Here is a 57671-nt window from a genome sequence, read left to right as displayed (position 1 = left end):
TACCAGCCGGCTCCGGGACCGGCTCGTGGATGCGGTCATCCGATCGGGCAGGGCCGTATCGGAAACGGCTGCCGGCTTCGCGGTGTCCTGGTGGAAGGTGCGGGCGGCGCTGAATGAAGCGTGCCTGCTGCGGCTGCCCGACGTGGACAAGCTCAGTCCCAGGATGCTGGGCATCGACGAGCACCGTTTCCGCTCGATGCGCTATTTTCAGAACCCGGAATCAAAGACCTGGACACGGTTCGAGCCCTGGATGACGACGATCGTGGATCTGGACATCGGCCAAGTTCTGGGCATGGTCGACGGCCATGACCACCCGGGTGTCGGGGACTGGCTGTTCGCCCGGCCTTTTCACTGGCGAATGGCAGTGCAGGTCGTCGCGATCGACCCGTCCGCGGCGTTCCGCAAGGCGTTGCGGATGTGGCTTCCCCGCACCGCTGTCGCGGTGGATCATTTCCACCTGACCTCGCTGGCGAACCAGGCCGTGACCGAGAACCGGCAGAACCTGTCCCAGCAGGTCAAGGGCCGCCGCGGACGAGCCGTTGACAAGGCCTGGGCCCACCGGATGCTCCTCCTGCGCGGCGGGGACGCACTCAATGGAAGGGCAGCACGCAGGCTCGAAGAAGTGTTCGCCACCGACAATCCGACCGGAACCCTCCGGGCCGTCTGGAAGGTCAAGGAACAGCTCAGGGCACTGCTGCGCATGGGCTCCCTGGAGGACCCCGCGGCAGCGAAATCCGAACTCGAGAGACTGGTCAAGGCTGCCGCCCGGCCGGAGTCGAACAGGCTCTACCGCACCGTCTGCCGGTGATGGAAAGAGATTGAGGCGCTGATCATTACCGGCGCTACTACAGGCAAGGTCGAGGCCGACAACACCGCTATCAAAAACATAAAACGCACCGCGCGGGTACGGCAACCCAAACAACTACAAGTCGGTTATTCTCTTGAGAAGTGCCGTCCGGACGGCGGCATGACGCTCATTCCAAGGATTCACTTCCCCACGAATCACGAAGAGCCGGGTTGTCCAGCAACTCGCGGGCGCACTCCAGCAGCATGCCGATCTCAGCCTCCGTATGCGCCGACCCGACGTACTCCAGGATCCGCTGACGACCGCGCAAATACTCGGCGATCTGAACTGCCGTCGCTCCCGAGGCCGTCCACACCCTCCTGATAAACGCCACACCGGTGACACTAGAACAAAACCCATTAGTGCGTGAAAAAGCACCATTTCGATTACATCGCCGCAAATCAGAGCGCTGGTCCACCATGAAGCCACGACCGGTGAGCCAAGTCAGGAGGTTGAATGCTTAGACACACTCATCCCGGCAGGGCCACGGGCCTTTGTCTTCAATGACACGAACTCAATTCCCCACCGACTACGAAGAGCCCTCAAAACTCACGCACTAAGTAACTGAGCCGAGTCAGGAGTATCAGCTATAGACGTTGTTATCACCTGGCCGGAATCAACTGCTACCGCTCAATGCGTAAAGTTTCTAGTACTCATTCCCCTGCTCCAAATCCGCTTTGAATCTTCCATGGTTGGGACTACTTCAGAAGGGTTTGCTCTCGAAGACGACGGGTTACTGCGCATTATGACAAGCAAACCGAACATAAACACTGTAAACAAGGGACTTATCGGCGATAGGAGCCAACCTTCAAGGAAACTATGTACAATAGCAGCGATGCAGAATAAGCCAGCGGCCGTGTTCTCACGAAGGGAAAGTCGTAGCAGGCCAATGTAGATGAATAGGATCGAAAGACCGCCCCAGATCCCCGCGTACGCCAGAGCGCGTAACGGACTGCTAGCGATGATAAGGGTGTCATCCATTCCTACTCCCGTATACGGGTTGGCAGCGAACAGAGAAAGAGCATTAGCTAAAGAAGTATCTCTAGAGTTGTTGTCTCGAAAAAGCGCTACATCCATAAGGGCAATCTCACGGGACCATATTCCCATAACGGGCGCACTGAGGACAATGCATGCAATAGCGATCTTACGTGAAATACCAGCAGATAGAAGTGCGCTCATACCGAATACCAATGCGACACCTAGCATGCTTCCACGACTGGCCGCCGCAAAGATTGCAGCTATGGATGCCGCCAGCAAAACAAGAGATCGGACTCCTCGGCGCCGGTCAAGCAACACCATGGCGGCCAGGGCAAAGCAGTAGAAACCTAGGAGGTTAGCGTTGTTAGCAAGCCCTCGAAGGCGTTCTCCTTCGACGGCAATGGATGGAAATGTAATTCCTGAAATCAGCGACCCCACAACCATGATAGCCAATCCGCGCTCTAATCCGTATCTAATCTGATCTACGTCTATGTAGGTAGAGGCCCACAGTGCAACCCACATCAAGACTAGGCCTAGGACATACCCGGCAAATTGGAAGAACTGGCCATGAGGAATTGTAGAGAAAATCAAAAATAACAGCAGTGGCAGCAACACACTTCCGAACCGCCCAGCGCTGAGTCGCTTTTGCCCTAAATCTTTTTGCGCCTTTGCAATCAGACCACCAACAACGATAGCTCCAAGCCCTGAAATGCGCGCAAGAACAGAAATGATCCCGTTCTCGCCTAAAGAAGAGGACGAGGCAAATATGGCCAGAACGCCCAACAAAATCCAGTACTTCGGCGGCATGCGTACCATCCAAAGTGCCCCTAGACAGAGTGCCGCTATCATTACCAGGGCGAGGTATGGAAACAGAGCTGATAACCCGCCTAGGCAGAGAGCTAGAACCACCGCGACCAGAATCCCCATCAGCCTTCCAGGAGCGCCAAAGCAGCTAGGTAGTGGGATCATCCGGTGCCATCCATGGCGCACGAATAAGGCCTCCGCTGGATTGAGAATCTGACAATATTTGTTCCAAATAGCGGGCACCGGCCGTAGGTGAAATCGAATGGTCTGCCCATGCAACCAATTGACTCCGTTCTGATGCGGCTTGAGTCCCCGAGTTTATAACCTCATCCAGAATTTTTGCGAGACCAACAACATCGCCGGCTTGGAACTTCCATCCTTGCATTCTCGAACTCACCATTTGGCTCGCACCGGCGGCGCTCGAAATAACAACTCTAGTCCCAGCCTGCAGTGCCTCGTTCGCAACCGCTCCCCAGCCATCATACCGGCTAGGGAGAACCAGGGCATCGCTATCCCGCATCATGGTCCTCACAATGTCGTTGGACTGGTAGGGAAGAAACGTCACACGGTCGGCCAGCGCTGCAGACGCCGCCGACCGCTGCAGGCTGGACAAGAGCTCACCTTCTCCAACAATTTTGAGTCGCCAGTTGCCAGCTGTAACGCGTTCTAGAGCACCTAGGAGAATTGCCGGATCCTTCCATGGCGCCAACTGCCCAACGTATAAAAGCTCCACGCCTTGGGTGCGTCTGGGCTCGTAGGTTTGACTTTCCACGCCGTCAACGAAGTAGGCAAAAGGGTATATCTTATGTTCTGGCACTCCAAGCTGGGAAAACTGGCGGGCGGCGTGGGCACCAATGCACAGAAAAAAGTCTGTGTTCTTAGAGAAGCGAATCGCAGAAGTCCGATACCGTAGCGCTCTAGCCTTTCCTCGGAAACCGCCAGCTTCCCACGATTCGCTGACCACTGCAATCCGTCCATGATCGCCACTCATGAGCCTGTTCATTGTCCGGGTAGTCGCCTTGTAAACACCAAACCCTGAAAATACATGGAAGGCACTCGTCCTGTATTGCTCTAGAAGTTCGAAGCGCTCAGTATCACTTGGCCCAAGAACGACTTCCGCATTCCCATAGTCACCGACACCCCACCCCATGTTGGACCGTCGGCTACTTACGTCCGTCTCAGTAACAACAACTATGTTGTTTCTTTCGTCCCCTGCTAATGCGCGGATAAGGGGTGCCTGATGTATGGAAAACGAGTTTTGCCAAAATACAATGTTCATTAAATGGAACCCAACGATATTAGTGCGTACTGGATATTCAGCATCCCTGGCCGCTCAGGACAGCAACCGAATACTTCTCATTACCCTTATGCATAGCCCAATCGCCCCCAGTAACACAAGGCTCATAACAGTAACCTGAACTAAAGCAGAAACCAGGTCAGAAACAATAACGGACAAGATGAAAAATAAGAGCATGACCAGGACAGATAAATCAAGGCCCGCAGAGCGAAGCATCAACATTCCGTACAGAGTAAAGCTGAAAAGCGTCCCAACCGCGGCGCCGCTCATCCCGAACAGGTGAGCAAGCAGTAGAGTAACTAAGCATCCGAAGAGCGTTGCCAACACCGCGGAATTACGTATTAAGTGCGACTGCACCATCAAAGTATGTACCCAAGACACAAACAGGCCTAGCTGACTGGCGACTGTGCCCGCAACGAGGATCAGAAGAACTGGCAGAACAACGTAGTCATCCCCCAACAAGAAGTTCAGGGGTTCACTTCCAACCAGTCTGATCAGTATGAGGCCGACTAGACCCAAGGCGATTGCGAATATACAAAGGAGACCGACCAGCCGCTTGGTCAGCTCCTCACGGCCAGAGTTCCACAATTTCTGTAGACGGGGGTAGAGGATAGTGCTCCCCAATCCCAACAGCGCCCCGACTGTCAAAGTCACTAGTTGAGCCATCGCCGCATACTGACCCACTTGACGCTGATCTACGAGAACGGGAAGAACCAACAAACCGAAATTCGACATCATTGTGAACGCTATCGATCCGAGGGCCAACGAAACACCCATTTTGAAGGCCCAGGGCTTACCAATTTTAGCGACGCCAAACCGCACGCGGGGCGCGATGAGAAGGGCACCAACAGCAGAGGCTAGCCCAGCCGCACCGACAGCAAAGACACCATCCACCCCCGCGACTACAAGTGCTGTAACTGCAATAGTCCGAAGTCCGGTTCCTAAGACGAGGCTTCCCGCGTACGACCAAGGAGACTCCCACATCAGCCATACGGTGGCAATGAACCGATTAGCAGCAAGGCCTAGCCCCCATCCGGCTATGCCAAACGCGAGGCCGAAAGCGCCCAAAGGAATACCAGCGATGGACACCAAAGCAGCGAGCAGAACTAACACCACCACAAGCCATCGGAAAGCAAACTCATAGTTCGCTTTGTCCCGACGCGATCCTGGATACCTTTGAAACGGCAGAATAGTTGATTCAGCACCTACGAGACTGAAGTATGTGCCTAACACCATCGCAATTGCCACTGTCGCATATTCAGATGGTGCAAGAAACCGCGTGAGAATCGGAAGCTGTATCGCGGCGGCGACCAACGAGAAAATGCGAGCGAGCAATACCGAGCCAGCAGCCGAAAACCAACCATTAGAAACTTTGCGGTGTCTAGCCATCGGCTGGGCTGGTTGTTTCTACCAGCTCTAGTTCCCGCACAATTCTCGCTGGCACGCCCGCCAAGAGAACGTTATCAGGGAAAAGCTCCCGCACAACGCTCCCGGCGGCAACTATACAACCTGCACCTACACCGCTTCCAGCCAGAAAAGTCGCCCTGGCTCCAACCCAGCAACCGTCACCGACAGATATAGGCCGGCTCACCCCGGGTCCAGCTCTTCGCTCGGAACCATCGATCTCATGACTGCCGGTTATGAACAGCACATCTTGGGATATATCGCAATTGGCACCGATAACAACTGCGGCCGCTCTCGTCGCAACAAACTCTGTACGTCGGCCCACCCAGGTTCCAGCACCAATGCTGACATTGGAATGTTGTATTACAACACCGCCGTTGATCCGCACATGTGTAGCTATATCGACACCGCATAAGCAGTATAGGAACGCCCTAGCGCGGTAGGCATGCGTCTGCGGAAGCAAACCAGAGACTATGTTGACAACATGCAACATGGCTCGGCGAAAGGTTGCGCTCACCTCAAACCTGCCCTCGCTTGATGGCTATGAACAGTGGAACGAATGAAATTAACGGTTCGCCATGAAGTATTTCGTACGAGATAGTCATCCGGCACAAGGTGCATCTCGTCCATGGATTCAGCCATTATCATTTCAACCGCATCCAGGATGGCTTGAGCCTCAACACCCGTAGTAATAATCAGGCCGGTGTCCAGAGACTCCGGTCGCTCGATAGAATCACGCAAGGTTACCGCGGGGAAACCTAGAATCGCCGATTCCTCGCTGATCGTGCCGCTGTCCGAGAGTACGAGCTTTGCCGATTTCTGAAGTGCTATGTAGTCGTTGAAGCCAAAAGGATGATGGAACAGAAGGCCCTTCTTGACGTCTTCGGGCTGACTTTCAAGACGTATACGCGTGCGGGGGTGAGTAGATACCAAAACGGGCAACACATACTTTTCCGCCAAAGCAGTGAGTGCGCGAAGCACGCTTTCAAGGCGCGCGGGATTGTCGACATTTTCTTCTCGATGAAGACTAACCAGGAAGTATTCCCCACGCTTCAATTCCTGCCGAACTAGGATGTCGCTGGCTTCAATAGCGCCGGCATTGGCTTCCAGCACCTCGCGCATCGGGGATCCTGTCAAGAGAATTCGCGAGGGATGAATCCCCTCCCTCAGCAAGTTACGCCTGGCGTGCTCAGTGTAAACGAGATTGTAGTCGGCCACATGGTCTACCAGCCGTCTGTTTACTTCCTCAGGAACATTTTCGTCGAAACAACGATTACCAGCCTCCATGTGGTAGACGGGGACTTTCATACGCCGCGCCATGACAGCCGAGATGCAACTGTTGGTGTCCCCCAAAACAACCATCGCGTCTGGTTGTTCTTTGCGCAGGACTTCCTCCATTGAAATGAGGATTGAGCCCAGAACCGACCCCAGAGACGCCGTATCTGCATTTAAGAAATAGTCAGGTCGCCGAAGCCCCAGATCCTCAAAAAAGACTTCGTTGAGCTCATAGTCATAATTTTGTCCGGTATGAACCACAATATGGTCGGTATGCCGATCTAAACGCCTCATGGTGGCCGCAAGACGGATAATTTCTGGGCGGGTCCCGACAACAGTCAGAACCTTTAGCCTATTTGAATCTTTCATACGTTCTCCGGGAAAGTGTCAGGGGCTGCTGGATCAAAGATCTCATTGGTCCAAAATGACGTGTACAACAAGTCCGAGCCGACGTTTTCGATATTGTGTGCCCAGAGAGTTGGCATGTCTATTGCGACGGGGTTAGATCCGTCAACGTCGAATGAAAGAACCTCATCGTTAAATAGCCTCCTCATCGATATTCTCGCCTTCCCCGCCAACACAGTAAAACGTTCCACTTTGCGCGTGTGAAAATGTTGCCCGCGAATAACGCCTGGCACTGTGGTTGAAAACGAGGTTTGGCTGCCCGAGCCTTCCGATTTTACGACTTCAAAGAAGGCACCACGAGCATCTGCATGCTTACTGAGCTGCATGCGCCTTTCGGAAGGGGGGAGAAAAGAACGATAAGTGTTGAACAAATCTCGATCGAAAGCAGAAGCTAGAGGTGGAATGTAGCTACTTCGGTAAGTCTGCGAGATGTCAGTGAGTTGCCTTAGTAGATCGGAGACAGAAAGTACAGAGACACATTCTTCCATCTGAACAATCGGCTTGACTCCAATCATGAATTCCGCTGCATCCTGCGCATGTAGCAATGTCAGCCTGCTATCCTGCCGAATCTGAGGACTTTCGCCTCTTGCCAGTAAATGGCAGAAAGTTGCCGTCACAGAATTGTAAAATGGCCTTCCATGCTCACCGAAAAGGTTGGGGAGCAGAACGTCTAAGAACTCGACTCCTGCATCAAGGGCTGCCCTTTCAAGCGCATCGGCCGCTGCTTGTTTTGCTTGCCCATATACAGACCCATTGCCAGCCTGTATCGAATTAGCATATACGATCAGGGGAGGCGGGTTCTTGCAGGCAGCAAGAACCCGGGACAGTTGCTTAGCAAAGCGCAGATTTCCTTCGGCAATATCCACATCTTCACCGCGGTTGACACCTGCAAGGTGGATTAACCTATCTGCACCATCTATTGCTCGCAAGGCTGCAGCCTCATCGAAAGCCGTTCCCACAGGAACGATGTCGGCTGAGTAGCCTCTCCGTTGGAGGGCTGCCCGAGTGTGAAATCCTAGAAAGCCATGGGCGCCACTCAAGGCAACACGTTGTGCTGAAAGCGTCATACCGCGTGCTCGAATCTGGCGGAGAGGCCGGACGCAGACATTTCCTGGCGAACTTCCGGCAACGTGAGCAGTAAGCTTTCTATCTCGGAGACCGTCAGCTGGGCTGTTGTATGCGAATCATAATCTACGTAGGACGACTGTTCACGAATTCCTTCCGTGAAATACAGCTTATAGTTCAGATCCCTGTTGTCAGCCTTGATCCTAAAGTAATCATTCATGTCCTCGGCACGCGTGAGCTCCTCACGGCTTGCAAGGGCTTCCGATGCCTTTTCTGCATGCCGTGTGCCTATTATGTCGATGTCTGGCGAGACTTCGAATAAATTGCACACTGCTTCAGCCAAGTCACCAATCGTAGACGCTGGAGCCTTTCGAACGAATAGGTCGCCTTGCGTTGCATTATGGAAGGCGAAGTCGACAAGATCTACCGAATCTTCAAGAGACATAAGGAATCGTGACATAGCCGGGTCAGTGACGGTTATGCGCTTACCACGCTTAATCTGCTGGATAAACAGTGGGATCACTGAGCCACGTGAGTACATTACGTTTCCGTAGCGAACACATGACACAACCGTCCGAGTCTCTGGGTTGTTGAGGCCATGCGACTGCGCTACTTTTTCCATCAGCGCCTTGCTCATACCCATCGCATTCACCGGATACACTGCCTTGTCCGTACTGAGACAGACCACTGATTTGACGCCGTTTGCATCCGCCGCACGAACCACGTTTTCACTACCCACGACGTTAGTTCGTACAGCCTCCATGGGAAAGAACTCGCACGAAGGTACCTGCTTCAGAGCCGCGGCGTGGAACACGAAGTCGACGTCTCGACTCGCCTTGGCCACGCTGTCGTAATCACGGACATCGCCGACGTAGAACTTGAGTCGAGAGTCTCCCATTTCGTGACGCATTGCATCCTGTTTAGCTTCATCGCGGCTGAAGATTCTGATCTGCTCAACATCACTATCCAAGAGCTTAGCTGCCACTGTATGCCCGAAGGATCCGGTTCCACCCGTAATGAGCAGCTTCTTGCCCGCATATTCATTCTTCTTAATTGACATGTTCTACTCCGCTTTCGCTGCTTGAAACAGAATCGCCTTAATCGCAGAAAGGGTCTTGTCTGCAGACAGCGCTTCTTTATAATAACTTCTTGCCTTGTTTGCCATGTTTTCCCTTCCAGCACGACCCAGGCTCGCAGCCTGCCTAAATGCATCCGCCAATGAATCCGGATCCTCAGGGTCAGCCACTAAGCCCACATCCTTATCGGAGCAAAGTTTAGCCAAATCACCGGGAACCGTTGTTATGACCGGCACTCCATTGGCCATTGAGGCTTGAAACTTTGAGGGAATAGTCATGCCGAACACACGGCGGTCCTTCAGGGTGACTAACTGATAGTCGGAGCGTCTGTAAACGGATTTCATCTCGTCGAGAGATACTCGCCCCATGAAATGAACATTTCGTGCATCAAGTTCGTCAGCCAGTGCCCGTGCCTCTGCTTCCGCCACGCCGGAACCATAAATGGAGACGTCAAGATCCAGCTCATGCTGCACCTCTGCAGCGGCGCGGATTATAGTGTTGACATCCTGCATCTGTCCGATGTTCCCGGCATAGACACAATGAATACCTGGTCCCGCCTTATCAGAGACTGGGTCTTGTGGTTCCGAGTCGAGTTCGCTGGCATCCCAATTCAGGAGAACAGTGATCTTATCTGCGTCCACGCCGCGTTGAATAAGGGTGGATTTCATCCCAGGGGAGATAACCACGATGTGCTCTGCGGCACGATACAGGGGCAGTAGAGAGGCCGTGATTGCAAATTGCAAAATACACCTCAACGAACGCGATCGGATCATGCCGGAGTCAACTACCGACTCAGGCCAGAGGTCTTGAAGATGAATCACGTATGGGACTTTGTTTCCAACCCGAAGAATAAAGGCAGCTGCCGCCGCTGTCATCGGTGTGCCATACACGTACAACACATCGCAGTCCCTAAGAAAGCGCCTGTGACGTACGGAATTCCGAGCGAAACTTAGGAATGACCTGATCCGTCTGGGTGCACGCTGGTCGTGACTCATAAAACTTGGGATCCGCAATACACGGGCACCGTCTATGTCGGTGGCTTCTGCTGCGCTGGCACTGTAGTCGGCGTAGAGCTCTCCTCCCGGATAATTGGGGTAGCCGGTTAGTACTCTGACCGCATAACCATCGGCCACCAATGAATCGGAGACAGACTTAGGAATTAAGACTGGCTCGGGAGCGTACCACTGGGACAAGATCCCTACTTGCCCACGGCTTAGCTGCGGCGAATTCATGGTGTGTCCTCCGCATCCATAGCACATTCGCCCCGGAACTCGGGCATTGTCGCGCTACCGGCTGCAGTAATACCCCTGCGGAAAAGCACTGACACTGCCGTCTCGAGAATGATTTGTATATCTAAAGCCAAACTTCGCCGCTGCACGTATTCAATATCCAGTGCAAACTTCTCATCCCAAGTGAGCGCATTTCGACCCCGCACTTGCGCAAGACCTGTGATACCAGGACGCACCGCGTGACGCATTTTCTGTTCTGGACTGTACCTATCAAGGTATTCCACCAACAATGGCCTAGGTCCGACAATGCTCATGTCGCCACGAAGTACATTCACGAGAGTCGGCAATTCGTCTAGGCTGGTCGACCTCAATGTTTTTCCAAAACGAGTCAGTCGCTCGGCATCGGCATCCAAACCCTGATTTTCGCTAACAGGCAGCATTGATCGGAATTTAATCAACTCGAAAACTTCTCCGTCACGTCCAGGCCGTGGCTGACGGAAAAAAACGGGCCGGCCGAGTTTTTTCCAGACCATCAATCCGACGACCAACTGCAGCGGGGCAGTGAGCATCAAGCCCAAGCCCGCTACCGTCGCGTCAATCACTCTCTTTAAAGCAAGTCCGCGCTGTGCTGGTACGATGCGATTCACTACTGGCCCCCAAGAAACTTCTGTATCGCACTGCCCACTACATGGATCTGTTCAGCAGACAGAGCCGATCCGCTTGGTAGTGTGAGTCCAGTTTCAAAAAGTCTTTGTGACGCCCCATTCACTAGCGAGCGGGAGGACATGAAAACCGGCTGCAGGTGCATTGGCTTCCATAAAGGACGGCTCTCGATGTCAGCCATCGCCAGCGCCGCACTCAGCGTCATTGAATCAAAGCCGGCGACTGCAGGATCCACCAAGACCGAAGTAAGCCAGTAGTTGTCGAATTCCTGATCAAGCCCGCCGAAGATCGTGACCCCCTCCACGTCGGAAAACAATTCGGCGTAATATTCCCGATGCTCCGCCCGTCGGGCGATCATACCATCCAACCTGGTTAGCTGAGCTCGACCTAGCGCCGCCAATAGATTGCTCAACCGGTAATTGAACCCGATATCAGTGTGCTCATAATGAACGACAGGTTGTCTCGCTTGCGTCGCCAAGTAACGAACCTGGGCGGCGGTATTGCTGCAGTCGGTTAGGAGCATTCCGCCCCCCGAGGTGGTCATAATCTTGTTTCCATTGAAAGAAAAAACAGCGGACTCCCCCCAAGCGCCCGCCGCCCGGCCAGCGTGTGAAGCACCCAACGATTCTGCGGCGTCAGCCACAATCGGAACGCCAAACTCCTCGGCCAAGTTCTCTATGGTGCTGTAGTCCACACATTTGCCCAGCAGGTCGACGGGAACGATAGCCCCTACTCTCTCCCCCGACGAACGCAGTGCGTTCAGAGCTTCGTTCAGCAGAGCTGGATCCATGTTGCCGGTTTCCGGAAGGCAGTCGACGAAATAAGGTTCAGCGCCTGTGTATTTGATTGCGTTGGCAGTTGCAGCAAATGTCATGGTCGAAGTGAGCACGACATCACCAGGCCCGACACCTAGGGCCAAAAGAGCTAGATGGAGCGCCGCGGTTCCGGAGCTCAGTGCCACTGCATGTTGACGCCCGATTCGCTCTGCCATTTCATTTTCGAACTGATCAACATCGGGTCCAAGTGGAGCGATCCAGCCCGATCTCAGGGCGCGGAGAACGTATTCTTCCTCGACCTCTGAAACGTCGGGGGAAGACATATGGATGCGATTAGTCATTTTGGGTTCCTAGAGACGAGGCAAGATAAGGCTGTGGAGCGTCGATTACACGGACAATGCCTTCCTGCCATCGTTTGTGATCGAGGTCTGAAGCATTTAGCGGGGGCACGGACGTATGAGTAACCTGCGCATGAAACGGGCGCTCATCGGTCTCCGAGACGCCCAACAGCTCTTCGTGCAGCTTTTCCCCTTCACGTAGTCCTGTAAACACGATTTCCACATCGCGACCGGACATGGCGATCATTCGTTTCGCGACATCGAGTATTTTGACTGGATGCCCCATGTCTAAAATCAGCGCTTCCCCCGGCCGCCCAATCGCTCCCGCCTGTATGACCAACTGGCAAGCTTCGGGAATGGTCATGAAGAACCTGGTCACGTCCGGATCAGTAACGGTGACAGGACCCCCGCCTTCGATTTGGGCTATGAACGTCGGAAGCATTGATCCTCGGCTTCCGATCACGTTTCCGAAGCGAACCGACAGATACGCTTCGCCCGTCTCTGCCGCGCACCAAGCGGTCAGTCTTTCTGCAACCCTTTTGGAGTGGCCAAGCACGCTCGTGGGATTGGCCGCCTTGTCGGTAGAGATGTTGACGAAGGTCTCCGCTTCGACGCTTCGCGCAGCCATGAGCACGTTTAGAGTTCCGATGACGTTCGTCTTCCATGCTTCCTCGGGGTATTGCTCCAGCATGGGGAGGTGTTTCAGCGCCGCGGCGTGGAAGACGACTTCCGGTCTTCGGCGCTCGAAGATCTCCAGGATCGAAGCTGAGTCCCGAATGTCCGCCAATACAACGTCGTTGCTATCCAAAAGACCATGCCCCGATACCGTCATCTGGACTCCATGAAGACCAGATTCGTCCCGATCTAGCATGATCAATTCTTTTGGCGAGAAAGTGGAGAGTTGTCGGCACAACTCAGATCCAATAGATCCCCCTGCTCCGGTGACCAGTACACGCTTTCCAGCTATGTAGCCGGCAATTGACTCTACTTCGGTGTTAACAGGATGACGGCCAATGATGTCTTCAATGGCAACATCCCTCAGGTCTCCGAGCTTCATGCCACCCTGCAGAATCTCTGACAGCAGCGGAAGTACCATCATGCGCAGGCCAGCTTCATCAGCCTTGTCTGAAACGTAACGGATGAAGTCGGCATCCGCTCGGGCGATGCAGAGTACCAGCGCTACGGCTTGTGTTTGCTCCGCAATACTCTTCAAATCCGCGTGCGAGCCGAGAACAGGCACGTTTGACAAACGTAAATGACGCTTGTGGGGATCGTCATCGATCAAGCCCACAGGTATATAGGGCGACGTTGAATCGCTCAGCATGCGTCTAACAAGGTATGCGCCGGTCTGCCCAGCCCCGTATACGAGGGTTCGCTGGGCGGATTCGCGGGGTCGCGCCTTCCGCTCCATAACGAGCCTCTGGAGATATCGGCTTCCGCCCATCAGAACAAAGGCAACCGGTAACGCCACCAGCGCCGTGCTGCGTGGCAGGCCAGCGGGACTGATAAAAAGCAAGTTCACGAGAAATAGCACGCCGGCGACACTTAGAACAGTAGCGAGAAGAGTCTGAGCTTCATGAAAGGCACCCTGCTGGTGACGACCGCGATATAGGGCCCAGAGCCAGCCAAGGGCAGCCTGCATCAAAATTGCGACGAGGGTAATGATGCCCACAGAAAGCCAGTCGACGCGGCTCCCAACAAAATCAAACCGAAACAAGACGGCAAAAGTTATGGCGATTATCCAAGCCTCAGCGTCTACAGCATACTGAAGGACGCGATGCGCCCATCGCTCAGCGAAGCTGGCGTTCGAATGCCTGCGCGCAGCTTCCTTTATTGTTCCCACAGAATTCCCCCACACTAATAACTGGCGAGCGCCTCGGCTGGCCCAGCAGGCCAACAGCCCTGCTTACTCCACGTACCGAGCTACCGGAGCGGCAACGTCACGGCCCGGGTACAAGCGCTTGATCCGAGTTCATTAAAGCACCTCCAGGGCTATGAACTGGCCGTAGGAACTTGTCGACCCATGTTGAAGACAAGATGACGACTGAAGCGGGCCTTCTTGAGTTTGTGGCATGGACGAGCAGCGGCTGGACAGGCCGAAGTCCAGAGATGCCGCGGGATTGCCAAGCAGTGTTACGTCCCGACAAGTGGTCCTATGCTGCTCTAATGCCATTTCATTGCAAGATCCGCAGGTCATCTCCGTAGGCTCAACCGGGCCATCATGCCCGTTGGCTTCCAGCCTCACCGGGTAGGATGGGTGCAACTTGGTCACAAAACCACATATCCGAAAGGGGCTCGATTTTGGAGCTGAAGGATTACCTGCGCATTCTGCGGCGAAACTGGATGGTGGTTTTGGCTTGCGCACTCATTGGCACACTAGGGGCCGGCGCTGCTTCCCTCCTTATACGCCCTGTTTATACTTCCGAAACGAAGCTATTCGTCGCCCTCCAAAGCTCGGGCACTGTCTCTGAGTTGAATCAAGGCAATATTTTCACGCAGGCCAGAGTTCAGTCCTATGTAGAAACGGTGAGAACTCCCGTTGTGCTTCAGCCAGTCATAGATGGTCTTGGCCTAAACATGTCGCCGCAGGGACTAGCGGGAAGCATCACAGCGACGTCAGATGCCGAAACAGTGCTCATCAATATTTCTGTAGCAAACGAGTCCCCTGTCCAGGCCGCTGCAATTGCGCAAGCTGTCGCTGCAAGTCTCATCAATGCAGTTGATGAGTTAGAGCGGCCCTCCCGCGCCGACGCTTCCCCTGTAAAATTGTCGATCATCACACCTGCGACAGCTCCTGCTGCGCCTTCCTCCCCTAATGTGCGGCTGAATTTGATTTTGGGCTTATTAGTCGGAATCACCCTAGGCGTGGCATTGGCCATTCTCCGCTCGGTGCTTGACACGCGGGTGCGAGGCGAAGCTGACCTTCGTCGGATAACGGACGCTCCAATACTTGGTGGAATCAGCTTCGACTCGGACGCGACTAAAAAACCTCTCCTCACCCAAGCCGCTCCTCAATCTCCTCGTGCTGAATCATTTCGTCAGTTGAGGACAAATCTTCAGTTCGCCCATGTAAGTCACAAGTCCAAGACGGTCTTGATGACATCGTCCTTACCTGGCGAGGGCAAAAGCACCACGGCAACGAACCTTGCAATAGCTCTTGCCCAAGCTGGCCAGACTGTCGCACTTGTTGATGCTGATCTACGTCGGCCAATGGTGGCTGAGTACCTCGGACTAGAGCGTGGCGCCGGCCTGACAACCGCGCTGCTGGGTCAAGCGAGCGTAGAAGACTTACTGCAACCTTGGGGTTCCGATGAACTATACGTGTTAGCTGCTGGTCAGGTACCGCCCAATCCCAGCGAACTTTTGGGGTCTGACCTAATGAAGGAGCTGATAACAAAACTGGAAGCTACCTTCGATGCAGTTGTAATCGACGCACCTCCACTACTACCCGTAACAGACGCTGCAGTCCTGGCCCAGCAAGTGGGCGGCGTCGTCGTTGTTGTCGGCACTCAGAAAGTGCGCACGACAGATCTCGAAAAGTCCTTGGCCGCTCTTCGCATGGTGCACGCCGATGTCCTCGGCGTAGTTCTGAATCGCCTGCCTTCGAAGGGGCCCGATGCCTACGCATACAGATACTACAGTTACGAAAACGGTCCCGCGGCCTCGGAAGCAGCGGTCTCTCCGCTGCCAGATAGGGCAGAAACAGTCTCCAGCGAAAGTTTCGATGAAATCGTTCACGGCAGACCTGAGTCTCCGGTGAGGCTCCGCAGCGGTAGGGACCGAAGTGGCCGATAGAACAACATTTCTATCGGTTCCCATCGCGGTTTAGATTCAATGGATTTTGAATTTCAAAGTGCCCTACGTAAGCACAAGTTGGGTACACCCCGCCGGGCCCGTCAGCGCCTGAACCGTCACCGCAGGCGGGTAATCCTGGCCGCTGTCTGCGCTGGTCTGCTCCTAGCGATACTCGCCGCAGTCGGGTGCCTTACATATAGGGCTGCGGAGATACGATCTGAACTGCAAGCCGCTAGCCAACTCATCCCTGAGTTGAGAGCGCAAGTGCTAGCCGGAACCGATGTTGAAGCCCGTGGCACAGTCGAAGAACTTTCAGCGCATACGGCCTTAGCACGCACCGCGGCCCAAGACCCGATCTGGAAACTCGCTGCGATTCTCCCCGGAATCGGGTCTAATTTTGGGGCTATTAGCGAGGTCGCAATTTCAGCCCATGACGTAACCCAAGGTGCGGTGCGGCCGTTGGTCAACGTGTCGCGCTCCCTCGATTGGGATACCTTGAAGCCTGAAAATGGTCGGTTCAATATTGGCCCGCTCGAGTCAGCTTCACCTGCCTTGGTATCTGCAGCTAACAAGTTGGAAGTCACTCATTCCAGATTGAGGGACGTCGACCGCTCTGGGCTCCTACCTCAAGTTGTCGAGCCACTAAACGAAGCGACTCGCGACGTTGAAGAGTTGCTAGGGTCATTGACTCTCGCAGCTAATGCCTCCAAGATCGTGCCGACAATGTTGGGGGCAACGGAAGCCAGAAACTATCTCGTGCTAGTGCAGAACAATGCCGAGATCCGGGCCACCGGAGGCCTTCCTGGAGCCCTTGCTGTGCTTCGGGCAGAAGGCGGCACCATCAAGCTCACTGCCCAAGCTAGCGGAGCGTCAATGGGCAAATTCGATCCGCCTATCGCCGTCGATTCAGATCAAACTGCCATATTTACGAAACGACTAGGCACCTACATAAGTGATGTGAACCTGACGCCCGATTTCCCAACCGCTGCTAAAACTGCCAAAGCTATGTGGGAGAAGCGATACGGAACTAGAATCGACGGTGTTGTCGCCATAGACCCCGTCGTGTTGTCCCACATTCTCAGAGTGTCAGGCCCACTAGATATGACCAGCGAGGGCAACTCCACCAATGCCACGGTGCTTCCCGATCACCTTTCGGCGGAAAATGTTGTCAAAACACTGTTGTCAGATTCGTACGCTCGAATCGACGACAACGAACTCCAAGATGCCTATTACGCAACCGTGTCGCGGCTAGTGTTCGACAGCATTACTTCGGGCAAAGCTTCAGGTGCCGCACTGCTCAACGCTCTGGCGAAGAGCGCAGAAGAAGACCGTCTGCTCATTTGGAGTGATCATCCCGATGAGCAAGACGTCCTTGCGCGCACCCCGACAGGGGGCTCCGTTTCCGCGGCGACTGTGACGGGAGCCACCTTTGGCGTGTATTTCAATGACGGCACGGGCGCCAAGATGGATTTTTACGTCAAGCGGACAGTTCAACTCGTCGAGGAGTGCACAGGCGGGGACTCCAAGCGAATCAAAGTTCGCGTCACTCTCCTAAACACCGCTCCCATGAATGCCGCGGTTACCCTTCCCGAATCGGTGACGGGGGGAGGACGTTTCGGAGTCCCTTCTGGTGCCGTGCAAACCAATGTAGTAGTTTATGGTCCCCCCCAGAGCGCCATTGATAAAACGTTCAAGGACGGCATAAAGGCTTCGTTTGCAGCGCAGACCGACAGAGAACGGCCAGTGGCGACGCTGACTCTGCAGCTGAAACCTGGTCAGAAAAGCACAGTTGAATTCAATTTCGGAGGGATCGTTCATCAGGGGGACCCCGTCTTGCATGTCACGCCTACAGTTCAGCCTGTCGAAGATGTCATACGAGCCCCTAAAGTCGTAGAGTGTGTGGCCCGCTAAGGGAAAGTAACAAGGTCGGACTTACTTTTACAGGTCGCTGCTGTGATGATACTGTCGTCTTGGGAAAGACTGTAGGTTTCTGCACTGGGTCTTGTGCCGGAAACTTAGCTCGGCTTTCGTGTAACTGAATCTTCAGGTCTCCGGGGGGACAAAATAATGAAAAAATCGCTCGCTACAATCGCGCTCGCAGGCTCGATCGCACTGGTTGGTGCAATTCCGGCTGTCGCTGGCAACTACCCAGCTCCGCCTCCCCAGGCAGCAGTCTCTGATGGCGTCGTAGGACCCGGGGAAACCTTTGTCTTCTCAGGTCGGGGATTCCGTGCCGGGGAAACGCTCATCATTAGAGTAACGCCAGGCGCTCGTCCCGCGTCGACAGGCGCAAGCATCGCCGGCGGTCCAAGCCGTTCAGTTCCAGGCAGGATTCCCATGGCTGCTGAACAGACGTTCACCGCAACGGCCGACAGCAACGGTGCGTTTGCTTTCCCCATGAGCATCAGCGAGCCCGGCGTATACACTCTCACGGCTACTGGCCAGACTTCAGGCGTCGTCGTCAGTACGACCGTTACGGTCGTTGGTGAAGCCGCTGCCGCTACGGACCTCGCCAGCACCGGAGGCCAGCCACTTGCTAACACCGGTGCTGACGCAAGCCTTCTTCTCTGGGGCGCTGCAGGCATCGCTGCTCTTGGGCTTGGAGCTGGAGGCGTCATCATTTCCCGTCGTCGTAACGCGGCATCTGCCTAGACCACAGTCTTAGCAGGAAAGGGCCCGGAATCCACGGATTCCGGGCCCCTTCCCTTTTAGCCCGGAAACTTGCTTAAGGTTTCTGCAGGCTCAATCATCGGATTTCGGATTTCGACAGGCGTAATCAGCCCTTGAATTGCGGCTCGCGCTTCTCCTGGAACGCCCTGAAACCCTCCGCGTAATCATCGCTCTTGCAGAGCCTCGCCTGCTCGGCGTTTTCCTCCTGCATGGATGCCCACAGGCCCAGGCGCTGATCGCGGATGTGCGCCACCAGCTCCTTGCTCGCCTTGAACGCGCCCGTCGCCCCAGTCGCAACGCGGGAGACAATGGCACGCGTCGAATCCAGCAGCCCATCCGCCGGCATCGCCCGGCTGAACATTCCCTGCGCCACGGCTTCCGCCCCCGAGATCAGGTCGGCCGTGTAAATCAGGTCCAGCGTCCGGTGCATGCCCAGCCGCTCCGTGAAGTACCAGTGCCCGCCCGAATCCAGGGTCGCGCCCAGCTTGGCGAACGGCGATCCAAACTTCGCGTTCTCCGCCACGTACACCACGTCCGTGGCAAGCAGCAACCCCAGCCCCACGCCCAGGCACGCTCCCTGAGCGGCGGCGAACGTCGGCGCCGGGAAGGCAGCCATCTTCTGCAGCAGCGGCTGCACCAGCCCGCCCAGGTACGCCTCGGCGTCGTCGCTCTCCGGGGTCACGCCCGCGATGTCCCGGCCCGCGCAGAAGGCGCGGCCCTCTCCCCGAAGCAACAGCGCCCGCACCTCACCGCGCGAGGCGGCGGCAGCAGCGTCGTCGTACGCCTGGGACAAATCCGCCAGCGCCTCCTCGTCCAGCGAGTTCAGCTTGTGCGGGGCGTTCAGCACGACCTCGGCGACGCCGGCGGCGATGGTAAGGGAGATCATTGGTTCCTTCTTTCGGGATACGGCAGGTTCAACCAGCTGGGCCAGCGTTAGACGTCGAAGTCGACCGTGACTTCCTTGCTGGTGGGGTGCGACTGGCAGGTCAGCACGTAGCCCTTGTCCAGTTCATCCTGCTCCAGCGCGTAGTTTTCGTCCATGGTCACGGTGCCGGTGACCACCTTGGCGCGGCAGGTGCCGCACACTCCCCCGGCGCACGCGAACGGCACGTCCGGGCGGACCCGCAGCGCCGCGTTGAGGATGGACTCGCGCGCGTGCGTGGGGCTGGTGACGTCGCCCTGCAGGCCGTCCAGCTTGAACGTAATCTTGTACGTCTCCTTGGACTCGTCCTCCACCACGGGACGGCCGGCGTTGCCCTCGGGCCGGTCCGGCTTGCCGGAGGTGAACAGCTCAAAGCGGATGTGCTCGGGCTTCACGCCGCGCTCGGCCAGGGTGTCCCGGCACAGCTGCACCAGCTCGAACGGCCCGCACAGGAACCACTCGTCCACATCCTCAGCATGGATGGCGGTGCCCAGCAGCTTCTGCAGCTTCTCGGCGTCGATCCTGCCGCTCAGCAGCGGCGCGATCCGCTGCTCACGGGACAGCACGTGGTGCAGCGCCAGCCGCTGCGGGTACTTGTCCTTCAGGTCCGCGAGCTCCTCTAGGAACATCACGTCCATGGCGGCCTTGTTGGCATAGATCAGATCGAACCGTGTCTCCGTGTTCGCCGCCAACAGTGTGCGGGCGATCGCAATCACCGGGGTGATGCCCGAGCCCGCCGCGATCGCGACGAAGTTGCCCGGCTGCCCGGCCAACTCCTCGGGATGATTCATGGAGTTCATCACGTTTTGCTCCACAGCCAGCCCGTCCCGGCCGTGCTTGGACACGAATGCGCCCATCGGGCTCATGACCTCCAGGGTGTCCCCTGCCTTCAGCTCGGCGTTCGCCCATGTGGAGAACAGCCCGCCCAGGTCCTTCTTGATGGCCACCCGGATCTCGCTGCTGCCGTCCGCGAAGCTGCGCGGCTCCGCACAGATCGAGTAGCTGCGGCGGATCTCCTTCGGCTCGCCGGTCTCATCCGGCAGTGTGGTGCGCAGCGCCACGTACTGGCCCGGCAGGTAGTCGAAGTGCCCGGCCAGCTCGGCCGGCACATGGAACGTCACCTCGATGGCGTCCTCCGTGAGCCGACGCACCTCCTTGACGGTGAGGGTGTGGAAGGACGGACGACGGCGGCCGGTGGCCTCCGCCGTTTCGGCGGCAGTCTGGCGGACAACAGGCATGGGAGTTTCCTTACAGGACTTTGAAGTAGTCGAACGGTTCCTTGCAGTCCTGGCACACGTACAGCGCCTTGCAGGAGGTGGAACCGAAGCGGGTGAGTTCCTTGGTGTTCAGCGACGAGCACTGCGGGCACTTCACGGCCAGGCTCAGCCGGACGGGTCCGGAGTGTCCCCCTGCTGCGGCCCTGCCGCTCGGCGGGGCGATGCCGTACTCCCGCAGCTTGGCCTTGCCGGACTCCGTCATCCAGTCCGTGGTCCACGCCGGCGAGAGCACCAGCTCCACGTGCACGCTCGGGTAGCCCTCCTTGTGGAAGGCGGCCTTGAGGTCGTCGCGGATGGCGTCCATCGCGGGGCAGCCCGAGTACGTCGGCGTGATGGTGACCTGGACAGCGGGCACCGGCCCGCCGTCGTCAAACAGCCTTACTTCGCGCAGGATGCCGAGGTCCTCGATGGTGAGCACGGGGATCTCCGGGTCACAGACCGTGGCCGCGATGTCCCAGGCCTTCTGCCGGGCCTCTTGTTCCCTAGTGGCCCCGGTCTTGGTCTCGAAATCCGATACGTACATGGCCGCTGTCACCAGCTTGCTCCGGGATGCTCGCGGGCCAGTACCTGCATCTCGGCGAGGATGTAGCCCAGGTGTTCGGAGTGCCGGCCTTGGCGGCCGCCGCCCGGCGCAGCCGGCACCTCGGGAACCTCGAGCTCCGCTTCGGCGAGGACCTCGCCGGTGAGGCGGTCGAAGTCCGCGCGCAGGCTGGAAGGTTCGACGGCGGCACCGGCTTCAGTCAGGCGGTGTGTTAGCTCATCGTCCACGAACAGCTCCTGCACGTACGGCCAGATCAGCCGCAGGCCGTGGATCATGCGGCGGCGGGACTCCTCGGTGCCCTGCCCCAGGCGCAGTATCCACTGCGCGCTGTGATCGCGGTGGTAGTCCACTTCCTTCACAGCCTTGGCGCAGATCGCGGCGATGGTGGCGTCGGCGGACTGCGTCAGCCGGCGGTACAGCTCGAACTGGTAGTAGCTCACCACGAACTGGCGGGCGATGGTGACGGCGAAGTCGCCGTTGGGCTGCTCGAACAGGTGCGCGGAGCGGAACTCGTGCTCCCGCCGGAAGTAGGCGAGGTCGTCCTCGCTCTTGTCCGTGCCGTTTTCGTTCGACAGGGCTCCCCCGGCGTAGCTAAGGAAGGAGCGTGCGTGGCCCAGCTGGTCGAGGGCAATGTTGCCCAGGGCCACGTCCTCCTCCAGCTCGGGGGCGCGGGAGATCCAGTGGCCCAAGCGCTGGGCGAGGATCAGGGCGTCGTCGCCCAGGCGCAGCGCGTACTCGGCCACGTCCTCGGTGGGCTTGGCCAGGCCGGTGCGGACCTCGAGGGCGATGTCCTCGGGGCGGAGCGCGTTGCCGGGCGTGATACGGGTGGCGCTGGCGGAGGAGTCGCCGCTGCCGGCGACGCCGACGGAGATCTCGCCGTGGCCGCCATGCCCTTCCGTGTGGGTATCCGCGTGGGTTTCGGGAGTGGTCACGCTTTCAGAACTCACAGGTGCTTCACTCCTTCGCTCTTGGTGTAGTAGGTGGCGTGGCGGTAGTCCTTGCCCTGCGGGGACTCGAAGAAGGAGCCCTTGGCGTCGGGGTCGCTGGCGGCAATGGCGTCGGCCGGGACCACCCAGATGGACACGCCCTCGTTACGGCGCGTGTAGAGGTCGCGGGCGTTGCGCAGGGCCATGGCGGCGTCAGGTGCATGCAGGCTGCCGGCGTGGACGTGGGAGAGACCACGGCTGGACCGGACAAAAACCTCCCACAGCGGCCAGACGCTGCGGTGCAGCGAGGCTGCCTCACTGGTTGAGCCTCCCGTAACCGGGTAACCGCTGGCGGAACTTGTCGACACCGGAACCTCTGCAGCCGAGCTCGTCAGGACGGAGATTTCCTCACTGCCGTTTGAGCTCTTGGTGTCGGCAGGCTCACTGGTAAGTTTTGTGGTTTCCGGACCTGCCGGAACCTGGGCAGCTGAGCTTTCTACTGCTCCGGCGGAGCTGGCCGGTACTTCCGGATTGCCGTGGGGGCTCATGCTGCGTATTCCTTCTGCTTGTTAACCTGCTTGGCTAGCTGTTTTGCTGCGTAAGCAGCCGCTGCCTCACGGACCCAGGCGCCGTCGTCGTGCGCTTCCCGGCGGCGTTCCAGCCGCTGCGCGTTGCAGGGGCCGCGGCCGGCGAGGACTTCCTTGAATTCTTCCCAGTCCAGCGGGCCGTGCTCCCACTTCTTGGTCTCTTCGTTGAAGCGGACTTCGCTGTCCGGAAGGGTCAGGCCCAGGACCCTGACCTGCTCCACCATCATGCCGACGAAGCGGCTGCGCAGCTCGTCATTGCTGAAGCGCTTGATGTTCCATGCCATGGACTGCTTGGAGTTGGGTGAGTCATCGTCCGGCGGGCCGAACATCATCAGGGCCGGGGCGTACCAGCGGTTCACGGCGTCCTGGGCCATCTGCTTCTGCTCCGGGGTACCGTTGGAGAGTTCCAGCAGGATCTCGAAGCCCTGGCGCTGGTGGAAGGACTCTTCCTTGCAGATGCGGACCATGGCCCGGCCGTACGGCCCGTAGGACGCGCGGCACAGCGGCACCTGGTTGCAGATGGCGGCACCGTCCACGAGCCAGCCGATCGCCCCCATGTCCGCCCAGGTCAGGGCGGGGTAGTTGAAGATTGAGGAGTAGCGGGCCTTGCCGGCGATGAGGTCGTCCATCATCCTGTCGCGGGACTGGCCCAGCGTCTCGGCGGCGGAGTAGAGGTAGAGACCGTGGCCGGCCTCGTCCTGGACCTTGGCCATCAGGATGGCCTTGCGCTTCAGGCTAGGGGCGCGGGAGATCCAGTTGGCTTCCGGCTGCATGCCGATGATTTCCGAGTGCGCGTGCTGCGAGATCTGGCGCAGCAGCGTCTTACGGTAAGCGGCAGGCATCCAGTCACGCGGCTCGATGCGGGAGTCCTCGGCCATGACCTTGTCGAAGTATGCCTGGCCTTCGGCCTCCAGCTGGGCCTGCTGCCGCGCCTGTTCGTCAGCTTCGTTCCTTCCCGGGACTGCCGGCTGGTCAGGCACTGACTGCAGATTCTGCGCTGCCATGGTTGCTCCTATGCATTCACGTCCGTACTCGGAAATTATTTACCGACCGTTCGTTCAGGATATGCGGAAGCGGCGAAAGCCGTCAAGCACGACTGGCACGCGAGATGAGCAGCGCTTGGCGGATTCAGTGCGCGGGAAGGTCAACCAAATCCTGCTAGGGGCCACGGTGACGATCATGCAAGAGCGCAAGCATCGGCCCGCCCCTTGTGCACGGATTATGAATAGCAAGTGCAAGATAAGAAATTCAGCAGTAAAAAGGACCACCGACTGGTCACGCGGACTGTCTGGCCCTCTTGATCCACAAGGCCCACCCCCGAGGTGACACGTTTATGTCAAGTGACAGCTGGCCGACGTTAGTAGTTCCTTGAGCAGGGCGGCCACCGGGGCTCGGGGAGGTGCTTGTTCAGAACCGGGGCTCTGAAGCGGCGGGTTGCGGCTACTTTCTGCTTCAGGGACGCGCATCAGGCCGCAATTTGTCCTTGCCCAGCTTCCCAGGTTGCCCACTTCCGGGGGTCCGCCGTGGGTCGTTCCAGAAGGTAGCCTTGACCGGCGTACATCCTTAGTTTTGTCACTTCATTCAGCTCATCTTCGCTCTCAATGCCTTCAGCAACGAGCTGCGCCCCGATCTGTTGGGCGAATTCCACCATGGCTGCGCCGAGGGCGCGCTGGCCGGGAGCGTGGTCGATTCCGGCGATGAGGCTCCGGTCGAGTTTGATGATGTCGGGCTGTAGATGGAGGACATGGCGCATGGAGGCGAAACCGGCACCTGCATCATCCACTGCAATCCTCAGGCCGCGGCTGCGGAGGGGGGCCAGGGCGTCGACAAGTGGGGCGTATGTGGCGACGGCCAGGTTTTCGGTCAGTTCAAGCACCAGCCGGTCCGGAGCGATAGGCGATGTGGCCAGAAACTCAGGCAGGCGTGGGTCCAAGCAGGTTTCCGGTGAGATATTAAGTGCCACATACAGGCGGGACGGCAGCCCGGTGGCGGCCGTGAGTGCTGATTCAAGGGCTGCGAACTCAAGCTCAGCCGTCAAACCAACGGTCGCAGCCTCGGAGAACCAGCGCTTCGGGCTGCCGTCGTTGTCGGGGAATCGAGCCAAGGCCTCCACTCCGACGACCGCCCCGGTAGCAAGTTCGTGAATGGGTTGGAACGCCGTAAGGAGCGTCCTTTCCCGCAGCAGCTCCTCGATCCTCTCCCTGCTGCGCTTAACGGCCAAAACCCTGGCAGTCTGCGGACGCAGCGGCCGACAGGCACCTTCGAACCCGTTGCTTATCCCGTGAACGGCGGGGCGGGCATGACCGGATACCTCCATCCACACGAGGGTCCCGTCGCGGTGCCGGCACCTGACTATGACCCCATCCCAGCGTGAACCATCAGATGCCAGAGCAGCGGCGACGGAGTGGCGCGCCTTGGCCAGATCGTCCAGATCCATCACCATGCTGGCCGGCTGCCCTTCAAGTTCAGAGGGAGCATACCCAAAGAGATCTAGAGACGTACTGCTGGAGAATGTGAACGTTCCGAGGTCGTCGGTAGCCCACCACCATTCCTGGCGGGGGTGCAACACCCCGTCGATAAGATGCCTCAATCGGCGGACCCTGGACCGATCGCCAAGCCGGGCCTTCCTGTCGCGCCAGGCAGCGTGAAACGCCACAAGGGTTAGGAATCCGGCGGCGGAACCCAGAAGTCCCCGCAGTTCAGGAGAATGCAGCGGGACGAGATGTCCTGACCCCAACAAGGTCAGGATCACCACGGCGAATGCCACCTGAACGGCTAAGACACTCATCAGCAAATGACTGCCCACAAAGGACAGACACCTCTTGCATGAATCCGGCACCTTAATCTCCTACGCAAACTAATGTTCTTTGAAGGGAATTCTGTATCCCCCCTGTGGTCCGGTTCAGCCATTGCGGGCTTGCATGGCCGGGAGCAGCCGGACTTTAGCGTGACAGGAAGTCCCAGCGGCACCTTGGTGCTATCCCTTGCAACAGATGCAGAAGCCTTCGCCGGTTTGGCTCACCTTAGGCTCTAGCACCCGCGTCCCTCATGCCGCCGGGCCGGCCGCTTAGCTGAGCCCGAGTGTTGGGATGGGCGGGAAAGTAGTCTTGCAGGGCTGCTGCATGGACAACGAGCCGAATATTGGCAAACAGCGCCGTCTTCACGGAGACCGCGCCTGGGCTTTGTCCGCCTTCGAGTGCCCGTTCCAGATCAGCGCAAAACCATTCCAGGCGCAGGGCACCAACCATTGCCGAGGTGACTCTCAGGCTCATTAGAGCTCGAGTGGCCGGCTCTGGGTCCTCCCCGGCTAAGCCTTTGAGAACCCGGGCCGCGCGGGCGGGCAGCATGAGCAGGTACTCTTCGACGAACCTCCGCGACACGCCCTGACCAGCTTCATCTTCCAAGGCCCTGAGTGCGGTGCTGTCCAGTACCGGCAAGCTCTGATCGTCGCCCACTGCATCCCCCCTGAATGGCCGCAACTCTGCTGCACGGCTCGTCACGATTCTCGCGAAACAACCTCAAGAACTTCCCGAGGTTTACGCAGGCTTCTCTAAGGTTCCGAGCCTGGTCGAAAAGAGACGACAAGGGCACACCATTCACGTCAGCGCTCGGAAGGTCATGTGGAGTGATGAAGGCCGGCAAGCACGACGGGCGCAGTCTGCGTTTCTCTGCACAGTAGTTCGCCGCTCTGGGATGCCAATCAATTGCGGTAGCTAGACTGTCACCGTGCCCACAGCCTCTCCCGATGACCCCACGCCCCGCCGAAGCCGCATTGCCGAAAAGCTGCTGCCCGGCGGCACCGAGCCGGACCCGCGGTTCACCCTTGCCAACGAGCGGACGTTCCTGGCGTGGATCCGCACTTCCCTGGCACTCCTCGCCGGCGGCATTGCGGTGGAGGCCTTCACCTCCGACGTGTTCCCTGAACCCGTCCGCCGCGGCCTGGCAGTCGTGCTCCTGTTGCTGGGCATGCTGCTCAGCGCCGGCTCAGCCGTGCGCTGGCTGCGGGTGGAAGGCAGCCTGCGCACTAAGCAGCCGCTGCCGCTGCCGCTGATCGCCCCCTTGCTCGCCGCCGGCTGCGCCGTCGTGGCCGCCGCGGTGATCGCCGTCGTCGTCCTGGCCTGACAAAGTGGACGAAAAGGCGGGCTCCGCCCCTCTTCCGGATGACACTCCCCTGCCAGGCGTAGCTGCCCTCCATGGCGATCCCGGGCTGCAGCCGGAGCGCACCGCACTCGCGTGGGGCAGAACGGTGATGACGCTGATCGCCGCCAGTGCCATTTGCCTGAGGTGGCTTCCCGAGCAGGGCCTGTTCGTCCTGACGCTGTTCGGCCTCACCGTCACCGCGGGAAGCGCCATCTACTTCACGCAGCGGCGCCGCTACCGGCGCAGTGCTGCCGGAATCAAGGCGGAACAGCTGGCGCCGGACATTGCAGCGGTCTTCTGGACGGCGGGCACGTGTGTTGTCCTGGGGGCGCTGGGCGTGTGGCTGGTGCTGGTGTAACCTATCGCGAGGTCAGCGGGTCCTCCCGCAGCATCTCTTCCAGCTCATCGATGAGCCCGTCCACACCTGGGGAAGCGGCAATCGCCGCCCCGATCTGCTGGCTCGCCGTCCGGTAGCGGCCGTCGCTCAATACTTTCCGCACCGCATCCCGGATGGCCTCCGGCTTCGGCCGGCCCGTCTTGAGGTTGATGCCCGCACCGGCCCATGCCACCCGGGCTGCACCCTCCGGCTTGTCCTCGGTGTCCCCGGCAACCACGATCGGCACGCCGTTTTCCATCGCGTAATGGAGGCCGCCGTAACCGCCGTTCGTGATGTAAACGGCGACCTTCGGCAGGAGCTCCGCATCCGGGAGGAATTCCGCGGCGCGGGCATTGGCCGGGAGCGGGGGAAGCGCAGCCAGAGGGCGGCGGCCGGTATTGACCACCACGGTGACGTCCTCCCCGGAAAGCCCTTCGAGCGTCGGGCCTACCAGGGCCGTGAAGTCCTCATTCGAGACGGTTCCCTGCGTCACGTAGACGACCGGCCGCGCGCCGTCCAGGTCGCCCCACCAGTCCGGCTTCGCGCCTCCCAAGACTCCGTGCCGGGCCATCGGCCCGAAAAAGCGCAGGTTGTCCGGCGCGTCCGAGCGCGGATACTCGAACTCCTCCACGGTGAACTGGGCGAAGAGATCAGCCGTGCGCGCCCAGTCCAGGAAGAATGAACCGTCGGGTTCCACTCCCCCGAGCTCGCGCATCTTCTCGTTCACCTGCCGCTGCGTGTCCTTGAGGGCCACGTTGGCCACGAACCAGTTCAAAGCCCTGTTGCGCAGCCGCGACATCGGCCCCTTGCCCGGGTTCAGCCCCAACCCGAAGGGTGCGCAGTCCCGGCTGGAGAGGGTCAGCGGCAGGATTCCACAGGCGACCACCGGCGGCCGGTTCTCCCGGGGCTGCCGGGAAAGGATGGATGCCGCCATGAAGCTGATCTCGGCCAGCACGGCGTCCGTCGGCTCAGCCTTGACCGCCGCCATCAGCGGCTCGTACTGGCCCCGGGCAGGGTTGATGACCAGCAGCCGGACGCCGTCGCGGATTGCCTGCAAGCCGGTGGCGTCAGTGGACTTCGGCGGCTCGTCCGCCCCTGGCCCGAGCGGCAGGAACTCGGCCCCGGCGGACCGGACGGCGTCTGCGTACTTTGGTCCGGTCAGGAAGCGGACCCGGTGCCCGCGGGCGATTAGCCGCCGCGCCACTCCCAGCATCGGTGAAACGTGACCGTCATGGGGAGCGCTGCACACGATGACTGAAGCCATGGGTGGAGCTTATGCCCTCCGGGGATTTGGAAATAGGGCGCGGGCTTCTATCAGGGCAGCCGTCAGGGCGTCATCTCTGCCCGCCGGAACCGCAACTCGCGCAGTGCTCCCTTCAGGGGTGAGCCGGTGAACGGTAGGTCCCCCAGGTCGATGGACATGGCCGTCCTAAGGGCGAGTATGTTCGCGGCCGCCGCCGCCTTGGGAGGAAGCCCGATGGCAGCGGCGAATTCCTGCCAGTGCTTTGCTTTGAGCCCCTTGACCTTGCCGGCGACGGTGAGAGCCATGGTGTCATCACCGTAGGGCAAGGTGCAGGGGATGTCGTAGACGGGCGCCACCGCCCAGCCGCCATGCCGGCTGGCCAGGACTGCAATATTCTTCGCGTGCAGATCACCGTTGCCGGTAAGCCAGGCGAAAACAAACTGCAGATAGAGATTCCGGACGGCGACCGGTTTGGCCTTGCACAGCCCGGCCAGCGCGAGCACCGCCTCCTCGGAGCTGACGGCATACTTGGACGCCGGCGGCAGGTTAAGGACCTGCGCGGCATCCTCCAGCGGCAGCCGCAGCGGCACATTCTTGCCAGCCGCGCATTCCTGGAGCCGGTCAAAGCGTTCGACGAGCAGCCCGGGCAGCCCGTTCCGGTCGGTGACAACGCGGTGGGCCGCCACGGGGATTCTCAGCCCCTTTGCCGCCGTCAGGTGCGCAGCCTCGTTCACCACCAGGTGCGGGTGGAGCGGCGGGTCCAGCTTGAGCAGGTACCGGCGGCCAGCCACCGCAAGCGGGGTGGTCAGCATCGAGGCGCTGGCCTTGTTCTGCACGCCCGGCAGCCCGTGCAGGTCCACAGCGTCGGCAAGGGCAGCGAAGTCAAGCTCCTCAGGCCTGGAAGTATCGGCCAGGGGTTGCGGCTCCACGGGCGGCTCCCCCGCGGGCACCACCTGAACATCGCCGGGAACATCGGCTCCGATGGCCAGCAGCAGGCTCAGTTCGTCGGCCAAGCTGGTCTTGACAGCATTTTTGAGCACGGTCAGGCGGTGGCCTTCGGGCAGGAGGCCACTGAAAAAGGCCGGCAACGCGCCGCTCGGAGCCTCAACAGGTTCCTGTGAAAGCGGCAGAGTGGTGGCGACCGGGCCGGCTCCGGAAGCCAGATAGTTGGGCGCGTAGGAGAAGGCCACGCTGCCGCGGTCCGTGCGGTCCAGATGCCCGGCCAGCACACCAGCTTTGTAGACGTCCGCGCTGCGCACAAACTTCAGGCGCTGCAGTTCCTCAGTCATCGGTCGCCCTGAGATGCAGTCCGACGGCGTTGGCGGCTGCGGCGACCGTCTGTAGCGAGGGATTACCTGTCCCCGTCTCGATGGCATGGACGGTCCGGGTGGAGGTGGCGATCAGGTCCGCCAGTGTCTCCTGCGTGATGCCGGCGGCTTTGCGGGCACGTCGGATGCTCACCCCAATGCTTTTGATATCGTCCAACGGCCCGTCCTGAATCTTATCCCGCCCTGTTTCTGAAATATGTTACTGATTTTGCGGTTGCCGCTTCCTACACTGCCCGTTCTACAGTGAACCTGCAAGATTTTGCCGAATTCTCTTTATCGCGCATCCTTCCCGTCTTCCTGTGCTCCGATCAGAAATATGCTGCTGCTTCTGTCTGGGAGTTCCTGGGACGAAGGTTCCAGGCGAAGAGGTGGAAGTCCGGTTCACCCTTTTGGTGTAAACCAAGAAGACCGTCGGATTCCTCGGCGGCTTTTTGTCACTGGGTGCCCCCATGCTGGGGGTATGGATAAGGCGGCAGTTGCGGGGACGTTGGAGGACATCGCGGCATCCTTGGCTGCGTTGGCTGATGTTGTCCGCCGCGGCGGTTTTGCCGCCAGCGCCAGCGCCAGCACCAGCACCAGCGTCGGCGTCGGCGTCGGCGTCGGCGTCGGTGATGCCGCCGCGGACGGTTCGGCCGGGGAGGCTGCTTCGGCTGATCCTGACCCTCTTACGTCTCGGGATCCTTTGCGGAGCCTGGCGGATGCGTGTTTGGACGGGTTGGCGGGGCTGGCCGGGGTGGAAGCACGGATGGCCGCATTGAAGGTTCATTTCACGGACGGGTACGCAGCCGCTGCCGAGGCGCTGGCCGTAGGGGCCGGTTCGGCGCAGGAGTGCAGGGCTCGGGAGATGGCGGTGAGGGCCGAGGTTGCCTGTGCTTTGACGGTGAGTGAACGCAGCGCCGATGCGCTGCTGGGTGAGGCCCGGACCTTGGTGAGGGGGTTGCCGTTGACGCTGGCCGCGCTGGGCGCCGGGAGCATTTCGTGGCAGCACGCGCGGATTCTGTGTGATGAAACAGCCAACCTGGACCCGGTGGCCGCGGCGGCCCTGGAAGCCCATTTCCTGGAGCCCTATTTCCCGGGCCCCTCCGCGCCGGACGCGCCGGACGCGCCGGTGGGTGGGCGGGGTTGCCTGGCGGGGGATGTGGTGCCGGGCAGGTTCCGGGCCAGGGCGCGTGCCTGGCGGGAGCGGCATCATCCGGTGAGCATCGAAACCCGCCACCGCCGGACCGCCAGGGACCGCCGGGTGGAGTACCTCCCGGACCGGGACGGGATGGCGTGGCTGTCGGCGTACCTGCCCGCGGACACCGCGGCCGGGATCTGGAACCGGACCAGCGCAGCAGCACGCGGCCTGCAGGGCCCGAAGGAGCCGCGGACGCTGGCACAGCTGCGCGCGGACCTCGCCGCCGGCTGGCTCCTGGCAGGCACCGCCGACGGAATCCCCGCACCCAAAGCCCAGGTCCTGGTCACGGTTCCGGTGCTCTCACTGCTGGGCGCCGGTGAGGAACCGGCCGTGCTGGACGGCTACGGGCCGGTCCCGGCGTCGATGGCCCGGAAGCTGACCGCCGAAGGGGCCACGTCGTTCCTGCGGGTGCTGACCGATCCCAGGGACGGGGCGCCGCTGGAAATCGGGCGCACCGGCTACCGGCTCACGACCCCGATGCGGCAATGGCTGCGGCTCCGGGACGCGCGGTGTTCCTTTCCCGGGTGCAACAACCACTCCCTCGATAACGAAGCGGACCATGTCCTGGCCTGGTCCAACGGCGGCGGCACGGGTGTCAGCAACCTCGGCCAGGCATGCCCACGCCACCACCGCCTCAAACACAGCTCAGCCTGGCGGCCGCTCAACGCGGCCCGGGACAGCCCGCCCGGCTGGATCTCACCGGCAGGACGCTATTACCCCTGCGAACAACAGGACCGGGAACCACCCCACTGGCCAGACGCCCTCTGGCCCGACCCGCTCCGGCCGGACAACCCCGTAGCACCAGACAGCATTGAGGATCCGGTTTACCCCGGCTGGCTCGACATTGAGGAACCGGGCAGCCCGCCCTGGCCGGACGATCCCGGCTGGCCCCAGGCCCTCGAACCGGACAGAAGTGCCTGGCCGGACAACGGCGGTTGGCCCCAGGTCCCCGAGCCGGACAATCTCGAGGGCCTTGACCCGCCACCGCCGGTGGATCTCCTGCCTAGGGATCTTCTGCCGGGAAATCCAGAGCCCGTGGATCCTTTCCCCGACTGGGCACACTTCACGGCTGCCTAAAACCCAGCTGCCTAAAAATAGAACCGTCCTCGCTGCGGCACTCCGACGCTCGTCCACCGTCAACTGATCCGCCTCTGGAAGTGCCGGCGGTGTGCGCCGCCGCGCAACTGCCACCCGCCGTCGTTCTTATCTGCCGTCGTTGTTGTTTGCTGCCGTTCAGTGTCTACTGCCGTTCAGACCACCAGCGAGTAGCCACCCGGCTCAGCCTTGAGCCAGCGCGGAGGCCGCTCCGTATCCCCCAGCTTTTCCCGGAGGCTCGTCACAAGGAAATCGATGGCCCGTTCTTCCCGGCGGCTGATCGGCTCACCGGTCTCGTAGTGGGCTGCACGGAGTTTCTGGGCTAAATCCGCGTTGGTGCGGTGGACCCAGGTGCTCTCCATGAGTGTGTGAAGGAGGTCGAACTCTGGCCCGTTCAGTTCAAGCTCGACGCCGTCCGCCTCGACCTTCCGCGTGCGCACATTCAGTACGAGCCCGTTGTGCTCGAGCCGCTCGGCTGACCGGCGCCTGCTGTCACGGGCCCCGGCTCGAGGGGACCCGGCAGACTCCGGGCCTCCCTGCCAACGGGGCCGCCGCAGCAGGGCGTTGATGCGGGAACGCGCCTCCCGGGGTCGGAACGGCTTGATGATGTAGTCGTCCGCTCCATTGTCCAGGCCCATCATGGCATCCGCCTCATCGTCACGCCCTGTCAGCATGATGACATAGCTGTCACTAAAGAGACGGATGCGGCGAGCTGCCTCAAATCCGTCAATGTCGGCCATTTCTATGTCCATCGTGACAACCATCGGATCGTGTTGCCGGACCAATTCGACCCCGGTTTCCCCGTCTGGAGCAGTATGAGTCACAAAGCCAGCTTGCTTAAATACCACAGCGATGAGATCCCGGACATGTTCTTCGTCCTCGATAATCACCGCAACCCGAGACCGTTCCATGTGAAACCCCCTGTTCTTTCTCCCCAGTTACAGAACCGTTCCCAATTGTATTGGTAAGTAAACTGGGCTTTGATTGCCGATTTTTTGGGTACGGCTCTTAGAGCCGCATCGATCAGTCAAAAGCTGGGGGAAACAGTGCAGACAACTACCACCGTGCGCGACAGCATGCCCGGGCTGAGGTCCGGGGACCTGGCTCATCAGGTCAAAGACAGGTTCTTCAGTGACGTGACCCAGCGGCGGAGCATGTTGGTCAGCCAACTGCCGCTCACTTTTTCGCTGCTGATCGTGACTGTCATATTGGCTGTTGTCAGCCCGGCCACCCTAGCAAACCCCGTCTTCCAGCTCTCGGTCCTTCTGTGCCTGGGGCTCACTGCCCTGTGCATCGTGCTGCCTTGGAACCGGCTACCGGCGAACAGCTTTGCGGCGGTCCCGCTGCTGGACTTCGTAGCCGTCGCACTGGCGCGTGAGGCGACCGTTGAGGTCTTCACAAGTCTCGGCCTGCTGCTGGTTTTCCCCGTTATTTGGCTGGCAGCGCGTCTCGGGAGGATGGGTGTAGCCTTAAGCTTCGCAGCAACGGCCCTCGTAGTGGTGGTACCGCTGTTTGCAGGGCCTTCTGCCGCACCGTTGGATGCCGCCCGCCCGTTCCTGCTTCCCGCGATCATGACGGTGATTGGGCTGGCGGTGCACATCCTGGTGAGCAGCATTGCCAGCCAGGATGCAAAGCTGAAGCTCAAGGATGCCGAACTCCGCATGGCGTATCAGGAAAGCCTGGAGCGGCAGCGCCTGCTGGACACGATGCTGGACACTGTCGGCGTCGGAGTCCACGCCGTGGACGCAAGCGGTAAGGACATCCTCATGAACCAGCAGCACCGCCGAAACCGCTCGCTCGCCGCGCCGCCAGGAAATCCTGCCTCCGCAGAGCAGGAGCTGAACATCCTGGCCAGCGACGGCACCACTCCCCTGCCGGCAGAGCACCGCCCGGTGGCACGTGCGGCCCAAGGCCAGTCTTTTTCGGACTACCTTATCCGCCTCGGAAGCCCTACAAACCAGCGGGTGCTTTCTTCAACGGCGACACCCATGACGGATAAGGACGGCAAGTTTGCGGGGTCTGTCCTCGCTTTCAGCGATGTCACTGAATTGGTGAACGCCCTGGCAATAAAAGACGACTTCGTGGCAAATATTTCGCATGAATTCCGGAGTCCGCTGATGTCGATCCTCGGGTATCTTGATATGGTGCTGGACGCGCCTGAAGACCATGCTGGCCAGCACGAATCGTTTCTGCGAATAGCCCAGAGCAATGCTGAGAAGCTCCTTAACCTGGTTTCAGATCTCCTCTCGGTTTCATCCGACTCCATGGGCGTTCACCCGCAAAGAATGGACCTCAAGGACCTGGTAGGAATGTGCGTTGCTTCCGCCGGGCCCCGCGCGGAGAGCCGCGGTGTGAACATCGTGAACGAGGCAACCCGGTCCCTGTGGCTGACGGCAGATCCCGGACGGGTCACCCAGGTCCTGGACAACCTGCTCTCGAATGCGATCAAGTACTCCCGGCCCGGCGACACAGTTACGATCAGGGCGTGGGAGACGGGCGATGCGGTTTCTTTTTCCCTCACCGACACCGGAATCGGAATTGCAGAGGAAGACCTCCCGAAAATCTTCACGAGGTATTTTCGATCCAACAGTGTCCGTGAATCCTCAATACCGGGCGTGGGGCTGGGCTTGGGAATTGTAAAGCGCATCGTGGAAAACCACGGCGGTACCGTCACTGCGAACAGCAGGCCAAACCTGGGCAGCACCTTCACCGTGACGCTGCCCAAGGGCGCAGAGGCTCCTGCGGGCCCTCCGAGTGAACCTACGTCTTGATAGGTGGACGGACCTTACCTAGCAAAGGCAGGTTGTAGCAAGATAACCGCATGAAAAAAGTTATGGTCGCCGGTTTGACTGCGGCAATTATGGGGCTTGGCGCTCTCAGCTTTGCAGCCACTGGCAACGCAGCGCCGGCCACATCTTCATCGGTCAAAGGCCAAATCATCGTTAAGTTCCGCGACAGTGGCGCCGCGGCCGGTGTCCTTCGTCAGCATGGCCTTAGTGAGGGCACGGGCATCGGGAGCACTGGGGCTCACCTGGTCAGAGTGCCGGCCGGTAAGGAATCACAACTTATCCAATCCCTGAGCCGGAACCCGGCTATTGAGTACGCCGAGCCGGACGAGCTGGTTACTGCCGCTACGACTGACACGTATTTCCCGCGCCAGTATGCGCTGCAGAACGATGGCCAGGCATTCACCAACACCAAGGGCGACATTTCCATAGCCGCGGGCACGAAAGACGCCGACGTGGACGCCGTCGAAGCGTGGGGCGTCACGAGAGGTAATGGCATTAGGGTTGCCGTTCTCGATTCAGGTGTCGATACCGACCATCCCGACATCAATCCACAGGTTGTGGGACGAGCCAACTTCAGCAGCGCGGGAACGAATGAAGATAACTACGGTCACGGCACTCATGTCGCCGGTATTATTGCCGCCAAAAACAATTTCGAAGGTGTTGCCGGCGTCTGCCCGGACTGCACGATCCTGGCCGGCAAGGTGCTCAACGACAGCGGGGTTGGCTCGTCATCGACCGTCGCAAACGGGATCAACTGGGCAGTCAGCAGTGGTGCCAAGGTCATCAATATGAGCGTAGGAGCGCGGGCGTCACGCACCCTTGAAACTGCTGTCAACAACGCATGGAAAAAAGGTGCTGTGCTGGTTGCTGCAGCAGGCAACGGCGGTAATCAGACCAAGATTTACCCGGCCGCCTATCCGAACGTTATCGCCGTCGCAGCAACCGACAACAACGACAAGAAGGCATCCTTCTCGACCTACGGCGCCTCGTGGGTGGATATCGCAGCGCCAGGTGTCAACGTCTACTCAACCTTCCCAAACCACAACTTCTACTTGGCCGCGCCAAACAACAGGTCGCTGAGCTATGACGTCGCCAACGGCACCTCGATGTCCTCACCTATCGTCGCCGCCACTGCCGCTCTCGTTTGGAGCAAGGACACCGACGCCTCGCCGTGGTCAATCCGCTACAAGGTCGAATCCACCGCCGACGAGATTTCCGGCACCAGCACCTACTGGGCGAATGGCCGCGTGAACGCATTAGAGGCAGTCAGCCCCCAGCCATAGGACGTCGGCGGCTTCGTCCTCGACGAAGCATCCTTCGATTTACCGAATCCCCCGGGGGTCGGATTCATGATGCTGAGGTTCGGCGTGCCCGGTCGGGACCGGCGCGCCGCCACAGCCCGCGCAGCACTGGTCGCCTGGCCGGGAGGTGTTTGAGGTTTCCGCCGAAAGCGGGACGGTGCAGCAAACATCCCCGCGCCAGGCATTGAGGCCTTCGCGGACGGCGATGCCGGCGATAACGAGAGCGGCGCCGGCGTCAGCCCACCACCAGCCCAGGGTGCTGTTCAGCACGAGACCGACCAGCAGGACTCCGGACAGGTATGTGCACAGCAGGGTCTGTTTCGAATCGGCAACTGCTGTTTTCGACCCCAGTTCACGGCCCGCCCGGCGCTGCAGCCATGACAGGACGGGCATGATCGCCAGGCTCAGGGCTGCGATCAGGATCCCCGGGGTTGAATGCCGGGCTTCTCCGGCCCCGGCGAGCGAACGGATCGCGTCGACGGCGACGAAGGCCGCCAGCGCAAAGAATGAGACTGCGATGATCCTCAGTGTCAGGTGCTCCCGGCGTTCGCGATCCTCCGCCGTGAACTGCCAGGACAACGCCAAGGCCGAGGCCACCTCGATGACCGAATCAAGCCCAAACCCGATCAGAGCCGACGAATCCGCGATACTGCCGGCCCACAGGGCAACAACAGCCTCGATCACGTTGTAGGTAATGGTGGCTGCAGCGAAGAGCCGGATACGGCGTGTCAGCACTGCGCGCCGGGCTGGCGCCGGCGCCAGAGGGACCGCACTCATGCCGGGCACGTCCCATCGGCAGCGCAGCAGGCTGGATCCACTGCCAGCACGACTCCGAGCAGGTCGCCGATTGCGTGACCCAGCCGGGCGTCCGCCAACTCGTACCGGGACCGTCTTCCGTCCGGAGCCGCAACAACCAGGCCGCACCCCCTCAGACACGTCAGGTGGTTCGAGATGCTCTGGCGTGAGACCCCCAGTGACTCGGCAAGGTCGGACGGGTACGCCGGCGCTTCGGCCAGGGCCAAAAGAATCCGGGCGCGGGTCGGATCCGAAACTGCATAGCCGAACCGGGCCAGCACCGGGGCGTGAGTGAGCTTCTCCATGCCCACAAAAGTACATCTGCCGATGTATTCACGCAATCCTGTACTCGCGGCCGGGCCAACGTCGGCGTCCCGGCTGTTTCATCGAGGTGTTCAACGGCTTCCGCAGTCAGGGCTTGGGGTCGGTTTCAGTCCCCTCATCATGGGGCGGATCATTTTTGTGCCGGGCTTCCTCGAGATGGTGCTCAAGCTTCTCTTCAGCATCGCGGCGGCGTTGTCCTACTGTTCGCATCTGTTGGGTCGAGGGGGCTGCATGCGCATGCTGGTGCAGTCCATCGTCAGGCGCGTTCTCACTCCTATGCTCACTCATACTTGCATCCTTCCACCGGACACCGACGACGGGAAGCGACAGTTACCGCCTCCAAACTCAGCCGCAGCACTGGTCAGGGCTGTTCACGCAGGTGCTAAGTGTGCTTAGCATGGGAGGGTCGCTCGACGTACCGGGCCTGGTACGGGGCAAGAAGGGTGACCGAAACGCAGGGCATGACGAGAAAGGCAGCGCATGGGTTCCGTAGTGATCTTCGCGCCATCCCCCGTCCTGACAGTAACCGTCGAGGACATCGACGGCACCGCAGACATCCACATCCACGCCGGCGGCCAGGGAGTATGGCAAGCCCGGATGCTGAGGGCTCTGGGTGCATCGGTGACGATGTGCGGGGTGTTCTCCGGAGAAACCGGGCGCGTAGTGCAGCACCTCATCTCCGACGAAGGGGTCCGGGTGCTTTCCGTGGCCGGGCAAGGCAGCAGCGGGGCGTACCTGCATGACCGACGCGGCGGTGAACGCCGCATCCTGGCTGAATCGCCGGGAGACCGGCTCACGCGCCACGAGCTGGACGAACTCTACGGGCTGACCCTCCAGGCCGGGATGGAGGCCGGCACGGCGATCATCAGCGGCACCGGCAGGGAGGATGCGGTGCCTGCCGACATGTACCGAAGGCTGGCGGCCGACCTCGGCGCCGCCGGATGCACCGTCATCGCCGATCTCGCCGGGGAACGGCTGAACGCCGTCCTCGCGGGCAACCCGGCGGTCATCAAAATGGCCGACGACGAGATTGTGGAAAGCGGCCGGGCTTCCGGCACAGACCGCGACGACATCATCGAAGCCATGCACCAGCTGGCACGGGAAGGTGCGGCCACGGTGATTGTCACCCGCGCCCACCTGCCCTCACTGCTGCTGAGCGAAGGTGCCGTCAGCGAAATCCATGTGCCTGAACTGCAGACCGTGGACACCAGCGGGGCCGGCGACTCACTCACCGCCGGGGTGACCGCCGTCCTTGCCGACGGCGGGACGGTGCACGACGCCGTCGTTCTCGGAACCGCCGCCGGCGCGCAAAACGTAACCCGCCACGGCCTGGGGAGTGGAGAGGCAGAAGCCATCCGGCAACTCGCCAGGCACGTGCGGATCGTTCCATTGGACGAGACCGTAGACGAGGAGCCTGCACAGCAGATGAGCCCCGATGACCTGGCACGAAAGATCACCGAATCATGAACAGCCCCACGCGCGTCCTGATAACCAACGACGACGGCATCGGCTCCCCCGGCCTGCTCGCCCTTGCGGCCGCTGCCGCACAGGCCGGCCTGAGCGTCGTCGTCGCAGCCCCGGCCAACGAAGCCAGCGGCAGCAGTTCATCGATTACGGCCGCAGAGCAGGACGGCAAGATTTCCGTTGAACGGCGCCAGCTGAAGGACCTCGACGGCGTGGACGCTTATGCCGTCCACGGCGCACCTGCCTTCATCACGATGATCGCCACCCACGGCGCCTTCGGTCCGCCGCCGGATGTGGTGCTGTCCGGGGTTAACCGCGGGGCCAATGTGGGCCGCGCGATCCTGCACTCGGGAACTGTCGGAGCGGCCCTGACCGCGGGCGTCAATGACGGGCGCGGCATGGCCGTATCCCTGGATACCGGCCTCAACCCGGCCCGGTTCCACTGGGATACCGCCGCGCGGCTGGCTACCGGACTGATACCGTTCCTGATGGAACAGGAGATCGGCACTGTGCTGAACCTCAACGTGCCCAACACAGCCGGCGAGGAGCTGCCCGAGTACCGCGCCGCCACACTGGCTAAATTCGGCATCGTCCAGACCACCCTTGCCGAACGCGGACAGCACCACGTGCGCCTGGCCATCGCAGACACCACGGAGGAGGCACACCCCGACAGCGACGCAGCACTGCTGGCTGCCGGCTTCGCGACCGTGACCGCCATCCAGCCGGTCACAGAAGCCGCCCTGTCCGCCCTGCCGAACAGCACACCGTCCGGGCAGCGCTTCTAACGCCTTCCGTTAAAAATCCGGTGAGCGACGATCCAAGGCTTGTCCAAGATTGGTGCAGGACACGCATCCCGCCATTACGAACCGGTAACGAAAGTCCTAATCTGGCCTCGGTTGACGGGACGAAAACTCAATAGGGAGTTCTTGCGATGCCAGCCGCGAGGAGAATCCGATGAACGTCAAGAGGTTACAACCAAGCTTGAAATTCCGATCAGCGGCGGCCGCCGCCGCACTGGCAGCTTCTGCAGCGGGCTTCGTCGCGGTGACCGGGCCTGCCCAGGCAGCTTCCTCAAAGGGATGTGTGGGCGGCGGGTTCCAGGTCCTGGGCCAGTCCGGCGAATTCGACGGCACCGTGACGGCGCCGGGAAGCCGCTTCGTGGTCCAGGGCAAGTACGTCAGGTTCGAGGTGGATCCGGCAAACTTCGCCATCCACAATTACGCCTTCACCGGCGCGGCCAATGAACTGGACATCACCGGAGGCCGCGCAACACCCGTCTTCGCGAGCAAAATCCCCGACCACCGCGGCCTGGTCCTAAACAGCGCGATCGCGCTCGAAGTGAAGGACGAGGAGGTGGTGCTCCTCAGGAACGGGACCGGCGGGCTGACCATGAAGATCCAGGCGAAGGACTGCGCCCAGGGCGGCATCTTCCAGATGGAACCTGAGCGCGGCGATGCCACCGCCACCCGCATTGTCCACCGGCTGGCCGCCGAGGCCTTCTACTTCGACAACGCCGATTTCCGCGCCAGGCTGGGGCAATTCCTTGGTTCGGCATGCACCAGCGTTGAAACCGGTCCGCCCAACCAGTTCTGCGTCCAGGTAAGGCCGCGCGTGAACATCGGCAACAACGTGTCCGACACATTCGTGGCGCGCGACAGCGCCCAGGTGGCCGAACGGGTCCCGCAGCCCGCCTGCGGCCCTGACTTCTCCAACAACCTGGGCCTCCCGGAGACCCGGGACCACTGCGGCGGCATGTCCATCTGGGACGTCGCCAGCGGCGGGCGCATGGGCTTCGTCACCGGCGAGGATTCGGTGGAAGTAGCCAACCCGCCGACCGACTGCATCAAGGACTGCCAGGCCGAAAACCAAGTCCGGGGACGTCTCGCGGTGCTCGGCTTCCCGTTCCCCGTGCCGGACGGCAGCCGCCTCACGCCGCGCACCTCCACGGACGGTTTCGACGCCCCGCTCACGCCCCTGCCCTGACGGCCAGTACTGATTATTGGGTGCGATCGCGGGCGGACAGTCCATCACGGGCCGACAGTCCATCATTGGACGCCCATGTGCAGATGGTCCTGAGATATGTCCAGATCATCTGCACATGGGTCATCCTGCAGGCGTAGACTCGCAATACGTCGCGGGGACATTGCTACTGGACATCAGGTTCCCCAAACTCTCCTGCAGCCGTATGGCTTCCTGAGCACGGCACCGAGTTTCTACGGGTCCGTCAGTACTTCCTCAAGAACGTTGTGAGAACGCGCCATGAAAGGCACACAGTGACCGACACCCGCATTCAAGACGACTGGAACCGGCTTCCCTCCACCGTGCAGCAGTGGCTGATCGACAACCCCGGCTGCATGATTCTTCCGCGCACATTGGCGGCAGAAATCAATGCCGCCACGGAAGAACCCCCCACTGAAGATCCCCACGGCGAAATCGTGCTCAACCAGCAGGACCTGGACTTCATCCGGATGAAATCCCGCGAGGCCGAGACAGGGCAGCCGGTCCCCGGTTACGAATTCTTCGACTCAGTGCAGCCATAGGCGCCGCCTCAGGATGCCACTCCCGTCCTGCCGAGTATCCCGTGCTGCTGCGCATCCCGCGCTGCCGCGCATCCCGTCAGGCCGCGCATCCCGTCAGATAGTGGCGAGAGCGCCCCTGGCGCTTTCCACGAGGACATGGGTGCCTGCGGGGACGTGTACGACTTCGCCGTCAATCTGGCACGGAACAGCGTCCCGCGTCGTGAAGGCGTAGCTGCTGACGCTTGGCTGATGCCCCAGCCCAAGCGTGACGGCCCGAAGGGTCATCAGCGCCATCTTCCAGCGCCCGGAGTGTGGCAGCGTCACCACCTCGAACCGGCCGTCGTTGGGGTGACTCGACTCGCTCACGGTTCCATACTTCGCCATCCGTGAAATGTTGGCCAGGATGAGGCTGTCGAACCGCGCGGTGGCGCCGTCGGCCCGGACGAGCTCAAAGGGCTTCAGATGGGAGAGCGTCCGGGTAACGGAGATGAGTTCGAGGATTTTTCCTTTTCCGCCCTTTTCGATGCCGATCGCCATCAGCGGAGTAAGCCCGAACCCTATATAGGAGTGGGCGTACCGGACTTCGCCACGATGGGCCCCGCCGAACGTTATGCGCAGCAGGTCGATGTGCTGGACCCGGCCTTCACGGATGGCCTCTGCCAGCGGTCGTGCCGTCATGCTCCTGTGGTGATCGTTGGCGTTGCCCGCAGGGAGCACAGCGCATACCGCCCTGCTGGCGGGAACGTCCATCACTCCGTTGACAACCTCGTTGTAGCCGCCGTCTCCGCTGACCGAGATTATGAGCGGGGCCCCTCCCGCCGCTACGGAGCGCGCAAGATCCCGGGCGTGCCCCGCAAATTCCGTTGGCAGCAGGTCGATCTGCAGGTCCGGCAGTTCGGCGGCCAGATCCCGCTGCAGCTCCGCGATCCGGTCGGGCATGCCTGCCTTGGCAGGATTGAAGACCAGGACCACCCGGTCAAAGAGGGCAACATGCGTTCGGTCACTTGCCATGCGCATCCTTCCACGCTGTTCTGGGGCTCCTCGCGGCTGCCTCCAGTCTAGGTGGGCTCACGAGGTAGGGCGGCCCATCATGAGCGGTTCGCGGTACCGAGGTGGTGAAAAAGGCAGGATTTTTACAGCATCCATTCGCTTACCTTGACGTCAAGGCAGGAGTAAGCAACTCTCCTGCCCGCCACGAGGAGATAGCGATGGACATGTCAGCTTCAGGTATCCGCGCAATCGGCCGCAGCCAAAGACGGCGCAGGTGGGTGGCTGCCATGCTGGGCGTGGTGCTTGGCCTGCTCATGGTGATAGCGGCTCCGGGCATCAGCCAGGCGGCCGTCTCCATCTCGAAGGCAGAAATCAGCGGCAACAGGCTCCGGATCGACGGCAGGGCCGTCGCAAACCGGCCGATCACCGTGGACGGCGTGCAGATGGCGACGAGCGACGGCGCCGGGCGCTTCAAAGTTGACCGAGCTGGTTTCTCTGCACCGGCCGACTGTACCGTGGATGTCAATGACGGCTCAACGACAGCCACCAGCGCCCGCCTGTCCGGCTGCACGGTCACCACTCCTCCGCCGCCTGCAGAGCCCGCAGCGCCGGCACCGCTTTCCCCCGAGGACGCCGCCAGTGTCACTACGCCGTTCACCATTTCTTGGACCCAGGTACTCGACCCCGCCTCCCTCAATGGCGGCTATAACTGGCAAATCAGCTCCTCATCGGCCTTCACGAGCTTCGTCCTCAGGGACTCCACAACCCCCAACACCACCCAGGCCAGCATCAGCGGCCTGGCCAACGGCACCTACTTCTGGCGGGTACAAGCGGTGGACAGTCAGCTGCAGTCGAGCAGCTTCTCCGCCGCGCGGTCTTTCACTGTCACCGGGACCACCACCGGCCAGCCGGGGACTGCGGTCCTCAACCTCCCGCCCTACGGCAGCTCCTTCCATCCCTTCGAAAGCTTTGGCTTCACCTGGACGGCCGCTGAAAGGGCAGTCAAGTATGAGTTCCTCGCTTCCAAGGATTCAACCTTCCAGACCGGCGTGATCAAGATAGACAACATTGAAACCACGTCAACGGGACTGGTCATCGGGGACTTCTGTAACGGATGTGAACAGGGCACCTACTTCGCCCAGGTGGTAGCCATCGATGTCAACGGCAGCCGCGGCATCCCCTCGAACACAGTGTCCTTCACCATCTCCTACAATGCACCGCTGCCGCCTGCACCCACCGCGCTCGCTCCTGCGGACGGAGCGACGGTCAGCCTGCCGGTCACCCTCGACTGGAACGACGTCCCGAACCCACAGGACAGCGGCTATGAGGTGGAGATCTCACGGAACTCTGCGTTCACGGACATCGAGGCGCACATGCCGCAGATCACCCCCTCCGAACGGCAGGTACTGTCCCTGACCTCGGGGACAAAGTTCTGGCGGGTCCGTTCCCACCAGGGCAATGCGTCACCGACCACCTCTGCCGTGACCGACTGGTCCGTTCCGCGCTCCTTCACTATTCCCGACACGGCTGCGGCCGTCCAGTCAGTCTGGCTCGGAGCTCCGCCCTGCCAGAACCCGTGCCCCGGGGCGGATTCGCTCTTCAGTGGCCAGGAAATCGAAGGATCCATCCAGCTCACGGCAGCGGCTCCCGCCGGAGGTGCCGTCGTCAGCCTGGCCAGCAGCCCGGCTTCCGGAGCCAGCCACCCCGCCTCTGTCACGGTTCCGGTAGGCAGCGCCTTCACGACCTTCCGGCTTTTTGGCGGTGAAGTCCTCGAACCCACTCCTGTCACGCTCACGGCTACCCTCGGGTCCTCGTCGGCGTCGTTCAACTTCACTGTCCATCCGACCACCGTCAAACGGCTCTCCTTCTGCTGCGACAGCACGGGCGGGATTCCGGCCGGAGCGCACCTGGAGTTCACCGGCAAGGTTCCTCCCGGCGGCCTGACGGTCAGCCTCTCCAGCGATTCACCACTGGCCGCCCCGCCGGCCACCGTCACCGCCCCCGCAGGAAGTTTCTCCCTGCCCGTATCGATTCCCACCAGCGAAGTCACCGCGACCACGACGGTCACGATCTCGGCAACCCTGAACGGCACCACAGTTTCAACGCCCCTGACGCTGTACCCGCAGCAGCCGCCCACATCAGTGACCTTGGACCGGAGTGAAACGATCGGCACGGCCGGCGCCACCGGAACCGTCCGGATCGCTCAAAGCCAGGGGCATGAAGTACAGATGCGCCTCACCAGCAGCCACCCCGACATCGCCCGGGTCCCGGCATATGCCCAGATCGGCAGTTTCGGCGTCGCGGGCTCGTTCAGCGTCACCACAGCTCCGCCTGCCGCCTCGACTGTTGTCACCATCTCCGCCGTCGGCGCAGGGGTGACTGTCTCCACGACCATCACAGTGCATCCGGCCGGAGGTCCGGCAGCCTCGGTCGCCGCGCTGACCCTTAACCCTGAAACGGTGACGGGCGGAGGGACGTCGACAGCAACGGTCACCCTCTCCGCGGCCGCACCGGCCGCTGGCACATCTGTTTCCCTCAGCAGCAGCAACACTGCCGTCGCCACCGTTCCGGCCAGCATCACCGTTCCCGGCGGAGCCACGAGCACCACGTTCACAGTGGCAACCAGTGCGGTGGCGGCGGCCAGCACCGCGACGATCAGTGCGACGGGCGGAGGCGCGACGCGCTCTGCTGTCCTGACCGTGAATCCTGCCAACCAAGCTGCCGACGGCGTCGCAGTCCAGCGGGCGGAGTACGACGCCGGTAAACGCGTACTCCGGGTAGACGCCACCAGCACCAACCCCACCGCCGTCCTGCAGGCCTACGTCACGGCATCCGGCGCCCTCATCGGGACCCTCCTCAACGACGGCGGGGGCCGCTACCGTGGCGAATTCAGTGCAGCCACCAACCCGCAGAACATCACGGTCAAGAGTAGTCTCGGCGGGTCCGCCAGCCGTGCCGTCACCGTGAAGTAGGACCTACTGCCCCCGGCGGTACGCTTCCCGGCGCTTGTCCGAGACGACAACCGGAGCAGGAGCCGGCCGCTTGGGAAGCAGCGTTTCGGCGCCCCGGGCATACTTCCGCCGAATGATGGGCGGCTGCTGCTGCAGCCACCGTGCGATCCACGGCAGGAAGTACGTGCGTGCCCAGACCAGGTCTCCGGCGCCCGCCTGCCGCCAGCTCTTCTCCGGCAACTCCCGCGGCTCCAGGGGCTGCAGGGTGTGCGGTACGTGCAGGGTGTCCAGCACCATCATGGCGATGGTGTGGTGCCCCAGCGGCGAGAAGTGCAGCCGGTCCGGGTCCCACATCCGCGGATCCCTCAGTTCGCGCAGCGCCCACAGGTCAGCAACGATACAGTGGTGGCGGTATGCGATGGCGCGCATGTTCTCGTTGAAAATTGCCACCCTGGCCCGGTTCCGGCCCAGCACCGGTGTATGCCACCAGTCCGGCCCGGTGAAGAGCACAATCGTGGCACCCGTAGTGCTCAGGCGTTCGACGCCGGCATCGAGCCTGGCCGCGAGTTTGTCCGGGTTGCTGTTGTGGAACACCATGTCATTGCCGCCCGCGGACAGGGTGATCAGGTCCGGTTTCAGGGCCAGCGCCGGCTCCGTCTGCCGGTCCAGAATCTCCTGCAGGAGCAGGCCGCGCACGGCGAGATTGGCGTAGGAGAAATCCTCGCGTCCCGCGCTGAGCTCTTCAGCCACGCGGTCCGCCCAGCCGCGAAGCCCGTTCGCGCTGCGCTCTTCGGGATCGCCCACGCCTTCGGTGAACGAGTCTCCCAGTGCCACGTACCGGCTCCAGGGGTGCGGAGCCTGTCCCTTGCCGGAACCGCCAGGGGTAGAGCGGCCGACGGCGTCCATCGCCTATTCCTTTCACTCGCCGCCCGCAGGCTCCCCAGCAGCACGGGGCGTTACTGAGTCAACGCTTTCGGTTGCTCAAGAATTCCGCAAAAGGTAGGCATTTTGCCCTCTCGTGCCAGGCAGTGACGCCTTTCCCTGAGGCGATGCCTAGCCGTTGTTGCCCGGCAGGGTTGTGAAAAGCTGCTGGACGCGGTTCTTGATGTCGTCCCGGACCAGCCGCATGCGCTCCATACCTTCTATGCCCCGTTCTGAAGGTTCATCGGTTTCCCAGAGCTCGAACCGTGCGCCGTCCCGGGGTTCGAGCTTCGCTTCGGTGCCGAGGACAACGACGACCTCGACAGTGTCGAGGACGTCATCGGTAACGGGCTTGGGGTGTTCACCCGTGACGTCGATGCCGAGTTCGGTCAGGGACTCCACGGCCAGGGGATTCAGGTCCTTGCCGGGTTTGGTGCCTGCCGAGTACACGTGGACGCTGCCGGCGGCCAGCTGCCGCATGAGACCGGCGGCGAGCTGGGATTTGCCGCCGTTCTTGCTGCAGACGAACAGGACGGAGGGCTTCTTTTTTCCGGCTTGAGGAGTGGCGGAGTCTGTCACGAGGGAGTTTCTTCCTTGTTGGAGTAAGTCAGTTCTCGGCGGAGCGGCCGTGGGCGAGTCCGGTCGGGAAACCGACCAGCACGGGTTCAGGAGTTCCGCAGCATGCCGCTTCACTTTCGACGGCGTTCGCCCCGTCCGTCTCTGTGACAGCAGGTGCCGGAACGTCACAGCTGGTGCCGGCATCCGTTGAGCAGACGCCGGTTTCGGGGAGCTCAAGGTGAACAGTGTCCGCGGCTTCGCGGTCACCGGCGAGAGCCGCGGTGACCGAACGGACCTGCTCATAGCCCGTGGCGAGCAGGAAGGTCGGGGCCCTCCCATAGGATTTCATGCCGACGATGTAGAAGTCCTTGTCCGGGTGGGCCAAAAGTGCGGCGCCGTGTGGCGGGACGGTGCCGCAGGAATGGAATTCCGGGTCGATCAGGGGACCCAGTTCCGTGGGCGCTTCGACGGCGGGGTCCAGGCTGAGGCGGAGTTCGCGCAGGATGTCCAGATCCGGGCGGAACCCCGTACAGGGCACCACGATGTCGGCCTCAAGAGTCCGGCCGTCGACGGCGGCGACCGTTATGGAGGAGTCCAGGGACTTGAAGGAGCTGATGCCGAAGCCGGTGTGCAGTTCAATGGTTCCGGCTTCGACGAGACGGCGCAGCCGGGCACCGAGCTGGCCGCGGGCCGGCAGTCCGTCCAGGTCTCCGCCGCCGTAAACCTTCTCGGCGGACGGGCCGCGGACGGCCCACAGGATGCGGGTATCTGGCTCGGTCCTGGCCAGGTCGGCGAGGCTGATGAGGGTGTTCGCGGCGGAGTGTCCGGCGCCCACCACCACGACGCGGCGGCCGGCGAAGGCCCCCCGGTCACGGCCGGCGACGTCGGGAAGGGGTGCGGAGATCCTCGCTGCTGCCGCCTCCTCGCCGATTGCCGAGAGCCCGGAGGTGCCCAGCGGGTTGCGCGTGGACCAGGTGCCCGAGGCGTCGATGACTGCCGCAACGGTGTTGTCGCGGGTTTCGCCGTCCTGGTGCTTGACGCGGACGGTGAAGGGTGTGGTGTTCCGGTCCCGGACGTGGGTTTTATCCAGTCCTTGCCGCGTCACAGCGGTGACCCTGGCACCGGTCTGCAGCCGGGAAGCGATCGCTGGAAGCGCGGCCAGGGGCGCAAGGTACCTGTCGACGAGTTCCCCGCCGTAAGGGAGGGCCGTGAGGCGGGGCGCTTCCCAGCCCGAGGACTCGAGCAATCGGACGGCGGCGGCGTCAATGTTGTACCGCCACGGTGAGAACAGCCGGATGTGGCGCCATTGCTCAATGGCCGCGCCCGCCGTCGGGCCTGCCTCGAAGATCAGCGGTTCCAGGCCGCGTTCCAGGAGGTGCGCTGCCGCGGCGAGACCGACCGGGCCGGCGCCGATCACGGCGACGGGAAGCTTCATCACTGCATCCAAGGTGTCCTCTGTTCTGTCGGGCGGGCGGGTCTGTGGGCGGGCGGGGCCGGGCTGCCCAACTAGCTCACAGTTGTGGTCGCTTTGAAGGCTCAAAACAACACCTATTGCGGGCTAGTTGGGCCAGCGCTGAGCCAGTTGGGCTAGTTGGGGAGGGGCGGGGGTCAGCAGCAGTCCTGATCGTCGTCGCAGCAGCCCGAGTCGCCGCAGCATCCTGTGTTCATTCAGCTCACCCCCTTCCCTCCTCAGGGTTTAGGCATGCGTCGGTTCCTCGACCAGCGCCGTGGCGATGCTGTCGGCGTCGTCCAACGCGGCGAGGTAGCGTTCGGCGTCCAGGGCCGCAGCGCAGCCGGTGCCGGCGGCGGTGATGGCCTGGCGGTAGCGGTGGTCCACGGCGTCGCCGCACGCGAAGACGCCGGAGAGGTTGGTGCACGTCGTGGGCGAATCCACCTTGATGTAGCCTTCGGCGTCCAGCTCCACCTGCCCGGCCACCAGCTCCGTCCGCGGTACGTGCCCAATCGCCACGAAGATGCCCGTGGCGGACTGCTCGCGGGTTTCGCCGGTGCGGGTGTCCTTGAGGGTTACTCCGCTGACCTTGCCGTCACCGTGGATGGCGGTGACGGCGGAGTGCCAGGCGAAGCTGATCTTGGGGTTGTCCTTGGCGCGCTGGGCCATGATGCGCGAGGCCCGCAACTCTCCCTTGCGGACCACGATCGTCACGGTCTTGCCGAAGCGGGTCAGGAAGGTGGCTTCTTCCATGGCGGAGTCACCGCCGCCCACCACGATGATGTCCTGGTCGCGGAAGAAGAACCCGTCACAGGTGGCGCACCAGGAGACACCGTGGCCGCTGAACTTCTTCTCCTCCGGCAGGCCTAGCTCCTTGTAGGCGGAGCCGGTGGCGAGGATGACGGCTGGTGCCTCGTGGACGTCACCGGAGCCGGTGACCACCCGCTTGAGGTGCCCCTTCAGCTGAACCTCAGTGGCGTCGTCGAACACTACCTGCGCGCCGAAGCGTTCCGCCTGCTGCTGCAGGCCGTCCATCAGCTCCGGCCCCTGGATGCCCTCCGGGAAGCCCGGGAAGTTCTCCACCTCGGTGGTGTTCATCAGGGCACCGCCAGCGGTGACCGATCCGGCGATCACCAGGGGCGCGAGGCCGGCACGGGCGGCGTAGACCGCGGCGGTGTAGCCTGCGGGGCCGGAGCCGATGATGATTAGCTGGTGGGTGGTCACGTTGTCCTGCTTGGCGTTCTTGGTGCTCACGGGGTGCTCCTTTTCCTCAGGCCCGTTCAACTCAGACTTGGTCACGGGAGGGGTTACTGGGCGTCGGGGTGCCGGGCGGGCAGCAGTTCGGTGACCAGGGCCTCGATGTGGGTCTTGATCTCGTCACGGATGGGGCGGACAGATTCGACGCCCTTGCCTGCAGGGTCTTCCAGGACCCAGTCCTCGTAGCGCTTGCCCGGGAAGTACGGGCACTCGTCGCCGCACCCCATGGTGATTACGACGTCGGATTCCTTCACGGCCTCGGTGGTGAGCACCTTCGGCACCTCGGCGGACATGTCGATCCCAAGCTCGGCCATGGCCTCGACAGCGGAGGGGTTGATCTTGTCCGCGGGCTGGGATCCGGCGGACCGAACCTCGATCTCGCCCTTGCCCAGTGTGGTCAGGAACGCAGCGGCCATCTGGGAACGGCCGGCGTTATGGACGCAGACGAACAGGACGGACGGCTTCTTGGCTGTTTCAGTGGTCATAAGCGGGAGCTCCTGGGTTGATGTCGGCAACGAACCGGTCATGCTAATTGTGCTCATCTGACCTGCCCCGTCACCAGCATCTGCAAAGATTGATGATGATCGATATAGGGAGTATCACGCGCAATATCGATAGGTGTCAATATTTGCTTCTTGATAGCGCTTCGGGTCAAGCTGGTCGTCATGCATTCACCTCAGCCGCCGTTGTGGCGCCGTGCGGTCGCCGAGCTGCTCGGCACCTGCCTTCTCGTGTCCATCGTCGTTGGTTCCGGAATTGCCGCCGAGCAGCTCTCTCCCGGCGACGTCGGCCTGCAGCTACTCCAGAACAGCACTGCAACGGTGTTAGGCCTTACAGTGCTGATCCTGATGCTGGGCCCTGTGAGCGGAGCCCATTTCAATCCTGTGGTCTCCCTGGCCGACTGGCTCCTGGGGCGGCGCAGCGGTGCCGGGTTGACCCTGCCCGAGCTCGGGGCCTACATTGCGGCCCAGGTGGTCGGAGGCATCGGCGGAAGCGTCCTGGCCAATGCCATGTTCGACGTCGGAACCTCCATCTCTGAGAAGGAGCGCCTGACCGGCGGGCACGCCTTGGGCGAGGTCGTCGCCACCGCAGGACTGATCCTGCTGATCTTCGCCCTGGCTCGAACCGCGCGCGGCGTTCTGGCCGCGCCCGCCGTCGGTGCCTACATCGGCGCCGCATACTGGTTCACGTCGTCGACGTCGTTCGCCAACCCTGCCGTGACGGTCGGGAGGATTTTCAGTGACACCTTTGCCGGCATCGCTCCCGCCTCAGTGCCGGGCTTCATCCTGGCACAGCTGGCCGGCGCCGCCGTCGGCATGGGTCTTCTGCTGGTTCTGTTCCCCTCCGCCGGCCGCTCCGCCGACGATGTCGTCATCCCCCACCACGCCGATACGGCCGACTCGTGAGCGGACTCCGGTAACTGGCGGCCCGTCTCTGACTAGGGGAGCGAAACATGGCCGCCTACGGAACCCGGCCCGTCTAAAGACCCTGGCCCGTCTAAAGAACCTGTCCGCCTTAATATTGATGAACGTCAATATGGATGGATAATGGGTGCATGACCTCTCCGCAAACACTTGAACCGCCGGTGGACGCCTCCTGTTGCGCCCCGTCCGTGGGCTCGGGGCTCGGTGCGGAGGAAGCAAAGCAGAGAGCACTCATCTTCAAGGCACTGTCCGACCCGAACCGCCTGCGCCTGCTCTCCATCGTCAAGGCCAACGAATCCGGGGAGTCGTGCGTCTGCGACCTGACCGATCCTCTGGATTTGAGCCAGCCCACCGTCTCACACCACCTGAAGATGCTGGTCGACGCCGGCCTGCTGCACCGTGAAAAGCGCGGCACGTGGGCGTACTACTCGCTGGTTCCGGGCGCGCTCGAGAAGACGGCCGGCCTCCTCACAGGCCTCTGATCGCTTCCGGCGGCACTCCTGTTCCGAAGACCGGACCCGGCACCGGCCGCTTGGCACGGAGCTCTTCCTCCGTCTGGTGCCGGATCCGCTTCAGCACCCAGGGGACCAGGTACTTGCGTGCCCACACCAGGTCCTCGGCCCGGGCGTGGCGCCAGCTGCTCTCCGGCAGGTCCTTCGGCTGGTAGGGCTGGAGTGTGTGCGGGACGTTGAGGGTGTCCAGCACCATCTTGGCGATCGTGTGGTACCCCAGCGGCGAAAAATGCAGCCGGTCCGGATCCCACATCCGCGGATCGGCGAGCTCCTGCATGGCCCACAGATCAGCAATCACGGCATCGTACCGGCTGGCCACGGTGCGGATGTTCTCGTTGAAGATGGCGATCTTCGCCCTGTTGTGCCCGATCACCGGCGTCCCTCCCCAGTCCGGTCCGGCGAACAGCACGATCGTGGCGCCAGTGGCGCTCAACAGGCCAACGCCGGCATCCAGTTTGGCGGCCAGCTTGTCGGGGTCACTGCCACGGAAGACCAGGTCATTGCCACCGCCGGACAGAGTGATCAGGTCCGGCTGCAGGGCAAGCGCGGGTCCCGCCTGCTGGTCCAAAATCTGGCCAAGCAGCAGTCCACGTACGGCCAGGTTGGCATAGGCGAAGTCCTCATGGCCCACGCTCAGTTCCTCGGCCACGCGGTCCGCCCAGCCGCGCAGCCCCCCAGGGCTCCGTGATTCCGGGTCCCCCACGCCTTCAGTGAACGAATCTCCCAGCGCCACGTACCTGCTCCAAGGGTGGGTGGCGCCCGTCGCACTCAGCAGAGACGCCGTGGCGTTCCGCAGCGCCTGCCGCTCTGGGCCGCGGTTGGCACCGCCTTCTGCCTCACGCGCGACGTCGTCCAAAGACAGACGCACGACGCCGGCCCGGCCACCTTGGGAGGTGACCGGACCGGCGTCGTACTTCTTGAAAGGGCGGTGCATGGGACTGCCAGGTTTCTGCTTGGGCCGTTCCGGGTTAATCAAGCGTTTGGCACCCATCATGGACCCGCCCGCTCATAAAAACCTTGGAAAAACCTTGTGCCGGAGGATAGCGCCGCGCCCCGGCAGCCGGGCGTCGCCGTTTTTCGACACAGAAACTGATGAGCGACGCGCAAATGGCCCGGCGCTACCGGAATTCCCGTAGCGCCGGTCCATTTGCGTGGCGTCAGTCCATTTGTGTGGCGTCAGTGCAGTTGCGCCTACCGGATGGGAGCCGAACTAGCTTTCGCCAGCCTTCCGGGTCCGCAGGAGGGCCGTGACTCCGGCGGCCAGGCCCAGCAGTCCTGCAACCAGACCTGCCCAGCCGAGGGCGGCGGGTCCGTCAGTGGCAGGGGACGTTGCCGAAGCCGGGGTTGTGTCAGCAGCCGGAGTCTCTGCGGCGGCACCATGAGCACCGCCCGTGCCGTGCTCCCCGGCCGGTGCGGTCGTGACGAACGAGGGCGCCGGGCGCTTGGGCTCGGCCTGGCCTTCTAGTGCCGGCTCATCCCAGTTCACCACCGTGCCGTCCGTGTAGGTCTGGGCCGCGGGCAGCATGACGGTGGTCCCAGCTTTGGGCAGCCGGCCCACGGAGATGGAGAACGTCTGGTATTCGTGCGGGCCGATCTGGTGGGCGGCGTCGGCAGTCCAGGTTACGGATGCCGCGGCCTTGGTGATCGTTGCACCCTCAATTTCGACGGGTTCGGGAAGCGTGGCTTCCTTGATCTCGGCCTTCCAGCCGTCCAGTGGCTTGACCGAAACGGACGTGAACGGCGTCTCCGTCGGGAGGGTCACCGTGATCTTGGACGTCTTGGCCGTCTCGGATTCGCTGGGCACCCGGAAGGTCAGCTGGGAGAAGCCGCCTTCGGATGTCGTGGCGGGATCCACGCCGACGTGAGCGGACGCGGTTCCGGCACCAAAGATGGTCAGGCCGGCCGCAGCGGCGAGGACCGTGGTGGTCTTAAGGGCATGGGCAATGGAAGTTCTCATGGTGTTGTGCCTTTCGCGGGCGCGCCTCACGCCTGGTTTGCCGGGCGCGCGTTGGGTGAGGTGAAGCTTTTCCCGCGCACCCGTCTGCCATTCCGTGGACGGGATCAGCAGGGAGCGGTGCGCAGGAGGGCCGCGGTGGGCGGGCCTCGAAGCCTGTGCCGGCGAAGGTTGCGCCAGGGCGCGGGGATAAGAATGGGATCATGCGCCAAGGTCCGCGGGCCGGCGACAGGAATCACTGCCGGACGCGGAAGAACAGCAAGGGGCCGAAGCCATGCCAGCAGCTGCCAGAGTGCGGCTTCGCCCTGGCGCAAAAGCCAAGCTGTGGCCAACACGGCGATCGCGTGGCCGGCCAGCATCGCAAGCGGGTCGATGCCGGGTCCGGTGTGGGCGCTGAGCTCAGGCGGGCTGGCCGGGAGGCAGTGCAGGCTGGAGGTTCTGCCATGATGCGAACCGCGTCCTGGTGCCGGGGCCTGGCAGACGGCGCTCACGGACAGCGTACTGAGCGCCTCGTGGAGCACCGCCTGGCCCACACCGAGCAGGCCGAGCAGCGTCGTGAAGGATAGCTCGCGGCGTGACAGCCACGTCACCGGGACCAGCAGGAGAGCGGTCAGCGCCAGGGTGATCATGGGGGCGGGAAGGGTTCCGCCGCCAAGGAGGTGGCCTCCGGCAGCCAGCCCGACTGTGGCGCCGGTGAAAACCAAGGAACGGAACAGGCGCAGCGGAGCGTGACGCCGCATGCTCCCCTCCTATCCCTAAGCTGCATGACCGCTGTTGCCCCAAGCTAAAAACCGGAGGATGGGAAAACCCTGCGCGCCGGCTCCCCAAGAGCACCGCCTTCTGCACGGCAAGGCTGTCCGGTATCGCGCTAAAAAAGGCCGGAGCCGCCCGACCAGCATATCGGTGCGTTAGGTCCGGTCGTTATTCCTGGCTGTCTTTGCGGCCATGATCCCACGCGGCCTTCCGGTGTCCCACTTCGCTATCAGGAGTACCGCCACCAAGGTGGCTGCAGTATGCGCGTACAGCAGGAGTTCGAGGGTGTGATCAGGCGCCGCGGACCCGGCGGGCTCTTCCGACGGCTGCTGCGGCTGCCAAATCAGGGTGCCGTGACCGTGACCTGTAAATCCGAAGCCGCCGCGGGTAAGCGAGAACACGCTGAAGGCAAGGTGCAGGACCTGCTGGACCAGCCCTGCGAGTAACAGCAACATCCAGCCTGGCATCCCGTTCCGGGCGGTCACCGAAGCGGCGAGGCTCAGCAGAGCAGTCAGCGCCACAAGAAGGGACAGCGCGGGGACCGGCTGGCCCACCGCGGAGTGCGCGGCCACACCCAGGGCAACCATCAGGGGACCGCACAGCCAGGCCGCAGCGGGCCGCCGTCGAAACCCTTTGATCATGCAAAGCCTCCTGCACACGTCCTGTCCTGCCAGAACGACCCGCCGCTGGTACTGACAGCCTCCCCGACCTGCGGATCCGATGCAATACGGGATAATAGACTGTCCGCTCCGCACCAATCGGAAAGAGCACCAGCTGTGGAATCGCCCGACCCTGTCCGGATACTGACCGTCTGCACAGGAAACGTCTGCCGCTCCCCCGTGGCGGAACGCCTTCTGCAGGCGGGACTGGAGCAGGTGCTGCCAGGCGGCTTCGAGGTCCGCAGCGCCGGCACACGTGCCCTGGTGGGCGACCCCGTGCAGCCACTCTCCGCGGACATCATCCATATGTTCGGCGGCACCGCAGATGGGTTTACGGCGCGCCAGCTCACGGGCAAGATGCTGCGCCCGGCAGACCTGGTGCTCACCATGAGCTCGTTGCACCGCGGCGAAGTCCTGCAGCTCGACGCCTCGCTGCTCAAACGGACTTTCACCATCCGAGAGTTCGCCCGCATGCTCGACGTCCTCCAGGACCGGGAAAGTACGACGGCGGACGGCAGCTACCAGCCGGACGGTCACCATCACCTCGATCCCATCAGTGCAAACACCGCTCTCTGGCGCAAACTCCCGGCCCGGGCAGCATCAGTGCGCCACCTCTCACTGGCAGCCGAAGCCGTGGACAACGATGTTGTTGACCCGTACCGCCGGAGCGCCGACTACTACCGCCAGATGGAAGACGAGCTGGCCCCCGCCATCATCTCGATCCTCCGCTTCGCCAGGCTGAACGCGCCGGTCCGCTCAACCCCGTAATCCAGCCCGAACGTTCTCTCACATCCTGCACCCCCAAGGCCCACGCTCTCTCACTCCCTGAGAGAGGGCCCCCGTTTAAGGCGCCAAAAGTGAGAGAGCGTCCTGTTCAAGACTTCGTCGGATATTCATCATCTGTTCAGCGCGTTCGCTCTACGTCCTTCTACTCTTCAAATGGGGCATCGCGATACAAACAGCCGTGGTGCCCTTTGGGGGAGCCCCGCACCCGCCTCAGCCGGTGCGGGGTTTCTCGCGTACGCCGCAGTAACATCCCAGGTTCACCGGGCATTCACGATCCGATCAACTGTCATTGCCTGAATAGACGGGACCACCCCCCGCCTCCCTTCAGGAGAGACACCATGCCCCGTTCCTTCACTCCGTCCCGCCGAGGCTTTCTCGCCGCGTCCGGAACCGCCGTCGCAGCAGCCGCCGTCTATGGCCTCTCCGCGGCCCCCGCCTGGGCACAGCCCCGGTTCCCGCAGAACCCGTTCACCCTTGGTGTCGCTTCCGGCGACCCAACGCCGGACGGCGTCGTGCTGTGGACGCGGCTGGCACCCGAACCGCAAGCCGCCGATGGCATGGGCGGAATGCCGCCGTATCAGGTCCAGGTGAACTGGCAGGTGGCCACGGACCCGGACTTCCGCAACGTCGTCAAGGCCGGTAACGAAGCGGCCACGCCCGAACTGGCCCACTCAGTGCATGCCGAAGTCGCAGGACTGCAGCCGTCAGCGGATTACTGGTTCCGCTTCCGCGTCGGCAGCGAGGAAAGCCCTGTTGGCCACACCCGCACTGCCCCGGCGGCAGGGTCGGACCCGGCCAGTATCGCGTTAGGGCTGGCCTCCTGCCAGTCCTGGGCCGGAGGCCGCTACGCAGCCTACCGCACCATGGCCCAGGAGGACCTTGACCTCGTGGTGCACGTGGGCGACTACACCTACGAAGGCAGGAACCACGAGTCATTGGCGGATTTCCGGAACAACCACGCCAAGTACAAAAGCTCTGTTGACCTGCAGGCCGCGCATGCCAGATTTCCTTTCGTGGTGACCTTCGACGACCACGAGATCGAGAACAATTGGGCGGACGGCATCTCTCAGCCCGACAAAGAGGCCTCCAATGACCCGCAGCGCTTCCTGCAGCTACGTGCCAACGCGTTCCAGGCCTACTACGAGCACCTCCCGCTCCGGCGTCCGCAAAGGCCGACAGGTTCTGACATGCTGCTTCACCGCCGTCTGGACTACGGCAATCTGGCCAGGATCCATGTCCTGGACACCCGGCAGTACCGCTCGGACCAGCTGACCGAGAACTTCCCCGGCGGCCCCCAGCACCCCGACGTGTACGACCCCTCGCGCACCCTGATGGGCGACGAGCAGGAGCAGTGGCTCTTCAGTGGGCTGAGCGCCTCAAATGCGCGCTGGAATGTGATCGCGCAGCAAACAATGATGGCCCAGTACGACTACGACCCGGGCGAGATCCTGTCGGTCAACCACGACCAGTGGGACGGCTACGTGGTCTCACGCAACCGGCTCACCAACTTCATCAACCGACAGGCGCCGGCCAATCCCGTGGTCCTCACCGGCGACTGGCATTCGGCCTTCGTCAACGACGTGCTCCTCGACGCCGCCGACCCCGGTTCGAAGGTAGTTGCCACAGAGTTCGTGGGAACCTCGATCAGCTCTGGCTGCGGCTGGGCGCAGGCAATTAAGAACGGCCTGCCCGCGAATCCCCACACCAGCTACATCAATCCGGACAAGCGCGGCTGGACGCGGTGTACCGTGACGCCTGAGGAATTCCGCAGCGATTACCTGGTGGTGGCATCTGCCGCCGACACCGTCTCTCCGGCCGTCGTCGATGCCTCATTCCGGGTTGAGAACGGACGAGCAGGAGCGCAGCGGGCGTGAGAACACACTCCATGACTGCCCTCAACAACCGCGCGAGCAGAACCGCAACCACGCTGGACGCTGGTTTGACCCGGACCTCCATCACCCGCGGGACGCCGGATCCGGACTTGAAGTGGACCGCCGAAGTTGCCATACCATCACGTGACCCCGGCGCCCCGG

General features: G+C 61.7%; 54 protein-coding genes and 1 pseudogene (2 of these 55 cut by a window edge). 19 read left to right on the top strand and 36 right to left on the bottom strand.

The genetic code is table 11. The features are described from left to right. Positions 1-808: the 3' portion of a transposase gene (locus M1E01_RS04540; RefSeq protein WP_457973917.1), read on the top strand. It extends 353 nt beyond the left edge of the window; the window shows 808 of its 1161 coding nt (coding positions 354-1161); its start codon lies beyond the left edge, outside the window; the stop codon is at positions 806-808. Between the two features lie 202 nt (positions 809-1010). Here the strand turns inward: M1E01_RS04540 and M1E01_RS04535 are convergent. The 12 genes and pseudogenes from M1E01_RS04535 to M1E01_RS04480 all read right to left on the bottom strand — a co-directional run. Beyond that, positions 1011-1178: pseudogene (locus tag M1E01_RS04535) on the bottom strand (IS1634 family transposase); the annotation flags it as partial. A gap of 296 nt (positions 1179-1474) precedes the next feature. Then, positions 1475-2629: a hypothetical protein gene (locus tag M1E01_RS04530; protein ID WP_457973916.1), complete on the bottom strand. Its 1155-nt coding sequence runs from the start codon at positions 2627-2629 to the stop codon at positions 1475-1477. Between the two features lie 145 nt (positions 2630-2774). Then, entirely contained in the window at positions 2775-3905 is a 1131-nt protein-coding gene (locus tag M1E01_RS04525) for a glycosyltransferase family 4 protein (protein ID WP_457973915.1), read from the bottom strand. Between the two features lie 54 nt (positions 3906-3959). Beyond that, positions 3960-5171, bottom strand: coding sequence for a lipopolysaccharide biosynthesis protein (locus M1E01_RS04520; protein WP_457973914.1), 1212 nt, complete (start codon positions 5169-5171; stop codon positions 3960-3962). Positions 5172-5304: 133 nt separating this feature from the next. Further along, the gene (locus tag M1E01_RS04515) at positions 5305-5820 is read right to left on the bottom strand and encodes an acyltransferase (RefSeq protein WP_457973913.1); all 516 of its coding nucleotides are present in this window, start codon (positions 5818-5820) and stop codon (positions 5305-5307) included. A 20-nt stretch (positions 5821-5840) separates the two neighbouring features. Continuing rightward, entirely contained in the window at positions 5841-6971 is a 1131-nt protein-coding gene (gene wecB / locus M1E01_RS04510) for a non-hydrolyzing UDP-N-acetylglucosamine 2-epimerase (protein WP_457973912.1), read from the bottom strand. Further along, positions 6968-8074 carry a polysaccharide biosynthesis C-terminal domain-containing protein gene (locus M1E01_RS04505; protein ID WP_457973911.1) on the bottom strand — a complete coding sequence of 369 codons (1107 nt, stop codon included), beginning with the start codon at positions 8072-8074 and terminating at the stop codon, positions 6968-6970. The genes wecB and M1E01_RS04505 overlap by 4 nt, the downstream gene beginning before the upstream one ends. Next, positions 8071-9132 (bottom strand): polysaccharide biosynthesis protein, encoded by a 1062-nt coding sequence (locus M1E01_RS04500; RefSeq protein ID WP_457973910.1) that lies wholly within the window; start codon positions 9130-9132, stop codon positions 8071-8073. The genes M1E01_RS04505 and M1E01_RS04500 overlap by 4 nt, the downstream gene beginning before the upstream one ends. Positions 9133-9135: 3 nt before the next feature. Beyond that, positions 9136-10380, bottom strand: coding sequence for a glycosyltransferase family 4 protein (locus M1E01_RS04495; protein ID WP_457973909.1), 1245 nt, complete (start codon positions 10378-10380; stop codon positions 9136-9138). Beyond that, positions 10377-11024, bottom strand: coding sequence for a sugar transferase (locus M1E01_RS04490; protein WP_457973908.1), 648 nt, complete (start codon positions 11022-11024; stop codon positions 10377-10379). The genes M1E01_RS04495 and M1E01_RS04490 overlap by 4 nt, the downstream gene beginning before the upstream one ends. Continuing rightward, positions 11024-12157, bottom strand: coding sequence for a DegT/DnrJ/EryC1/StrS family aminotransferase (locus M1E01_RS04485; protein WP_457973907.1), 1134 nt, complete (start codon positions 12155-12157; stop codon positions 11024-11026). The genes M1E01_RS04490 and M1E01_RS04485 overlap by 1 nt, the downstream gene beginning before the upstream one ends. Further along, positions 12150-13826, bottom strand: coding sequence for a polysaccharide biosynthesis protein (locus M1E01_RS04480; protein WP_457973906.1), 1677 nt, complete (start codon positions 13824-13826; stop codon positions 12150-12152). The genes M1E01_RS04485 and M1E01_RS04480 overlap by 8 nt, the downstream gene beginning before the upstream one ends. A 629-nt stretch (positions 13827-14455) precedes the next feature. Here M1E01_RS04480 and M1E01_RS04475 point away from each other — a divergent pair. The 3 genes from M1E01_RS04475 to M1E01_RS04465 all read left to right on the top strand — a co-directional run bounded on the left by M1E01_RS04475 (position 14456) and on the right by M1E01_RS04465 (position 18601). Then, positions 14456-15949, top strand: a complete 1494-nt coding sequence (locus M1E01_RS04475) for a polysaccharide biosynthesis tyrosine autokinase (RefSeq protein WP_457973905.1) — start codon at positions 14456-14458, stop codon at positions 15947-15949. Positions 15950-16213: 264 nt separating this feature from the next. Beyond that, positions 16214-17860 carry a DUF4012 domain-containing protein gene (locus tag M1E01_RS04470; RefSeq protein ID WP_457973904.1) on the top strand — a complete coding sequence of 549 codons (1647 nt, stop codon included), beginning with the start codon at positions 16214-16216 and terminating at the stop codon, positions 17858-17860. Positions 17861-18286: 426 nt separating this feature from the next. Then, entirely contained in the window at positions 18287-18601 is a 315-nt protein-coding gene (locus M1E01_RS04465) for an LPXTG cell wall anchor domain-containing protein (protein WP_457973903.1), read from the top strand. A 124-nt stretch (positions 18602-18725) separates the two neighbouring features. Here M1E01_RS04465 and M1E01_RS04460 read toward each other — a convergent pair whose 3' ends face one another. The 7 genes from M1E01_RS04460 to M1E01_RS04430 form a co-directional block, all read right to left on the bottom strand. Further along, positions 18726-19505 (bottom strand): enoyl-CoA hydratase/isomerase family protein, encoded by a 780-nt coding sequence (locus tag M1E01_RS04460; RefSeq protein WP_457973902.1) that lies wholly within the window; start codon positions 19503-19505, stop codon positions 18726-18728. Between the two features lie 47 nt (positions 19506-19552). After that, entirely contained in the window at positions 19553-20779 is a 1227-nt protein-coding gene (paaE, locus tag M1E01_RS04455) for a 1,2-phenylacetyl-CoA epoxidase subunit PaaE (RefSeq protein WP_457973901.1), read from the bottom strand. A gap of 10 nt (positions 20780-20789) precedes the next feature. Further along, positions 20790-21341, bottom strand: coding sequence for a 1,2-phenylacetyl-CoA epoxidase subunit PaaD (gene paaD / locus M1E01_RS04450; protein WP_457973900.1), 552 nt, complete (start codon positions 21339-21341; stop codon positions 20790-20792). 8 nt (positions 21342-21349) lie between these two features. Further along, positions 21350-22291: a 1,2-phenylacetyl-CoA epoxidase subunit PaaC gene (gene paaC, locus M1E01_RS04445; RefSeq protein ID WP_457974861.1), complete on the bottom strand. Its 942-nt coding sequence runs from the start codon at positions 22289-22291 to the stop codon at positions 21350-21352. Positions 22292-22302: 11 nt separating this feature from the next. After that, positions 22303-22689: a 1,2-phenylacetyl-CoA epoxidase subunit PaaB gene (paaB, locus tag M1E01_RS04440; protein WP_457974860.1), complete on the bottom strand. Its 387-nt coding sequence runs from the start codon at positions 22687-22689 to the stop codon at positions 22303-22305. A gap of 140 nt (positions 22690-22829) precedes the next feature. Continuing rightward, positions 22830-23876, bottom strand: a complete 1047-nt coding sequence (gene paaA / locus M1E01_RS04435; RefSeq protein ID WP_457973899.1) for a 1,2-phenylacetyl-CoA epoxidase subunit PaaA — start codon at positions 23874-23876, stop codon at positions 22830-22832. 461 nt (positions 23877-24337) lie between these two features. Further along, entirely contained in the window at positions 24338-25660 is a 1323-nt protein-coding gene (locus M1E01_RS04430) for a sensor domain-containing phosphodiesterase (RefSeq protein ID WP_457973898.1), read from the bottom strand. Positions 25661-26598: 938 nt separating this feature from the next. Here M1E01_RS04430 and M1E01_RS04425 point away from each other — a divergent pair. Continuing rightward, entirely contained in the window at positions 26599-26994 is a 396-nt protein-coding gene (locus M1E01_RS04425; protein ID WP_457973897.1) for a YidH family protein, read from the top strand. Positions 26995-26998: 4 nt separating this feature from the next. Beyond that, positions 26999-27370, top strand: a complete 372-nt coding sequence (locus tag M1E01_RS04420; protein ID WP_457973896.1) for a DUF202 domain-containing protein — start codon at positions 26999-27001, stop codon at positions 27368-27370. 1 nt (position 27371) lies between these two features. Here the strand turns inward: M1E01_RS04420 and M1E01_RS04415 are convergent, their stop codons facing one another. From M1E01_RS04415 to M1E01_RS04405, 3 genes are all read right to left on the bottom strand, one after another. Continuing rightward, a complete protein-coding gene (locus M1E01_RS04415; protein ID WP_457973895.1) occupies positions 27372-28652 on the bottom strand; it encodes a glycosyltransferase in 1281 nt (426 codons plus the stop codon). A 62-nt stretch (positions 28653-28714) separates the two neighbouring features. Continuing rightward, positions 28715-29920, bottom strand: a complete 1206-nt coding sequence (locus M1E01_RS04410; protein WP_457973894.1) for a type II toxin-antitoxin system HipA family toxin — start codon at positions 29918-29920, stop codon at positions 28715-28717. After that, positions 29913-30092 carry a helix-turn-helix transcriptional regulator gene (locus M1E01_RS04405; protein WP_457973893.1) on the bottom strand — a complete coding sequence of 60 codons (180 nt, stop codon included), beginning with the start codon at positions 30090-30092 and terminating at the stop codon, positions 29913-29915. The genes M1E01_RS04410 and M1E01_RS04405 overlap by 8 nt, the downstream gene beginning before the upstream one ends. 327 nt (positions 30093-30419) lie before the next feature. On the opposite strand from M1E01_RS04405, the gene M1E01_RS04400 reads away from it, so the two are divergent. Beyond that, positions 30420-32213 (top strand): DUF222 domain-containing protein, encoded by a 1794-nt coding sequence (locus M1E01_RS04400; protein WP_457973892.1) that lies wholly within the window; start codon positions 30420-30422, stop codon positions 32211-32213. A 173-nt stretch (positions 32214-32386) separates the two neighbouring features. Here M1E01_RS04400 and M1E01_RS04395 read toward each other — a convergent pair whose 3' ends face one another. Further along, the gene (locus M1E01_RS04395) at positions 32387-33142 is read right to left on the bottom strand and encodes a response regulator transcription factor (protein WP_457973891.1); all 756 of its coding nucleotides are present in this window, start codon (positions 33140-33142) and stop codon (positions 32387-32389) included. A 135-nt stretch (positions 33143-33277) separates the two neighbouring features. Here M1E01_RS04395 and M1E01_RS04390 point away from each other — a divergent pair, with 135 nt between their 5' ends. Together M1E01_RS04390 and M1E01_RS04385 are read left to right on the top strand one after the other, a co-directional pair. Next, a complete protein-coding gene (locus M1E01_RS04390; RefSeq protein WP_457973890.1) occupies positions 33278-35002 on the top strand; it encodes a sensor histidine kinase in 1725 nt (574 codons plus the stop codon). A 50-nt stretch (positions 35003-35052) separates the two neighbouring features. Then, on the top strand, positions 35053-36303 hold the full coding sequence (locus M1E01_RS04385) for a S8 family peptidase (protein ID WP_457973889.1): 1251 nt from the start codon (positions 35053-35055) through the stop codon (positions 36301-36303). Between the two features lie 39 nt (positions 36304-36342). Here M1E01_RS04385 and M1E01_RS04380 read toward each other — a convergent pair whose 3' ends face one another. The 3 genes from M1E01_RS04380 to M1E01_RS04370 form a co-directional block, all read right to left on the bottom strand. Further along, on the bottom strand, positions 36343-37098 hold the full coding sequence (locus tag M1E01_RS04380; RefSeq protein WP_457973888.1) for a cation diffusion facilitator family transporter: 756 nt from the start codon (positions 37096-37098) through the stop codon (positions 36343-36345). Next, the gene (locus tag M1E01_RS04375) at positions 37095-37421 is read right to left on the bottom strand and encodes an ArsR/SmtB family transcription factor (protein ID WP_457973887.1); all 327 of its coding nucleotides are present in this window, start codon (positions 37419-37421) and stop codon (positions 37095-37097) included. The genes M1E01_RS04380 and M1E01_RS04375 overlap by 4 nt, the downstream gene beginning before the upstream one ends. A 106-nt stretch (positions 37422-37527) precedes the next feature. Next, complete coding sequence (locus M1E01_RS04370; protein ID WP_457973886.1) at positions 37528-37728, bottom strand: hypothetical protein; 201 nt, start codon at positions 37726-37728, stop codon at positions 37528-37530. Between the two features lie 192 nt (positions 37729-37920). On the opposite strand from M1E01_RS04370, the gene M1E01_RS04365 reads away from it, so the two are divergent. From M1E01_RS04365 to M1E01_RS04350, 4 genes are all read left to right on the top strand, one after another. After that, positions 37921-38907 (top strand): 1-phosphofructokinase family hexose kinase, encoded by a 987-nt coding sequence (locus M1E01_RS04365; RefSeq protein ID WP_457973885.1) that lies wholly within the window; start codon positions 37921-37923, stop codon positions 38905-38907. Next, on the top strand, positions 38904-39689 hold the full coding sequence (surE, locus tag M1E01_RS04360; RefSeq protein WP_457973884.1) for a 5'/3'-nucleotidase SurE: 786 nt from the start codon (positions 38904-38906) through the stop codon (positions 39687-39689). The genes M1E01_RS04365 and surE overlap by 4 nt, the downstream gene beginning before the upstream one ends. 196 nt (positions 39690-39885) lie before the next feature. Further along, on the top strand, positions 39886-40887 hold the full coding sequence (locus M1E01_RS04355) for a hypothetical protein (protein ID WP_457973883.1): 1002 nt from the start codon (positions 39886-39888) through the stop codon (positions 40885-40887). Between the two features lie 290 nt (positions 40888-41177). Next, entirely contained in the window at positions 41178-41444 is a 267-nt protein-coding gene (locus M1E01_RS04350) for a hypothetical protein (protein ID WP_457973882.1), read from the top strand. Positions 41445-41537: 93 nt separating this feature from the next. On the opposite strand, the gene M1E01_RS04345 is transcribed toward M1E01_RS04350, so the two are convergent. After that, positions 41538-42434, bottom strand: a complete 897-nt coding sequence (locus M1E01_RS04345; protein ID WP_457973881.1) for a diacylglycerol/lipid kinase family protein — start codon at positions 42432-42434, stop codon at positions 41538-41540. Between the two features lie 197 nt (positions 42435-42631). Between M1E01_RS04345 and M1E01_RS04340 the strand changes: the two genes are divergently transcribed. Continuing rightward, a complete protein-coding gene (locus tag M1E01_RS04340) occupies positions 42632-45385 on the top strand; it encodes a hypothetical protein (protein ID WP_457973880.1) in 2754 nt (917 codons plus the stop codon). A gap of 3 nt (positions 45386-45388) precedes the next feature. Here M1E01_RS04340 and M1E01_RS04335 read toward each other — a convergent pair whose 3' ends face one another. The 5 genes from M1E01_RS04335 to M1E01_RS04315 all read right to left on the bottom strand — a co-directional run bounded on the left by M1E01_RS04335 (position 45389) and on the right by M1E01_RS04315 (position 50035). Beyond that, positions 45389-46270, bottom strand: a complete 882-nt coding sequence (locus M1E01_RS04335; RefSeq protein ID WP_457973879.1) for an SGNH/GDSL hydrolase family protein — start codon at positions 46268-46270, stop codon at positions 45389-45391. A 147-nt stretch (positions 46271-46417) separates the two neighbouring features. After that, a complete protein-coding gene (locus M1E01_RS04330) occupies positions 46418-46864 on the bottom strand; it encodes an arsenate-mycothiol transferase ArsC (RefSeq protein ID WP_457973878.1) in 447 nt (148 codons plus the stop codon). Positions 46865-46892: 28 nt separating this feature from the next. Next, positions 46893-48278, bottom strand: a complete 1386-nt coding sequence (locus M1E01_RS04325; RefSeq protein WP_457973877.1) for an FAD-dependent oxidoreductase — start codon at positions 48276-48278, stop codon at positions 46893-46895. Between the two features lie 261 nt (positions 48279-48539). Next, positions 48540-49517: a thioredoxin-disulfide reductase gene (gene trxB, locus M1E01_RS04320; protein ID WP_457974859.1), complete on the bottom strand. Its 978-nt coding sequence runs from the start codon at positions 49515-49517 to the stop codon at positions 48540-48542. Positions 49518-49600: 83 nt separating this feature from the next. Next, a complete protein-coding gene (locus M1E01_RS04315; RefSeq protein WP_457973876.1) occupies positions 49601-50035 on the bottom strand; it encodes an arsenate reductase ArsC in 435 nt (144 codons plus the stop codon). Positions 50036-50215: 180 nt separating this feature from the next. Between M1E01_RS04315 and M1E01_RS04310 the strand changes: the two genes are divergently transcribed. Both M1E01_RS04310 and M1E01_RS04305 read left to right on the top strand, forming a co-directional pair. Beyond that, entirely contained in the window at positions 50216-50956 is a 741-nt protein-coding gene (locus tag M1E01_RS04310; RefSeq protein ID WP_457973875.1) for an aquaporin, read from the top strand. A 149-nt stretch (positions 50957-51105) separates the two neighbouring features. Then, positions 51106-51456, top strand: coding sequence for an ArsR/SmtB family transcription factor (locus M1E01_RS04305; RefSeq protein ID WP_457973874.1), 351 nt, complete (start codon positions 51106-51108; stop codon positions 51454-51456). On the opposite strand, the gene M1E01_RS04300 is transcribed toward M1E01_RS04305, so the two are convergent. The 4 genes from M1E01_RS04300 to M1E01_RS04285 all read right to left on the bottom strand — a co-directional run bounded on the left by M1E01_RS04300 (position 51443) and on the right by M1E01_RS04285 (position 54834). Further along, positions 51443-52420, bottom strand: coding sequence for an SGNH/GDSL hydrolase family protein (locus M1E01_RS04300; RefSeq protein WP_457973873.1), 978 nt, complete (start codon positions 52418-52420; stop codon positions 51443-51445). The two genes, M1E01_RS04305 and M1E01_RS04300, sit on opposite strands and share 14 nt — an antisense overlap. A gap of 276 nt (positions 52421-52696) precedes the next feature. Beyond that, positions 52697-53443: a YcnI family copper-binding membrane protein gene (locus M1E01_RS04295; RefSeq protein WP_457973872.1), complete on the bottom strand. Its 747-nt coding sequence runs from the start codon at positions 53441-53443 to the stop codon at positions 52697-52699. Between the two features lie 104 nt (positions 53444-53547). After that, positions 53548-54180 (bottom strand): hypothetical protein, encoded by a 633-nt coding sequence (locus M1E01_RS04290; protein WP_457973871.1) that lies wholly within the window; start codon positions 54178-54180, stop codon positions 53548-53550. Positions 54181-54348: 168 nt separating this feature from the next. Continuing rightward, positions 54349-54834: a hypothetical protein gene (locus M1E01_RS04285; RefSeq protein WP_457973870.1), complete on the bottom strand. Its 486-nt coding sequence runs from the start codon at positions 54832-54834 to the stop codon at positions 54349-54351. A 135-nt stretch (positions 54835-54969) separates the two neighbouring features. Here M1E01_RS04285 and M1E01_RS04280 point away from each other — a divergent pair, with 135 nt between their 5' ends. The 3 genes from M1E01_RS04280 to M1E01_RS04270 all read left to right on the top strand — a co-directional run. Further along, the gene (locus tag M1E01_RS04280) at positions 54970-55620 is read left to right on the top strand and encodes an arsenate reductase/protein-tyrosine-phosphatase family protein (protein ID WP_457973869.1); all 651 of its coding nucleotides are present in this window, start codon (positions 54970-54972) and stop codon (positions 55618-55620) included. A 356-nt stretch (positions 55621-55976) separates the two neighbouring features. Continuing rightward, positions 55977-57512: an alkaline phosphatase D family protein gene (locus M1E01_RS04275; protein ID WP_457973868.1), complete on the top strand. Its 1536-nt coding sequence runs from the start codon at positions 55977-55979 to the stop codon at positions 57510-57512. Then, on the top strand, positions 57509-57671 hold the start of the coding sequence (locus M1E01_RS04270) for a hypothetical protein (RefSeq protein ID WP_457973867.1). 170 nt of this gene lie beyond the right edge of the window; the window shows 163 of its 333 coding nt (coding positions 1-163); its start codon is at positions 57509-57511; its stop codon lies off the right edge, out of view. The genes M1E01_RS04275 and M1E01_RS04270 overlap by 4 nt, the downstream gene beginning before the upstream one ends.

It is taken from the genome of Arthrobacter sp. D1-17, from assembly GCF_054130535.1.
Note: the sequence above shows the minus strand (reverse complement) of the source record. Positions and strands in the feature narration are given on the sequence as shown.

What these genes read in the sequence shown, in the direction of transcription:
- M1E01_RS04485 (WP_457973907.1), bottom strand. Translation starts at nt 12,157, where the DNA reads ATGACTAATCGCATCCATATGTCTTCCCCCGACGTTTCAGAGGTCGAG.
- M1E01_RS04345 (WP_457973881.1), bottom strand. Translation starts at nt 42,434, where the DNA reads ATGGCAAGTGACCGAACGCATGTTGCCCTCTTTGACCGGGTGGTCCTG.
- M1E01_RS04295 (WP_457973872.1), bottom strand. Translation starts at nt 53,443, where the DNA reads ATGAGAACTTCCATTGCCCATGCCCTTAAGACCACCACGGTCCTCGCC.
- M1E01_RS04515 (WP_457973913.1), bottom strand. Translation starts at nt 5,820, where the DNA reads ATGTTGCATGTTGTCAACATAGTCTCTGGTTTGCTTCCGCAGACGCAT.
- M1E01_RS04525 (WP_457973915.1), bottom strand. Translation starts at nt 3,905, where the DNA reads ATGAACATTGTATTTTGGCAAAACTCGTTTTCCATACATCAGGCACCC.
- M1E01_RS04465 (WP_457973903.1), top strand. Translation starts at nt 18,287, where the DNA reads ATGGCTGCTGAACAGACGTTCACCGCAACGGCCGACAGCAACGGTGCG.
- M1E01_RS04500 (WP_457973910.1), bottom strand. Translation starts at nt 9,132, where the DNA reads ATGTCAATTAAGAAGAATGAATATGCGGGCAAGAAGCTGCTCATTACG.
- M1E01_RS04310 (WP_457973875.1), top strand. Translation starts at nt 50,216, where the DNA reads ATGCATTCACCTCAGCCGCCGTTGTGGCGCCGTGCGGTCGCCGAGCTG.
- M1E01_RS04335 (WP_457973879.1), bottom strand. Translation starts at nt 46,270, where the DNA reads ATGGACGCCGTCGGCCGCTCTACCCCTGGCGGTTCCGGCAAGGGACAG.
- M1E01_RS04340 (WP_457973880.1), top strand. Translation starts at nt 42,632, where the DNA reads ATGGACATGTCAGCTTCAGGTATCCGCGCAATCGGCCGCAGCCAAAGA.
- M1E01_RS04325 (WP_457973877.1), bottom strand. Translation starts at nt 48,278, where the DNA reads ATGAAGCTTCCCGTCGCCGTGATCGGCGCCGGCCCGGTCGGTCTCGCC.
- M1E01_RS04365 (WP_457973885.1), top strand. Translation starts at nt 37,921, where the DNA reads ATGGGTTCCGTAGTGATCTTCGCGCCATCCCCCGTCCTGACAGTAACC.
- M1E01_RS04285 (WP_457973870.1), bottom strand. Translation starts at nt 54,834, where the DNA reads ATGATCAAAGGGTTTCGACGGCGGCCCGCTGCGGCCTGGCTGTGCGGT.
- M1E01_RS04290 (WP_457973871.1), bottom strand. Translation starts at nt 54,180, where the DNA reads ATGCGGCGTCACGCTCCGCTGCGCCTGTTCCGTTCCTTGGTTTTCACC.
- M1E01_RS04375 (WP_457973887.1), bottom strand. Translation starts at nt 37,421, where the DNA reads ATGGAGAAGCTCACTCACGCCCCGGTGCTGGCCCGGTTCGGCTATGCA.
- M1E01_RS04275 (WP_457973868.1), top strand. Translation starts at nt 55,977, where the DNA reads ATGCCCCGTTCCTTCACTCCGTCCCGCCGAGGCTTTCTCGCCGCGTCC.
- M1E01_RS04410 (WP_457973894.1), bottom strand. Translation starts at nt 29,920, where the DNA reads ATGACTGAGGAACTGCAGCGCCTGAAGTTTGTGCGCAGCGCGGACGTC.
- surE (WP_457973884.1), top strand. Translation starts at nt 38,904, where the DNA reads ATGAACAGCCCCACGCGCGTCCTGATAACCAACGACGACGGCATCGGC.
- M1E01_RS04505 (WP_457973911.1), bottom strand. Translation starts at nt 8,074, where the DNA reads ATGACGCTTTCAGCACAACGTGTTGCCTTGAGTGGCGCCCATGGCTTT.
- wecB (WP_457973912.1), bottom strand. Translation starts at nt 6,971, where the DNA reads ATGAAAGATTCAAATAGGCTAAAGGTTCTGACTGTTGTCGGGACCCGC.
- M1E01_RS04305 (WP_457973874.1), top strand. Translation starts at nt 51,106, where the DNA reads ATGACCTCTCCGCAAACACTTGAACCGCCGGTGGACGCCTCCTGTTGC.
- paaA (WP_457973899.1), bottom strand. Translation starts at nt 23,876, where the DNA reads ATGGCAGCGCAGAATCTGCAGTCAGTGCCTGACCAGCCGGCAGTCCCG.
- M1E01_RS04415 (WP_457973895.1), bottom strand. Translation starts at nt 28,652, where the DNA reads ATGGCTTCAGTCATCGTGTGCAGCGCTCCCCATGACGGTCACGTTTCA.
- M1E01_RS04380 (WP_457973888.1), bottom strand. Translation starts at nt 37,098, where the DNA reads ATGAGTGCGGTCCCTCTGGCGCCGGCGCCAGCCCGGCGCGCAGTGCTG.
- M1E01_RS04370 (WP_457973886.1), bottom strand. Translation starts at nt 37,728, where the DNA reads ATGAGTGAGCATAGGAGTGAGAACGCGCCTGACGATGGACTGCACCAG.
- M1E01_RS04300 (WP_457973873.1), bottom strand. Translation starts at nt 52,420, where the DNA reads ATGCACCGCCCTTTCAAGAAGTACGACGCCGGTCCGGTCACCTCCCAA.
- paaE (WP_457973901.1), bottom strand. Translation starts at nt 20,779, where the DNA reads ATGCCTGTTGTCCGCCAGACTGCCGCCGAAACGGCGGAGGCCACCGGC.
- paaD (WP_457973900.1), bottom strand. Translation starts at nt 21,341, where the DNA reads ATGTACGTATCGGATTTCGAGACCAAGACCGGGGCCACTAGGGAACAA.
- M1E01_RS04530 (WP_457973916.1), bottom strand. Translation starts at nt 2,629, where the DNA reads ATGCCGCCGAAGTACTGGATTTTGTTGGGCGTTCTGGCCATATTTGCC.
- M1E01_RS04495 (WP_457973909.1), bottom strand. Translation starts at nt 10,380, where the DNA reads ATGAATTCGCCGCAGCTAAGCCGTGGGCAAGTAGGGATCTTGTCCCAG.
- M1E01_RS04460 (WP_457973902.1), bottom strand. Translation starts at nt 19,505, where the DNA reads ATGATCTCCCTTACCATCGCCGCCGGCGTCGCCGAGGTCGTGCTGAAC.
- M1E01_RS04315 (WP_457973876.1), bottom strand. Translation starts at nt 50,035, where the DNA reads ATGACCACTGAAACAGCCAAGAAGCCGTCCGTCCTGTTCGTCTGCGTC.
- M1E01_RS04385 (WP_457973889.1), top strand. Translation starts at nt 35,053, where the DNA reads ATGAAAAAAGTTATGGTCGCCGGTTTGACTGCGGCAATTATGGGGCTT.
- M1E01_RS04400 (WP_457973892.1), top strand. Translation starts at nt 30,420, where the DNA reads ATGGATAAGGCGGCAGTTGCGGGGACGTTGGAGGACATCGCGGCATCC.
- M1E01_RS04395 (WP_457973891.1), bottom strand. Translation starts at nt 33,142, where the DNA reads ATGGAACGGTCTCGGGTTGCGGTGATTATCGAGGACGAAGAACATGTC.
- M1E01_RS04430 (WP_457973898.1), bottom strand. Translation starts at nt 25,660, where the DNA reads ATGAGTGTCTTAGCCGTTCAGGTGGCATTCGCCGTGGTGATCCTGACC.